Origin of the sequence: Bacillus cereus group sp. N14 (assembly GCF_016483555.1) — a bacterium.
In the GTDB taxonomy this organism is placed as follows: Bacteria; Bacillota; Bacilli; order Bacillales; family Bacillaceae_G; genus Bacillus_A; species Bacillus_A wiedmannii.
In genome coordinates this window covers 115,344-173,014 of sequence record NZ_JAEHBQ010000011.1, presented here as the reverse complement: position 1 = coordinate 173,014, position 57,671 = coordinate 115,344, and the positions used below count along the sequence as shown (strand labels likewise).

Sequence of the window (57,671 nt, the reverse complement as noted above, 5' to 3'; positions counted from 1 at the left end):
TGGTGTTTTCGCCTATCCTGGAAGTGATGCGTCGATATATGCAAAGGAAGCTTTAGCTGAAAAGGGAATTACAATCGATCATGCTTCGCAACAGATAAATGAAGCTTTGATTGATTGGGCAGATATTGTAGTAACAATGACGGAAAACCATAAGCAAATTGTACTTGGGCATTATCCGAGTGTTGAAAAGAAAGTGGATACATTATATGGAGTAACTGAGGGGATAAGTAAGGATATTTCAGATCCATTTGGCGGTTCACTTTCTATTTATAAAGAAACGTTAGAAGAGATGGAAAAACTTGTACAAACTTTACTGAAAAAACATTCAGAAGGTTGATGTTTCGTGTATAATACGATATTGGAGATTACTTCGTTCCGTTAAGGTAACGAGTGAGAAATGAAGATAATTGATTGAAACTTTGGAGGGGTAAAAATGAAAGTAGTAGTAGCATCTGATCACGGCGGTATGAATATCCGTAAAGAACTTGTAAGTTTATTAGAAGAGTTAAATATTGAATATATTGATTTAGGTTGTGAATGTGAAGCTGGTTCTGTTGATTACCCTGATTTTGCGTTTCCAGCAGCGGAAATGGTAGCGAATGGTGAAGTAGATCGTGGTATTTTAGTTTGTGGGACGGGCATCGGTATGTCAATTGCAGCAAACAAAGTAAATGGTATTCGTTGTGCATTAGTTCATGATACTTTCAGTGCGAAAGCAACGAGAGAGCATAATGATACAAACATGTTAGCAATGGGCGAGCGTGTAATTGGTGCAGGTCTAGCACGTGACATCGCAAAAATTTGGTTAACAACTGACTATGAAGGTGGTCGTCATGAAAACCGCGTAGGAAAAATTAAAACATACGAAACAAAGTAATAGATTCTAACTAGAAGTAGTATGAAATATAATTTGGTGAACCAACCTGTGAAAGGAAGAGGCGTAATGACAGAAATCGTAAAGGTAAGAGAACAGTTACAAATTTCGCTTGCTGATTTCCAAGAACAAGCTTCATTACAAAGTGGTCAAATTTTTGTAGTGGGGTGTAGCACGAGCGAAGTGCTAGGAGAAAGAATTGGGACATCAGGAACGATGGAAGTAGCAGAGGCGATTTTTTCTGAGTTAAAACAATTTCAAGAGCAAACAGGTATTGAGTTGGCGTTTCAATGTTGTGAGCATTTAAACCGTGCTTTAGTAGTTGAGAGAGAGTTGGCGATGAAATATCAATTTGAAATTGTAACAGTTACGCCTGTTAGATCAGCAGGTGGTGCATTAGCAACATATGCGTATCACAATTTGAAAGATCCGGTAGTAATTGAGTTTATTAAAGCAGATGCAGGAATGGATATTGGTGATACATTTATCGGTATGCATTTAAAGCATGTAGCTGTTCCGGTTCGTACAGGTGTGAAGGAAATTGGAAGTGCGCATGTAACGATGGCAACAACACGTGGAAAACTAATTGGTGGAGCACGTGCTGTTTATGCGGCGAAGGAAGAGACTATAACTTGCCGTTAGACATGAAAAATTATAAAGTCGCATAATAGCTTTATATCGAGAGATAAAAGGTATGTAGTCTGACTTTATAATAGAAGAAAGAAAAGACCGATTTTCGGTCTTTTTTTTCTTTTATGATATAGAAAGTCATGTTAGAATGTAGTTGAAAACATGAAGGTTCGAAAGAATTACAACCTGAATTTTCGTTTTTTCTGAATAAATGAGAAAAAACTATTGGGAATCGATGTAATTCGTTCAGAAAAGGGGGATTTTGGTGGATCATTTAAAACGTCAAGATGAAAAGGTATTTGCTGCAATTGAGGCAGAACTAGGAAGACAGCGTTCAAAGATTGAGTTAATTGCTTCGGAAAACTTCGTAAGTGAAGCAGTAATGGAGGCGCAAGGTTCTGTTTTAACGAATAAGTATGCTGAAGGATATCCTGGAAAACGCTACTATGGTGGCTGTGAGCACGTAGACGTAGTGGAAGATATCGCACGTGATCGCGCGAAAGAAATTTTTGGTGCAGAGCATGTAAATGTTCAACCACATTCTGGTGCACAAGCGAACATGGCAGTATACTTTACGATTTTAGAGCAAGGCGATACAGTACTTGGTATGAATTTATCTCATGGTGGTCACTTAACACACGGAAGCCCTGTTAACTTCAGTGGAGTACAATATAATTTCGTAGAATATGGCGTGGATGCTGAATCTCACCGTATTAATTACGATGATGTATTAGCAAAAGCGAAAGAACATAAACCAAAATTAATCGTTGCAGGTGCAAGTGCATATCCTCGTGTTATCGATTTCAAACGATTCCGTGAGATTGCAGATGAAGTGGGTGCATACTTTATGGTTGATATGGCACATATCGCTGGTTTAGTAGCTGCTGGTTTACATCCAAACCCAGTACCACACGCACATTTCGTTACAACGACAACACATAAAACATTACGTGGTCCACGTGGTGGTATGATTTTATGTGAAGAGCAATTTGCAAAACAAATTGATAAATCAATCTTCCCTGGTATTCAAGGTGGTCCACTTATGCACGTAATTGCCGCAAAAGCTGTTGCATTTGGTGAGACGCTACAAGATGATTTTAAAACATATGCACAAAATATCATTAATAATGCGAACCGCTTAGCTGAAGGTCTTCAAAAAGAAGGACTTACACTTGTTTCTGGTGGAACAGACAATCATTTAATCCTGATTGATGTTCGTAACTTAGAAATCACAGGTAAAGTAGCAGAGCACGTATTAGATGAAGTTGGTATTACAGTGAACAAAAATACAATTCCATTTGAAACAGCAAGCCCATTTGTAACAAGCGGTGTACGTATCGGTACGGCAGCTGTAACATCTCGTGGTTTCGGTTTAGAAGAAATGGATGAAATTGCGTCACTTATTGCTTACACATTAAAAAATCATGAAAATGAAGCTGCATTAGAAGAAGCAAGTAAGCGTGTAGAAGCGTTAACGAGCAAATTTCCAATGTACACAGACCTATAATAGATTAAAGAAGACTGCTGAGACGTAATTGTTTTGGCAGTTTTTTTTTGGACATATATTGTTCTTTAAGTATGTATACAAATGATGAATAAATTTTGGCGATATAATGAAGGATACAGCTCCCATAATTGGTAAAGATACTAGATAGATTCATCGTAAAATCATGATTTTGCCAAATTTGCCCTTGAATATTAGTAGCGTTTTCTTTACAATCGTAAATAGTGTAAAAAAGCGTGCAAACGCATGAATATCATCTAAAGGAGAGATTCACATGGGAAAACTGTATGTATTTGATCACCCGTTAATTCAACATAAGATTACATATATTCGCGATAAGAATACAGGTACGAAAGATTTTCGTGAATTAGTGGACGAAGTAGCAAGTTTAATGGCTTTCGAAATTACTCGCGATCTTCCACTTAAAGACATTGAAATTGAAACACCTGTAAGCAAAGCGACAACAAAAGTGATCGCTGGTAAAAAGCTTGGTTTAATTCCGATTTTACGTGCAGGTTTAGGAATGGTTGATGGAATTCTGAAATTAATTCCAGCAGCAAAAGTAGGACACGTTGGTTTATACCGTGACCCTAAAACGTTGCAACCGGTAGAATACTATGTGAAACTTCCAACGGATGTAGAAGAACGTGACTTTATCGTACTAGATCCGATGCTAGCAACAGGTGGTTCTGCAGCTGAAGCAATTAATTCTCTGAAAAAGCGCGGTGCAAAACAAATTAAATTAATGTGTATCGTTGCAGCTCCAGAAGGAGTAAAAGTAGTACAAGAAGAACATCCTGATGTTGATATTTATGTAGCAGCATTAGATGAGAAATTAAATGACCACGGATATGTAGTACCAGGTCTTGGTGATGCTGGTGACCGTTTATTCGGAACGAAGTAAGACAACTGACGAGAGGGGATTCCCCTCTCGTTTTTTTTTGTTCCGAGTAAGTAGGGGAGGGAGATAAATATACAGGCTATATACAACATAAGTTGTATACACACCACATATAATATAGAAGTCTTACGTCTAGCAAACACTATATATGGAAGGGGAGCGTTATATTTTAAAAATATAATAGTGACAAACTTGTGAACATTATCTTCTATTATAAATAGAAAACTGTTAGAAATTGCATATCTATAACCAGTATTTAGAAGGGTAACGTTTTCATTTTTGGGAGGAAATACCTGATACTCAAATTTTTTGATTTTTTACGATTTCTCGTTGACACTGTTAATACCCTATTGTATGCTAACAACGGGGATAGATGGTAGGGCTTTCAGTGACAAAAATACATCTATTCCGTGACGAAAATGTAAACTTTTTATTTTGTATAGGATTTATGCAAAAAAATGAGTTATTATTAACACATCGTGAATGAGGGTTACATATTGGAGGGATGAATCCTTGCAAAAAAACGATCGCAGCCATATAAAAGCTTATGCTTTAATGTCAGGTATTCTTGCTCAGTTAGTCGGTTCTATTCTTATTGGAATCTTTGGTGGGCAGTGGATTGATAGTAAGGTTGGAACGTTTCCATTGTTTCTTATTATAGGGTTATTACTCGGATTAGGAACAGGGATATACGCAATGATTCGACTCATTCGACATTACTATTCGGGAGAGCAATGATGATAGACGTACATGGACTTGTCCAAAGACAAAAGAAATATATGTACTACTTGCTTGCGCTTCTAGTGCTAGGATGGGGATTCACCTCTTACAAGGATGTATTTCTTGGACTGATTATCGGAACGATTTTCAGTTTTCTTAGTTTGCGCATCATTGCACGTAGAACAGACAAGCTGTTGGATCGCGTAACAAATGGAGAAAACGTGAAGTTTAAGGCGACAGCGGTAAGTACATATTCGAGATTCGCCACGATTGGGTTATTAATTTTATTTGCAGCCAAATATCAAGAGTTAATTGCGATGTGGGGCCTAGGTGTAGGATTGCTGACAGGATATCTTGTCATGATCATAGATTTTCTTTATTTAGAGTATAAGAGCAGGGAAGAGAGGTGAATTACTAGTGGAACACGGTAAATTAGTTGAATTTCTAGGTTTAACGTTCGATTTGTCATCAGTTATGATGGTTACTGTAGCAGCAGTTATTGTTTTCTTAATCGCTGTTATCGGAACTCGCAGTTTAGCCCTTCGCCCAACCGGGATGCAAAACTTCATGGAATGGGTGTTTGACTTCGTGAAAGGGATTATCAATAGTACGATGGATTGGAAAACAGGTGGACGTTTCTTAACGCTTGGCGTTACGCTTATCATGTTTATCATCGTATCGAACTTCCTTGGTTTACCATTCATGTATTCAACAGTTGAGGCTGGCGAACATATTGCATGGTGGAGATCACCAACGTCTGATCCAGCAGTTGCATTAACATTAGCCGTGATGGTAGTTACCCTCACCCATTATTATGGAATTAAGATGAAGGGTACGAAAGAATACGTAAAAGGTTATTTCCAACCTATGAAATTCTTATTCCCATTAAAGGTTATTGAGGAGTTTGCTAACACATTAACGTTAGGTCTTCGTTTATTCGGTAACATTTATGCAGGTGAGATCTTATTAGGATTACTTGCTAAGTTAGGCGGAGCATCATTCCTTGGAGCATTAGGTGCGCTTGTACCAATGTTAGCATGGATGGGATTCAGTGTGTTCGTTGGATCAATCCAGTCATTTATTTTCGTTATGTTAACGATGGTTTATATGGCTCATAAAGTAAGCCATGACCATTAATATAATTTAAGTAAGAAAAAATTTATTTTTTTATAATACAAAGGAGGACAAATTAAATGAGTTTAGGTGTAATCGCAGCTGCAATTGCAATTGGTTTATCAGCATTAGGTGCAGGTATTGGTAACGGTCTTATCGTATCACGTACAATCGAAGGTGTTGCTCGTCAACCAGAATTAAAAGGCGCACTTCAAACAATTATGTTCATCGGGGTTGCTTTAGTTGAGGCACTTCCAATCATCGGTGTAGTTATTGCATTCATCGTAATGAACAAATAAGGGAGACTCCCCTTACATAGATGGCGAAGAGTGTTTTTCCGAACTTTCTTCGCCATTGCTTTATGAACGAAACGTATGTCTTTTTTTTTCATATGATCAATTTAGATATTTTGAAGGGAGTGAATCCTTGTGCCAACTTTATTATTAGGGGCTTCCATTCCATTTGGAACGATTGCTTATACATTGTTCATTTTCTTACTTCTATTAGTAATGCTACGCAAATTCGCGTGGGGTCCTTTAATGGGAATTATGAAAGAACGTGAAGAGCATGTTACTAATGAAATCGACGCTGCAGAAAGAAGTAATGCTGAAGCGAAGAAATTAGTAGAAGAACAACGTGAAATGTTAAAACAATCGCGTGTTGAAGCACAAGAGTTAATCGAAAGAGCGAAAAAACAAGCTGTAGATCAAAAGGATGTTATTGTTGCTGCTGCGAAAGAAGAAGCAGAATCAATTAAAGCATCTGCTGTACAAGAAATTCAACGCGAAAAAGAGCAAGCGATTGCTGCTTTACAAGAACAAGTCGCTTCTTTATCTGTTCAAATTGCTTCTAAAGTAATTGAAAAAGAGTTAAAAGAAGAAGATCAAGTTAAGCTAATTCGCGATTATATTAAAGAAGTAGGAGAAGCGCGATGAGCAATGGGATTGTAGCAAAACGTTATGCTGTCGCTCTTTTTAAAATTGCAAAAGAAAAACACGTATTAGAAATGTTTGAAGAGGAATTACGCCTTGTACAAAACGTTTATGTAAAGAACGAAGACCTACATAGCTTTTTAACGCAACCGAACATTTCAAAGGAACAAAAGAAAACGTTTCTTGCAAACGTATTCGGATCTGTTTCTGAATCTATTTTAAATACGTTATATATTTTAATTGATAACAAACGCATTGATATTTTACCTGAAATTGCAGATGAATATGTTGTTCTTGCTAATGAAGAACGTAACGTAGCCGACGCAACTGTATATTCTACTCGTCTTCTATCAGAAGAAGAGAAGCTTAACATTGCAGAAGCATTTGCAAAGAGAACGGGAAAAGATGCAATTCGCGTAAAAAATGTTGTAGATGAAGATTTACTAGGCGGCATTAAAGTACGTATTGGAAATCGCATTTACGATGGAAGCTTACAAGGAAAATTAGCACGTATTCAGCGTGAATTAATGAAGAATAGATAGGGGTGAAGCACATGAGCATCAGAGCTGAAGAAATTAGCGCACTGATAAAGCAACAAATCGAGAACTATCAGTCTGAAATCGAAGTTAGTGATGTTGGTACAGTTATCCAAGTTGGTGACGGTATTGCGCGTGCTCATGGTCTTGATAACGTTATGGCTGGTGAACTTGTAGAGTTCTCTAACGGCGTTATGGGGCTAGCACAAAACTTAGAGGAAAACAACGTAGGTATCATTATTTTAGGACCTTACACAGAAATTCGTGAAGGTGACGAAGTTCGTCGTACTGGTCGCATCATGCAAGTACCAGTAGGAAAAGAACTAATCGGTCGTGTTGTAAACCCATTAGGTCAACCAGTTGATGGTTTAGGCCCAATCAATACAACAAACACTCGTCCAATCGAAAGTCCAGCACCAGGTGTAATGGATCGTAAATCTGTTCATGAGCCACTTCAAACAGGTATTAAAGCGATCGATGCTCTTGTACCAATTGGCCGTGGTCAACGTGAGTTAATCATTGGTGACCGTCAAACAGGTAAAACAGCAGTTGCACTTGATACAATCATTAACCAAAAAGATGAAGATATGATTTGTATCTATGTAGCTATCGGACAAAAAGAATCAACTGTACGTAACGTAGTAGAAACACTACGTAAGCACGGTGCATTAGATTACACAATCGTTGTAACTGCATCAGCTTCTCAACCAGCTCCATTATTATACTTAGCTGCTTATGCTGGTGTAACAATGGGTGAAGAGTTCATGTACAATGGTAAACACGTATTAGTAGTATATGATGACTTATCAAAACAAGCAGCGGCTTACCGTGAGCTTTCATTACTATTACGTCGTCCTCCAGGTCGTGAAGCATATCCAGGGGATGTGTTCTACTTACATTCTCGCTTATTAGAGCGTGCAGCAAAATTAAGTGATGCAAAAGGCGGCGGTTCTTTAACTGCACTACCTTTCATCGAAACACAAGCAGGGGACGTATCAGCTTACATCCCAACAAACGTAATTTCTATTACGGATGGACAAATCTTCTTACAATCTGACCTATTCTTCTCTGGCGTACGTCCAGCGATCGATGCGGGTACTTCTGTATCTCGTGTAGGTGGATCTGCTCAGATTAAAGCAATGAGTAAAGTATCAGGTACACTTCGTCTTGACCTTGCATCTTACCGTGAGTTAGAAGCGTTCGCTCAGTTCGGTTCTGACCTTGATAAAGCAACTCAAGCGAAACTAAACCGTGGTGCTCGTACTGTTGAGGTATTAAAACAAGGATTACACAAACCATTACGTGTAGAGAAACAAGTTATCATTCTTTACGCTTTAACACGTGGATTCCTAGATGATATCCCGGTAGTAGATATCACTCGTTTCGAAGAAGAATTCCATGCTTGGTTAGATTCTAATGCGACTGACTTATTAGAAGAAATCCGCACAACTAAGAAACTTGCGGATGACGACAAATTTGCAGCAGCTATTAATGGATTTAAAAAAGTATTCGTAGCTTCTGAATAATAAAAGCGGAAGCGGCTCGTCCTGAATGTGAGGGGGGGGGAGCTTCTGACGAAGAGGCGGTCTTTGCCTCGTAGGAAGAAGTGAAGCCACCGAACATTCAAGCCGCTGGAGCTAGATAATATATAAAAGGCATCTCAAGATTTGAGATTGCTGACGGTTATGTAAAGGAAAAGAGTAGGTGCACCTATTCTTTTCCTTCAATCATGAGCAAGAATATCTTGCAACGTAGATTAGGAAGAGGATTCTTACTAATCGTGCCAACTTCTGGAAAAAAGGTGGTGAAAACCTGTGGCATCTTTACGCGATATAAAAGCGAAGATTACCTCGACAAAGAAAACGAGCCAAATTACGAAAGCGATGGAGATGGTATCTGCATCTAAGTTAAACCGTGCAGAGCAAAATGCTAAATCTTTCGTTCCGTATATGGAAAAGATTCAAGAAGTAGTAGCGAGCATTGCGCAAGGAAGTAAAGGGATTAATCACCCAATGCTAAATTCGCGCCCTGTAAAGCGTACAGGGTACATCGTTATTACATCTGATCGCGGACTAGCAGGTGGTTATAACAGTAACGTATTACGTACAGTAAGTAACGTAATTCGTGAACGGCATAATATGGATTCAAACCAATATTCAATTATTGTGCTTGGCCGACTAGGACGTGATTATTTAAAACGTCGCGGCTTTAACATCATTGATGAAGTAGTTGGATTATCTGACCACCCATCATTTACTGATATTAAAGACCTTGCTTCTCGAGCAATTGCGATGTTCGCAGATGGTGCTTATGATGAGCTGTATATTTACTACAACCATTACGTAAGTAAAATTTCACAAGAAGTAACGGAAAATAAAATTTTACCGCTTACTGATGTGGCGTCTGACAAACCGACGACAGCTTATGAATTCGAACCTTCTGAAGAAGAAATTTTAAAAGTATTATTGCCACAATACGCAGAAAGCTTAGTGTACGGTGCATTACTAGACGGTAAAGCAAGTGAACACGCAGCGCGTATGACAGCAATGAAGAGTGCTACAGACAACGCAATGGAAGTTATCGATTCACTTACACTTTCATTCAACCGTGCGCGTCAAGCAGCGATTACGCAAGAGATTACGGAAATCGTTGGTGGAGCAGCAGCGTTAGAATAGTATTAAAAAGCGGAAGTGGTTCTTTCAGGAGAACTGCGAAAGCTACACTAATAAAAAATTAAAAGCCGACTTCTCTTAGAAAGCTGGCTAATTAAAAGAAAGCTAGGAGGGAACCCGATGAATAAAGGGCGCGTTACGCAAATCATGGGTCCGGTTGTAGACGTTAAGTTTGATGGCGGAAAGCTACCAGAAATCTACAACGCCCTTACGGTAAAACAAAGCAACGAAAACGGAACAAGCATTAACTTAACATTTGAAGTTGCACTTCATTTAGGTGATGATACAGTTCGTACAGTTGCAATGTCTTCCACAGATGGACTTGTTCGTGGCACAGAAGTAGAAGATACTGGTAAAGCAATCTCTGTACCAGTTGGTGATGTAACACTTGGTCGCGTATTTAACGTATTAGGTGATGCAATTGACTTAGATGGTGAAGTTCCTGCGGATGTACGTCGTGATCCAATTCACCGTCAAGCACCTGCATTCGAAGAATTATCTACTAAAGTAGAAATTCTTGAAACTGGTATTAAAGTAGTAGACTTACTTGCTCCTTATATTAAGGGTGGTAAGATCGGTCTATTCGGTGGTGCCGGTGTAGGTAAAACTGTATTAATTCAGGAATTAATTAACAACATCGCACAAGAACACGGTGGTATCTCTGTATTCGCTGGTGTAGGTGAGCGTACTCGTGAGGGTAACGATTTATACCACGAAATGAGCGATTCTGGCGTAATTAAGAAAACTGCGATGGTATTCGGACAAATGAATGAGCCACCTGGAGCACGTCAACGTGTTGCATTAACAGGTTTAACAATGGCTGAACATTTCCGTGATGAGCAAGGACAAGACGTACTATTGTTCATCGATAATATCTTCCGTTTCACGCAAGCAGGTTCTGAAGTATCTGCCCTTCTTGGTCGTATGCCATCTGCGGTAGGTTACCAACCGACACTTGCAACAGAAATGGGTCAATTACAAGAGCGTATTACATCTACAAATAAAGGGTCTATCACGTCTATCCAAGCGGTATATGTACCAGCCGATGACTATACGGATCCAGCACCAGCTACAACGTTCGCTCACTTAGATGCAACAACAAACTTAGAGCGTCGTTTAACACAAATGGGTATTTACCCAGCCGTAGATCCATTAGCATCTACATCTCGTGCACTTTCTCCAGAAATCGTAGGAGAAGAGCATTATGAAGTAGCTCGTCAAGTACAGCAAACTTTACAGCGTTATAAAGAGCTTCAAGATATCATCGCTATCTTAGGTATGGATGAGTTATCTGAAGAAGATAAGTTAGTTGTACATCGTGCTCGTCGTATTCAATTCTTCTTATCTCAAAACTTCCACGTAGCTGAGCAGTTTACAGGTCAAAAAGGTTCTTACGTACCTGTAAAAAATACAGTTAGCGGATTTAAAGAAATTCTAGAAGGAAAATATGATGACCTTCCAGAAGATGCATTCCGTCTTGTAGGTGGTATTGAAGAAGTTATTGAAAACGCGAAGAAAATGATGGCGTAAGGCCTTAGGAGGGACGAATTATGAAGACATTTCCAGTCAGTATTGTAACTCCTGATGGACCGGTTTACGAAAAAGAAGTAGAAATGGTAAGCGTAAAAGCAGAGAGTGGGGAAATGGGGATCTTACCGGGTCACATTCCAACTGTTGCACCATTAAAAATTAGTGCAGTTCGTCTGAAACATGGTGGACACACTGATTATGTAGCAGTAAGCGGTGGCTTTATCGAAGTTCGTCCAGATAAAGTAACTGTATTATCATCATCTGCTGAAGAAGCAAACCATATCGATATCCATCGTGCAAATGAAGCGAAGCGTCGCGCTGAACAACGTATGCAAGATAAACAAGCACATGTTGACTTTAGACGTGCAGAAATGGCATTACAACGTGCTGTGAACCGTTTAAACGTTTCCGATATGAAATAAAAAATCCGTAAAGGCTTTGCCTTTACGGATTTTTTTGTGTAGTTCATGGATAATTTTACAAAAATGGTATACTTATATTGATGCTTGTATAAGTAGAGAATGTACAACAATTTATAAAGGGGATGAATAAATGATCGGTGAAATGAAACGAGAAGCGTTGCACTCTTTAAAGGGAAAATGGGGGCTAGGTGTTGGATCAACGATTTTATATTTTATTTTAAGTTATGTTGTTTCAATGGCTGCAATGCTTATAATGTTAATTCCAGGAATTATTATATTTTTCTTAGTTGTTAGCTTAACTGGATCAGTTGAAGAGGAAACGATGTCAATCGGAGCAGGTATTACATTTGGTATTTTTTATTGCATCATAATAATTTTGAGTAACGCATCGTATGGAATTACATCATACGGTTATACAAATGTATTTTTACAGATTAGTAAACGAGAAGGTGCTAAAATAGATCACTTATTCGAAGGATTTCGTGGCTTTAAAAGAATGATGAAAACGATGTGGGCAATGCTTGCGATTTTATTATATACAGGTACATGGATTCCAATGTTGCTAGTAGCCTTATTCGCATTTTTCGGTGAAGAAGGAAATACGTCGTTTACTATCGCTTTCTTTGTACTATTAGCTATTTCAATCGTTGTTATGATTGTGATGTATTTTTCTTATGCGATGACGTACTATGTAATGATTGAAAATCCAGAGTATAGTGTGTCACGAGCAATGAAAGAAAGTAAGCATCTTATGAAGGGACATAAGTTAGATTTGTTTCTTTTATGGCTTAGTTTTATAGGATGGGGTATTTTAGCAATTCTTACACTTGGAATTGGTTTTCTTTGGCTTAGCCCGTATATGAGTACAACGACAGCGCATTTTTATCGTTATCTTTCAAAAGACGAATTGTAGTAGGAACATGCTATACTAATAGAGTTATTACGTATAGGAGGAACAATATGATTAGTGATTTAAAAGGAGAAGCGTTAGATTCATTAGAAGGGAAATGGGGATTAGCTGTCGGGGCAACATTACTGATTTCGATTCTTATTTTAGCTTTTAGCTTTAGTATTGATTTCATTTTCTCTCAATTTTGGGATTGGAAAGAAGTAAATAACTCACTTTCAGTAGACGTTATTACAATATTGATGGTAGGTCCATTAACGCTAGGTGGTTATCATTTAGCGCTACATATCATTCATGAAAAGGAAGCACGTATTGGGCATATATTCAGATGGTTTACAGAAGGAAGTAAGTTTATAAAGTCATTTTTATTATATATAGTAGTGAACATTTATATTTTCTTATGGTTTTTACTATTTATTATTCCAGGCATTATTAAATCATTTTCTTATGCGATGACGTACTTCATAATAAATGATCATCCTGAGTATTCCATAAATCAAGCTATTACAGAAAGCCGTCGTATGATGGATGGACATAAGATGGAGTATTTCATTTTATGTTTAAGCTTTATTGGTTGGTTTATATTAAGTTGTATTACGCTCGGGATTGGATTCCTATGGCTAATTCCATATTTTTATACGACGTCAGCAGCTTTTTATGAAGAAATTGCAGAGGAGTATTACGAGAAAACAATTCCGACACTATAAAAACACCCAGTATGAGCTATTGGTTCATACTGGGTGTTTTTTGTAGAAATTTTATAAATTGATGACTAGTAAGTGGTTTACTGAAATAGTAGCCTTACATATATTTACAGTTGTTCTTTTGTAGAAACTTAAGTTGTTTTTCTGTTTCAATTCCTTCAGCAACGACAGAAAGGTTTAAAGTATTTGCAAGGGAAAGGATAGTGGAAACAATAGCTCGTTCCTCAGGCCGATGATCGGCTAGTTGTGTAAATTCTCTCGGTACTTTTAACGTATCTATAGGGAAAATTGATAAATAAGCGAGAGAAGAATAGCCGGTACCGAAGTCATCAATGGACGTTTGAATACCATATTCCTTTAATTGTTTTAGTCTTGATAATGTTTCTTTTTCATCAATCATTGCAATGCGTTCTGTTAACTCAAGTGTTATATACTTTGGATCGACTTTAATGTCTGTTAGTATTTGTGAAATGTTCTCGATTAAATTCTCTTGCTGGAACTCTTTTGCAGATAAGTTCACACTTATTTTTAAATCTGTGTAGCCGAAAGTATGCCATATTTTTAACTGGCGACAAGATTCTTTTAATACCCAATGACCGAGTGGAACGACTTGTGGCGTCTCTTCTACAATTGGAATGAACTCACATGGCGGAATGTCACCTAGGAGTGGGTGTTTCCAGCGTATTAATGCTTCAGCACCAATAATCTTTTTCGTCGTAATATCAATTTGTGGTTGATAGACGAGATAAAACTCTTCGTTTACTAAAGCGAGTGGTAAATCTTTTTCAATTCGAGCTTTTCGTTCCATTTTTTTATACAATTCTTTCGTGTACAGAGAGCTACCATTTTTTCCTTTATTTTTTGCTTCGTACATGGCCATATCAGCATGCTGTAAAATGGACAATGGATCTTCACCTGCTTCAGGATATATTGCAATCCCGATGCTCGGTGAGATTTGTAAATGTTGACTTTCAATTTCGAATGGTTCGTTCATGGCTGCTACAATCGTATCAGCCATTTTTTTTACATCGGGTCTTTTTTTATAATTTTCGATAAGGATTGTGAACTCATCCCCAGCTAGCCGGGCGAGCTTCATATTTGGTGTCGATAGTCTTTCTAGTCTTTTTGCTACGGCAATTAATAGAAGGTCTCCTACCCTATGACCGAGGGTATCATTAATAACCTTAAAGCGGTCTAGGTCGAGAAACATAACAGCAAAAGGCCTTTTTGATATTTCGGATCGAGCAATTGCTTGTTCTACATATTGATGAAATGCACGGCGATTTGCAAGCTCTGTTAAAGTATCATGATATGCTAGAAAATTAATTTGTTCTTGTTGTTGTTTGCTTTCCGTAATATCTTTAATCATTAAATAAACACCAGAAATATGATCCTTTAAAAAGATAGGAACTGCTGTAACATGCAAGTAGTAAATATCCCTATTTTTATGATATGCCCGTACTTCTAAAGAAATAGATTTCCCCTTTTTTACCCGATGAAAGGCACTAATGATTTCTTCCAAATCTTCTTCATACATAAGTGAATAGTAAGGTTGATTTAATAATTCATTCGTTTGATAACCGAGCAAAGTAGTACCAGCGTTATTCACTTTGAGAAAATTACCGTACAAATCTAAGGTGAAGATTGGATCTGGATGATGCTCATATAAAGATTTAAACATCTGTTGGTTATGATATAGTTCATTTTTTTGTTCTACTAAATCTTCTGTACGTAGTTCAATTTGTTTTTCGAGTTCCGAGTTGAATTGCATTTGGGCTAGTAATAATATTTTATTTTGTTTTCGAACTAAACTATGGCGTATGAGAACGAAGGAGAAAGTTATTATAAGCCCGATTACTACAATAGGTGCAAAAACATATTCAACTAGTATAAAAACAATAAGCATTACTACAGAAATATAAGGTAATGACAATCTGATCGATTCCCCAAGTTTAGGTGTTAATAGTACTTGCTCTTGTCTTTCAGGTTCTTTTGTATGCAGAATACAGGCGATTGCCACTAGTACTAAAGTTACTTGATAGAGAGGAGTAACTGTAAACATAGAATACTCGGGTGTGAAGTATTTGATATAAGCATAAATCGCATCTGTAGTAGCATATAAAATTAAAGCACTGCCAAGAAGCGCACCAACTTTTTTGGATAATAAGGATAATGGCTTGAATAACAGATTGATTCCTATGAGAAGAAAGAGCAAATCGGCCATTGGATAGGTAAGTTGAACAAATATGTCGATATAGGATGTTGAAGAAACGTGAATGGTGCGTTCAATAAGTAAGTAGTAACTTAAAGTGAATTGTGCTGTAACAATAATACAAATATCACATATCATAAAAAGCTTTTCTAATAAATCGCGGTTATAGATGATTTCATATAGAAAGGCAAATGCAAAGCTAATTAAAAAAAGTAAGTAAAAAAAATCGGACGGATCAACGAATGTATAGTAGTCCTTTAAAATTAAACGTTGATAGGCAACGACCATATCACCAATGAAATAAGAGAGGGTTCCAACAGATAAAATGGTCCAAAATAAACGAGGTAACCCTTCTTTCCTATTTGAAAAATAAAGTATATAACTACAAGCGATAATATCAATGAATAAGGTACTCATTCCAATTAATATTTGAAAAGGAAATGAGTATTCATATAGAAAAGGCATTGCCACGTAATGAATCGCTATAGATAACAATATAATGCTTATAAGAATACTTACATGTGTTTGTTTTTTCATTTATCTCACCCACGGTATATACATATAAATTCCTCTTTTTATTTTTTATTGTTTCTTGAAACATATATATAATTTCTATACTTATTTTACACAGGTTTAGCGAGTTGTAAAAATAGATTTCAATAATTCTCGTTTCGGTCCCCAATATATCGACATAGGAATTTGAAGTTTGCTATAATGATTAAAATAGTTGCATTATTTAGAAAAATTTAAAAATAATAATTACTGCAACTAGGACATATTGTTTACTAAGTGAACTTGTTCTTAATTCAGGGGGGAGGGTTTCACAATGGCAAGTGTATATGAAAATAGTTATATGATCGTTTTGATTTTCTTGCTATTAGGTATATTGCTGCCGGTAGTGGCTCTTACATTAGGAAAGATGCTGCGTCCAAACAAACCAAGTGCAGCGAAAGCGACGACGTATGAGAGTGGGATTGAGCCTTTTCATGATGCAAATATTCGGTTTCATGCTCGTTATTATATTTTTGCTTTATTGTTTGTCATCTTTGATGTAGAAACTTTATTTTTATATCCATGGGCTGTTGCATATGACAAGCTCGGTTTATTTGCACTGATTGAAATGCTCATCTTTGTTGTAATGTTGCTAGTTGGATTAGCGTATGCTTGGAAAAAGAAGGTGTTACAATGGTTATAAATTTTGAGGAATTACATCCAAATGAGCGGGCGGAATTAGAACGAAATATCTTTTTTTCTACATTGGAGCAGTTAAAAGGATGGGCACGAAGCAATTCTTTATGGCCGATGACATTCGGACTGGCATGCTGTGCAATTGAAATGATGGGAGTAGGTTCATCACATTACGATTTAGATCGATTTGGGTCATTTTTTCGGACATCGCCAAGGCAATCGGACGTTATGATTGTGTCGGGAACAGTAACGAAGAAGATGGCTCCTATTGTTCGGCGTTTATACGATCAAATGCCTGAACCAAAATGGGTGATTGCAATGGGATCTTGTGCGACAGCAGGTGGCCCATATGTAAATTCATACGCTGTTGTGAAAGGTGTGGATCAAATTGTACCAGTTGATGTGTATATTCCTGGTTGCCCACCCAATCCTGCTGCTTTAATTTATGGAATTAATAAATTGAAAGAAAAAATTCGTTACGAGGCAAAGACGGGAAAGCAGGTGACGAATAAATGAGTGATCCAAATAAAGACCTAGAGGATTTGAAAAGAGAAGCGGCTAGGCATGCGAAAGAAGAGGCGAGAAAGCGTCTCGTTGCGAAACATGATGCGGAAATAAGTAAACTTGAGGAAGAAAATCGAGAAAAAGAGAAAGCGCTACCAAAAAGTGATGGTATGACTGTGGAAGAAGTAAAACGACGTGCAGCAGCAGCCGCCGCAAAAGCAAAAGCGGCAGCATTAGCAAAGCAAAAAAGAGAAGGAACAGAAGAGGTAACGGAAGAAGAAAAGGCCAAAGTGAAAGCGAAGGCAGCAGCAGCCGCGAAAGCAAAAGCGGCAGCGTTAGCAAAGCAAAAAAGAGAAGGAACCGAAGAAGTAACGGAAGAAGAAAGGGCCAAAGCGAAGGCGAAGGCAGCAGCAGCCGCAAAAGCAAAAGCGGCAGCGTTAGCGAAGCAAAAAAGAGAAGGAACCGGAGAAGTAACGGAAGAAGAAAAGGCAAAAGCGAAGGCGAAGGCAGCAGCAGCCGCAAAAGCAAAAGTGGCAGCATTAGCGAAGCAAAAAAGAGAAGGAACCGAAGAAGTAACGGAAGAAGAAAGGGCCAAAGCGAAGGCGAAGGCCGTGGCGGTAGCAAAGGCAAAGGCAGCGGCTTTAGCGAAGCAGAAGGCCTCGCTAGGTGATGGGAAATCGGGAGATGAAAAGGCGAAGGCAATTGCAGCAGCGAAGGCAAAAGCGGCAGCAAGGGCGAAGACAAAGGGCGCTGAAGGTAAAGCGGAAGAGGAGCCGAAGCAGGAAGAGCCATCCGTGAATCAGCCGTATTTAAATCAGTATGTTGAAGTTATTAAGGGGAAAATTGGAGAGGATACGTTAGTAGATTCCTACATTAATAAACTTTCAAAAGATGTGCCAACTCTTGTGGTGGAGCCCTCAAAATATTATGAAGTAATGGAGTTACTGCGATTCCATGAGGGACTTGCTTTTGATTATATGTCAGAGCTACATGCGACGGATTTTGTGACACATATGGAAGTATATGTTCATTTATTTTCATATGGAAAGAAACAGTCAGTAGCGGTGAAGGTGAAGTTGGATAGGGAAGCACCAGAAGTAGAGTCGGTTGCAGCGCTTTGGAAAGGAGCGGACTGGCCAGAGCGAGAAGCGTATGATTTGCTCGGCATTGTATTTAAGGGACATCCGAATTTATCACGTATTTTAATGCCTGATGATTGGATAGGGTATCCGCTTCGGAAAGATTATGAACCGTATGATGTGGAGGTGTAGCTTATGATCCGTACGGAAGAAATGCTTTTGAATGTAGGGCCTCAGCATCCGAGTACGCATGGTGTGTTCAGGCTTGTTATTAAGATTGACGGGGAAATTATTAAAGAAGCTACACCAGTTATTGGATATTTGCATCGCGGGACCGAAAAGATTGCCGAGAGCTTACAGTATACGCAAATTATCCCTTATACAGATCGAATGGACTATTTATCGGCCATGACGAATAATTACGTCATTTGCCATGCTGTAGAGACGATGATGGGGCTTGAAATCCCGGAGCGGGCCGAATACTTACGAGTACTTGCAATGGAGCTTGGAAGGATTGCGAGCCACCTCGTTTGGTGGGGGACAAATCTTCTTGATATAGGAGCGGTCAGCCCGTTTTTATACGCTTTTCGTGAACGAGAGATGATTATAAATTTATTAAACGAATTATGCGGTGCCCGTCTTACTTTTAACTATATGAGAGTCGGGGGTGTAAAGTGGGATGCGCCGGACGGTTGGATTGAAAAAGTGGAAGAGTTTGTTCCGTATATGCGAGAACAATTGGCAGGTTATCATGATCTCGTTAGCGGTAATGAGATTTTCTTAAATCGCGTAAAAGGCGTTGGTATATATAGCGCGGAAGAAGCGATTTCGTATTCTTTAAGCGGAGCGAATTTGCGGTGTACCGGAGTAAACTGGGATCTTCGCAAGGATGAACCGTACTCCATTTATGATCGTTTTGATTTCGATATTCCTGTTGGGAGTGTGGGAGATGCTTGGGATCGTTACGTTTGCCGCATGCAAGAGATTGAGGAGTCATTAAAAATTGTTGAGCAAGCTGTCCAGCAGTTCCCGAAAGACGGAGCTGTGCTAGCGAAAGTGCCGAAAATCATTAAGGCGCCTAAAGGGGAAGCGTTCGTCCGTATAGAATCGCCGCGAGGAGAGATTGGTTGCTATATTGCTAGTGATGGAAAGAAAGAGCCGTACCGCTTGAAGTTTCGCAGGCCGTCTTTTTACAATTTGCAAATTTTACCGAAGTTATTGAAAGGTGAAAACATCGCCAATTTAATTACGATTTTAGGTGGAGTTGATATTGTACTTGGGGAGGTTGATGGCTAATGATTGAAACGCTCTTACAATCACCTTCAAGCTGGACGAATTTCTTCATTTTTTTCGGATTAGCGGTGCTTCTATTATTTGCAGTCCTTGGCTTCGTTACATATGGTATTTTGGCAGAACGGAAAGTAATGGGTTTTATGCAAGGGCGGATTGGACCAAACCAAGTTGGGGGCCGGTTCGGTTTACTGCAAACGGTAGCTGATGTTTTAAAACTATTATTGAAAGAAGATAGTATTCCGAAAGCGGCAGATAAACCGTTGTTTATATTAGCGCCTGTCATTGCATTCGCACCGGCATTTATGGTGCTTGCAGTCATCCCGTTTACTGATAAATTTCAGTTCGCGGATATTGGCGTAGGCTTACTGTATTACATTGCTGTTTCTGGCATTACGACGATTGGTGTCGTAACCGGAGGATGGGCATCCAATAATAAATATTCCCTTTTAGGAGGGATGCGTGCGGCGGCGCAAATGATTTCTTATGAAATTCCGCTCGTAATGAGTGTAATTGGCGTCGTTTTGTTAGCTGGTAGCCTGAATTTAAATGAAATTGTAGCGGCACAGGAGAATGTTTGGTACATTTTCGTGCAGCCAATCGGTTTCGTCGTTTTCTTAATCGCGGCGGTAGCAGAGTTAAATAGGACGCCGTTTGATTTACCAGAAGCAGAATCGGAACTTGTTTCTGGATATCATACGGAATACTCAGGGTTTCGATGGGCGTTTTTCATGCTTTCAGAGTACGTATATTTCTTCGGAATGTCATCTTTAATTACAGTGCTCTTTTTAGGCGGATGGAATCCAGTTATGTTCCTTGGATTTATCCCGGGATCGGTATGGTTTGCTTTGAAATTTAGCAGTGTAGTCTTTCTATTAATTTGGTTCCGCGTTACGTTTCCGCGTATAAGAGGTGACCAGTTAATGGAGTTTGGCTGGAAAGTATTATTGCCAATTGCACTTGCGAATATTTTCTTAACGGCATTGATTAAGGAGTTATTCTTCTAATCTATGAGGGGGGTGCCAGTAAGAGATGAAAGGACTATTTAAAGGATTAAAATATACATTAAGCAATTTGAGTAAGAAGAAGGTGACTTACGATTATCCGAATCAACCGTTGCCGTTGCCAGACCGCTTTCGAGGTATTCAAAAGTTTTATCCGGAAAAGTGTATTGTTTGTAACCAATGCTCCAACATTTGTCCGACAGACTGTATTCAGTTAACAGGAAAAAAACATCCGGATCCTACGAAAAAAGGAAAAATTATCGACACGTACGATATTAATTTTGAAATTTGTATTCTGTGTGATTTATGTACAGAAGTTTGTCCGACAGAGGCGATTGTTATGACAAATAACTTTGAGCTCGCGGAATATTCACGTGATGATTTATTTAAAAATTTGCAATGGCTTGACGAAAACGACGAAAACGTCAGGAAGGAGAATAAAGCATGAATGGCGAGTTTGTAGCATTCTTCATACTATCCTTGTCTGCAATTATCGGCGGTGTTCTTATGTTGAACTTAACGAAAGTCATGCATATGATGCTAGCTCTCGTTCTGACATTTCTTAGTATCGCAGGTTTGTACTTTCTTTTATCGGCCGAATTTATCGGAGTTGCACAAATTTTACTTTACTCCGGTGCGATTACAATTATTATGATTTTTGGCATTATGTTAACGCAACATAACGCAGAAAATGAATCGCGTCTTACTCTTCGAAAATGGATTATCTTCTTTGCGGTTGTAGCATTTGGGGCAGTTATGTATTTCGCTGTTAACAATATTGATTTTGCAAATGAAAGCACACAAGGAAGTTTACCTCTCCATGAAAAAAACACACTTCAAATCGGTACACTTCTCTATTCGAAATATATTATTCCATTTGAGTTAACCTCAGTTATTTTACTTGTAGCACTTGTTGGCGCGATTATACTTGCGAAGAAGGATGAGAAAGAGGAGGATTCCAATGAGTAGTGTTCCAGCTTCTGCATATTTAACGCTTGCGATTATTTTGTTTTGCATCGGTTTGTTTGGAGCTTTAACGAAGCGAAATACAGTGATTGTATTAGTTTGTATTGAATTAATGCTAAACGCGGCCAATTTAAATTTAGTCGCGTTTAGTAAATTAGGTTTGTTCCCAAATTTAACAGGGCAAATTTTCTCTCTGTTTACGATGGCTGTAGCAGCAGCAGAGGCGGCGGTAGGACTCGCCATTTTAATTGCTTTGTATCGTAATCGTACGACGGTTCATGTAGATGAAATGGATGCGCTCAAAGGATAACATTGTGACCGAAAAGGGGGAAGGAAACAATGATCGATTATGCATGGCTCATACCGCTTTTCCCGCTTGTTTCGTTTTTTTTATTACTTATATTCGGGAAGAAAATTAGAGAAGGAAGCAGTGTACTTAGTATTTTCCTCGTCTTTCTCTCCTTTATATTTGCGGTACTTGTATTAATAGAACGGTTTTCGAAAGTAGGATTGAAGCATAAGTGGGTATGGCTTAGAACGGGAGATATTGATATATCATTTGGCTTTGAAGTGACTGCATTAGGGGCTTTAATGCTGTTTATCGTTACACTTGTGAGTTTACTTGTACATGTGTATTCGAAAGGTTATATGAAAGGGGATGAAAGATTACCAACCTTTTATGCCTATTTAGGGCTCTTTACATTTGCGATGCTCGGGCTTGTTATATCGCCGAATTTATTACAGCTTTATATATTTTGGGAGTTAGTAGGACTCGGTTCATTTCTACTCATCGGTTTTTACTTCTTTAAAGAAGAAGCGAAGGCTGCTGCGAAAAAGGCTTTTATTATGACTCGTATTGGAGATGTCGGTTTATTTATAGGGATGATCTTACTTTTTTGGCACGCGGGTAGTTTTGAATATGACGCAATATTTAGGGCGATTCGTACGGGTGATCTTACCCCTACCATGATTACAATAACAGCGATATTAATTTTTATCGGGGCGATGGGGAAGTCAGGTCAGTTCCCGCTTCATACGTGGTTACCAGATGCAATGGAGGGGCCGACGCCTGTTTCGGCACTTATTCATGCGGCGACGATGGTCGCAGCTGGCGTGTATTTAGTGGCGACGATGTTCCCGCTATTTTCAGCAAGTGCGGTGGCGATGCAGACAGTGGCAATCGTTGGAGCTTTCACCGCAATCTTTGCGGCTTCTATCGGTCTTGTACAAACGGATATAAAGAGAGTGCTCGCTTATTCTACGGTTAGCCAGCTAGGTTATATGATGCTCGCATTAGGATCTGCTGGTTATGTAGCTGGTGTTTTCCATTTAACGACACACGCCTTTTTTAAAGCGCTACTATTTTTGGCGGCAGGAAGTGTCATTCATGCAGTGCATACGCAAGACATTAATAAAATGGGCGGTTTACAGAAGAAGATGAAAGTAACGGGTGCACTATTTTTAATCGGTACACTTGCAATTAGTGGGGTTCCGCTCCTTTCTGGTTTCTTTAGTAAAGATGAAATTTTAGCGGTGACTTGGATGAATGGCAATTACGTTTTATTCATATTAGCAGTAATTGCAGCGTTCTTAACAGCATTCTACATGTTCCGGCTCTACTTCCTTGTCTTTACTGGGGAAGCAAAGACAAAGGAAGATGTGCATGAATCGCCCCGCATTATGACGTATCCGATGATCGTTCTCGGGGTCCTTGCAGTAGTGGCAGGTTATATAAATACACCGTGGTTTGGGACGTTTCTCGGGGATTGGCTTACGAAAGATGTAGCATTTAAAGTGCGAGAGGCACACGGACCAGTTTGGATTATGATCGTAGCGACTATCGTTTCATTTGCAGGAATCGCTCTCGCATATTTCATATATGGTAAGAAATCTATTTCTAGAGATTGGGCTGGGGGCGATGGAACACCTCTTTATAACCTTTTGAAAGAAAAATATTATGTGGATGAACTATACAATATGACAGTACTCCCTATTACGAAGGGAATCGCTCATGTGCTTCACTTATTTGAGGTGTATGTAGTCGGAGGAATTGCCGTTTTAATAGGGAGTCTAGTTAAAGGGATAAGCGGACTCGGTTCTAGACTCCAAAACGGAAATGTACAAGTGTACGGCACTGTAACAGCTGTTTCGCTTGCAGTACTCGTCATTATTTTGCTCTATACGGGAGGGGATTTACGATGAATGATTTGTTATTAACGTTCTTCATTTTTTCCCCGCTTTTAGGAATTCTCTTACTTGTATTAACGCCAAAAAAAGAATCGCGTACTGTGCGAGCGCTTGGTTTATTTGGGACGGCGCTTCCATTTGGAATCGCTATCGTCCTCGCTTGTACATATGCTTCTGGAAAGAGTTTGTCGCTATTCGATGAAAAAGTGAAATGGATTAAATTTGGGGATTTTGCAGCGGTGGATAAAAGATGGTTTTCCATTTATTACGAGCTCGGCATTGATGGTTTATCGCTCGTTATGATGGTGCTGACAGCCCTTCTAGCGATGCTTGCAGCAATTGCGGCATTTACTATTAAAAGAAACTTGAAAGCCTTTTATATGCTGCTACTCATGTTAGAAATAGGGATGTTCGGCGTCTTCGCTGCTCAAAATTTAATGTTGTTCTTTATCTTCTTTGAAATTACGTTGCCGCCAATGTTTTTATTAATTGGAAAGTGGGGGAAATTGTCGAGTGAAAAGGCTGCTTATAGTTATTTAATATATAACGGTATTGGCTCCGCTATTTTACTCATCGTTTTCTCAGTTTTATTTGCAAAAACAGGTACAACAAATATTACAGAGCTTAAAGAAATATTAACGAGTGTAGGTGCTGGGGGAGGAATGGCTGTCTCAAGTAGCTTACAGTTCGGATTGTTTCTTGCCATAATGATTGCTTTTGCGATTAAACTACCCGTTTTCCCGTTACATCGCTGGATGGTCAATGTGCATATTGAAGCGCATCCGGCTGTAGTTATGCTTCACGCGGGCGTTTTACTGAAGATTGGGGCATACGGTATGATTCGTTTCGGAAAGGGGCTATTCCCGGAATACTTTCGCGAGTTTGCAACGCTTATTGCGATTTTAGGAGTCATCAATTTATTGTACGGAGCCTTCTTAGCGCTCATCCAAACGGATTTTCGGAAGGTGCTTGCTTACTCTAGTATTTCGCATATGGGCATCGTATTAATGGGCCTTGCGGCGTTAAATGCACCAGGTATACAAGGGGCACTATTCCAAGTTGTCTCTCACGGTTTAATTGCAGCCTTACTCTTTTTCTTACTGGGCGTTATAGAACAGCGCTTTGGAACGTCGGATATTACAGCGCTTGGCGGACTCGCAAAAAGTGTCCCGGTACTTAGCGGATTCTTCTTAGCAGGAGGAATGGCATCGCTTGGATTGCCAGGAATGTCTGGATTTGTTAGTGAGTTTCTTGCCTTTCTCGGTTTATTCCAAGGGGAGCCAGTCATTGCTGCAGTCGGTGTACTTGGCATCATTTTAACCGCTGTATACGTATTGAGAGCGACACTTCAAGTAACATTTGGTAAGAAAGAGTGGGAGGCGAAAGCTGATATACACGGATGGGAGTATGTGCCTATATTGCTACTTATCTTCTGCATTATTGCAATTGGAGTAATGCCAGAAATACTAGGGGATCCGCTTCAAAATACATTGAAAACATTGGGGGTGAAGTAGGATGGATATGAATACGTTACTTAGCTTATCATGGCATCTCATGGTGCCAGAATTCATTATTCTCGGAGCTGCCATCCTTCTTTCCATATGTGATTTGTTTTTTAAGTTGAATCATAGATATGTAGCGCTTAGTGCAATCGCAGCCGTCATATTAGCAATCGTGTCGTTAATCACGCTATACGGTGAACCGACAGGAGATATTTTAAATGGATCGTTTGTGTTAGATGGTTTTTCAAAAGGGTTTAAAACGTTGTTATTAGGCGGAGCGGCCCTCATCTTATGCACCGCCATGAGCGATGATAAGAAGAATCCAATTGAAGATAAGGGAGAATATTATTACTTATTTTTAATGGCACTTCTTGGGGCTATGTTTATGGCTTCTAGTATCGACTTCATTACACTTTTCGTCGGTTTAGAATTGCTTTCACTTTCTTCATATATTTTAGTAGGAATACGAAAAAGGAACCGTGCGTCAAACGAGGCGGCCATGAAATATGTCATTAACGGAGGAATTGGAACGGCAATTACGCTCTTTGGAATGAGTTATTTATACGGTATTACAGGATCAACTAATATCGTGGATATGCAAAAAGTATTCGCAGGGGAGCTTGCTGGTGGTATTCAGTTATTGTTAGCTCTCGCATTTCTACTATTACTCGTTGGACTCTCGTTTAAAATTGCGACAGTGCCGTTTCATATGTGGGCACCAGATGTGTATGAGGGAGCGGCTACGCCTGTTACTGCTTTTCTCGGGACGATTTCTAAAATTGCTGGATTCTTACTCATTATTCGTCTGTTTCTCATGGTTTTTGCAAGTGTATCGGTACAAGGAGACATGCAATCTTTATACGGACGTATGAGCATATACATTGCAGTACTAGCGAGTATTACGATGATTATTGGAAACGTAGTAGCGTTAAAGCAATATAACGTAAAACGCCTATTTGCCTATTCGGGAATCGCGCATGCGGGGTATTTACTCGTTCCGCTTGTAGCATTATCACCATTTACGATGGATAGCATGTGGTTTTACATGCTTGCGTATATGCTTATGAATATAGGCGCATTTGCAATTATTCACGGCTTAATCTTACAAAGTAACAAAGAAAACATTACCATTTTTACCGGATTATATAAGCGATCGCCATTTACAGCGATAGTGATGACGATTTTTATATTATCGTTGGCCGGGATACCAGGAACAGCTGGTTTCATCGGGAAAATTAACATCTTTTTAGGTGCACTGCATGTAGAGCCAGCTCATTACGTACTAGCTTCTATTATGATGGGGACGACAGTCATCTCATTCGTATATTATTTCCGTATTCTACAGCAAATGTTTTTCCGGACGGGAGGAGTGGAAGAGAAAATTCGTTTGCCATTGAATATAAAGGTTGTTATGAGCCTTTGTGCAATCTCGATTGTAATACTAGGGATTATGCCGATGATTGGATACAATTTCTTTTATGAATATTTTCCATTAATGAAGGATTTCTTCTTCTTAGGGAACGTGGTACAATAGTGAAAATAAAAGGTGTGGAGTTGTTACTCTGCGCTTTTTATTTTGTGTGAATTATAATTGAAAATGCATGTAGGTATATGTTTTTTGAGAGCAAATTATGATGTAAAATGTAAGATGCTTATTTGTATTTGAAAAAGTGTGGCTCCTACTTATTATGGTATCGTTTTTATAGTATTTCGTAAGTAGTAGCTGGGTAAAAAGGGGTCGATTTTTTGGCACATCTTTTAGGGCAACAAGCACTGATTGCCATTGTTTCGCATTTATTGTTTATTACCATTACGTGGTGGGCCTTACAAGGTGTTCACATTGAGCGTTTAATGAAGTCTGGAAAGGTGATGCAGACGCGAGTGTTACTCATCCTAATTACAATTGCAATTGGGACATCTGTAAGTAACTTTTTCCTTGATTATTTAGGCTATTCAAAGAGTTTAACGTATTTAGTAAAGTAAGTGTATAGAACCTCATATCTCCGTTAACAATGGGGATAGGAGGGGATGAAATTGAAGCTTAAAGCCATTCTTATTGTTGTGATAAGTGTTGTTTTATTTTTGGTTGGATATAGAGAGATGAAACCGATCAGCGATGAACAGAAAATGGAGAGCATGATTGCAACTTTAGAGAAAAATGATGCTAAAGTAGAGAAGTGGTCATGGTTAGCGCGAGAAACAAAAACAATTTCTAATATACATATGTTTCAAAAGTTGTTAAACGATGTGAAAGACAAGGCGAATATTCAAAAGTGGGAATTAGAGCAATCTCCAGATGGATATAAAGCTACATCCTATAAAAAGTTTTCTTCTTATGAAGAACGAGTAGTAGTAACATGGAGTAAGGAAAATACTAAAGAAAACACTTTCATTATTTTTGAAGTAAGCGGGGCGAAATGGGACCCGAAGTACATTCAGAAAACAAATAAAATTTTTAGTGAAAAACCTATAATTTACACTTGTGTTCAAGGTGTACTGAATGATAAGATTGAAGGTGTTTTGCAAAATAAAACCAATCAGTTTTTGAAAGATCTTTCAGCAAGAGCGATCGAACAGATAGAAGAAAGAGCATTTGTATCAGTCTCCGCATACAATAAAAAGTGGGATGACGCTCTTTCAACAAATAGAGAGAAAATAAATGTGCAAATAGCAATACGTTCTACAGACAACAAAGATACAATTGTGGTTGGCACACCGATCATAACTTCTGAGTATTGAGTGAATAGATACTGAAAAAAGGACACGGAGGGGAATAATTTGGAAAAGATCATCGTCCGTGGCGGAAAGCGGTTAAACGGCACAGTGCGTGTTGAGGGCGCAAAAAATGCTGTATTACCTATAATCGCTGCAGCCCTATTAGCGAGTGATGGAAAGAATGTACTATCTGAAGTACCAGTTTTGTCTGATGTATACACAATTAATGAGGTATTACGTCATTTAAATGCTGAAGTCGTATTTGAAAATAACCAAGTAACAATCGATGCTTCTAAAGAACTAAACATTGAAGCACCATTTGAATATGTACGTAAAATGCGTGCATCTGTTCAAGTAATGGGACCATTACTTGCACGTAACGGCCGTGCTCGTATTGCACTTCCTGGTGGATGTGCAATTGGTTCACGTCCAATTGACCAACATTTAAAAGGCTTCGAAGCAATGGGAGCAAAAGTACAGGTTGGTAATGGTTTTGTTGAGGCATACGTTGAGGGAGAACTAAAAGGAGCTAAAATTTATTTAGACTTCCCAAGCGTGGGCGCGACAGAAAACATTATGTCTGCAGCTACATTAGCAAAAGGGACAACAATCCTTGAAAACGCAGCGAAAGAACCAGAAATCGTTGACTTAGCTAACTTCTTAAATGCGATGGGAGCGAAAGTACGCGGAGCTGGAACTGGAACGATTCGTATCGAAGGCGTTGATAAATTATATGGTGGAAACCACTCTATTATTCCTGACCGTATTGAAGCGGGAACATTCATGGTTGCAGCGGCAATTACTGGTGGAGACATCTTAATTGAAAATGCTGTACCTGAACATTTACGCTCAATTACAGCGAAAATGGAAGAAATGGGTGTTAAAGTTATTGAGGAAAATGAAGGTGTACGTGTTATCGGCCCAGATAAGTTAAAAGCGGTTGATATTAAAACTATGCCTCACCCAGGTTTCCCAACAGACATGCAATCACAAATGATGGCATTATTACTACAAGCTGATGGAACAAGTATGATTACAGAAACGGTATTCGAAAACCGCTTTATGCACGTTGAAGAATTCCGTCGTATGAATGCTGATATTAAAATCGAAGGTCGTTCTGTTATTATGAACGGTCCAAATAGCTTACAAGGTGCTGAAGTAGGCGCAACTGACTTACGTGCTGCTGCTGCATTAATCTTAGCTGGTTTAGTATCTGAAGGTTACACTCGTGTAACTGAGTTAAAGCATCTTGACCGTGGTTATGTAGATTTCCATAAGAAATTAGCTGCATTAGGTGCAACTATTGAACGTGTAAACGAAAAAGTAGAAGAAGTGAAAGAACAAGAAGTTTCTGATCTTCACGCTTAATTGAAATAGTCTCTACGTCTTTTGACGTAGGGACTATTTTTTTGGGTTATTACTGTTATAGTCAATAAATTCTATACTTATGCACGTACCAGTAAAAATATTTAGAAAATTTTCGTTTTAGCTGGTTCCCCTTAAGTATGTTCTAAAAGAAAGAGTTGTTCCATAAGAATGAATGGAGTAAAGCTTTTGGATATTGGGGGAAATAAGATGAAATTTTCAAAGCCACTTTTTATCACAGTAGCGCTTCTAATAGCGCTCGTTATCATTGTACCTGCTGCTCTTGTTATTCCGTTTGCGAAAGCAAAAGTAGGGGAAGAAGCAGCTTCTAAAACTCCTCCAGCGATAGAAAGTATACCAGCTCCAGGGAAAGTGGATACAGCGGTTCAAGTTGCTGTATATCGTGATCGGCAAAAGAAGGTAGAAACATTACCTATGGAGGAGTATGTGACCGGTGTAGTAGCTTCTGAGATGAATGCCAGTTTTGAAATAGAGGCGCTAAAGGCGCAGGCATTAGCAGCGAGAACATTTGTGGTACAGCGTATGCTAAGCGGAGGTAAGAAAAACAATGCGGACGTGACCGATACGGTGAAAGATCAAGTGTACAAAAGTAAAGAAGAATTGAAGAAACAATGGGGCAATAACTACGAAAATAATTTGAAGAAAATCGAAGAAGCCGTTTCTAAAACCGCAGGACAAGTTTTAACGTATGATGGAAAACCAATCTCAGCATCCTTCTTCTCAACGAGTAATGGCCGGACAGAAAATGCAGCTGATTATTGGGGAAATGATTATCCGTATTTAAAGAGCGTAGATAGTCCGTGGGATCAAGCCTCTCCAAAATTTACGAGCGAGCAAACCTTTACAGTAGCTGACTTTCAAAAGCGTCTCGGTGTGAAGGTGTTGGCAGACGGGAAGGTTGGAAATATTCAAGATCTTACGGAAGGAAAGCGAGTAAAAGATGTAGCATTTCAAGGGAAAACATTAACAGGAAAGCAAGTTCGTGAAAAGTTAGATTTACGCTCTTCTGACTTCACGTGGAAACAAGAAGGGGATAAAATCGTCGTTACAACGAAGGGATTCGGTCACGGCGTTGGCATGAGCCAATACGGAGCAAATGGCATGGCAGCGGAAGGTAAGAAATATACAGATATCGTTGCTCATTATTATAAAGGTGTCGAAATAAAGTCGATGAATGATTATGAAGGAAAGTTAATGGTGAAGAAGTAGGGGAAAAAGAAACCGTTCCAAGAGGTATATTGGGACGGTTTTCTTTTGTTAGTGGATAGGTTCCTTGTCGAATCGTTGATATATTAAAAAAATCGTCAATGTTCAGCGATGACAGAACTCTGTTTAAAGGGCCCATGGATCGCTGGAAGCTATTATAAGGATGAACGTACAGAAGAGAATCAATGAAAGACGGTTGGCTCTATACAGGAGACATTGTCACGGTTGATTCGGAAGGATGTATTAAGATTGCTGATCGTACGAAAGACTGAATTAAAAGCGGAGGCGAATGGATCTCTTCCGTAGATTTAGAAAATGCTTTAATGTTTCACGATACAGTGTTAGAAGCATCTGTTGTGGCGGTGCCGCATGAAAAATTAGAGAAGAAGGCTATCCTTTCATTTGGATAGCCTTCTTTTTATGATACTTCATAAAATATCTAAATCTTCCATTAACTGTTTGGTATAATAGGATAAAAAGTATTTGGGGGAGACAGAATGGCGTTACTCGAGTTGAGACAATTAGGGAAGACGAACCAGTTACCGGCAGTTGAACTGAAGGTTGAGAAGGGACAATGCGTTGTTTTGCAATGTAATAACCATACAGCGAAAGTGTTGCACCGCATTATTATTGGTGAGGAAGAAGCTTCAACTGGCAACGTGCTGTTTGAGGGAGAATCGATTGGAAAGAAAAAGTATTCTCACATCGGTTTTTGTTTTTTGAAAGATGAAGCATACGACCGTTTGAAGGTAAAGGAATACTTTAAGTTCTTAATAGGGCTTTATGAATCAAAAATGAGCACGGAAGAAGTAGTGCAATATGTCGGCCTCTTAGATAAGTTAAACGTTAAAATAGAAAAACTATCATTTTCAGAGAAACGTCGCCTTCATATCGGGCGTGTTATGATTCATAATCCAGACTTAGTTATTTTGGAAGAGCCAGAGCAAAATGTAGATACAGAGAGTACGATTATTATTCGAAAAGCAATCATGAAAATGAAAGAGCAAGGAAAGGCAATCTTTATTACGTCATCTTTCTTATCGGACGCCCTTTCGTTAACAGAAGATGTATACATATTAAACAATGATGGTGTGAAGAAAATAGAAATCGAACAAGAAGAAATTGAAGAGGTGGATGAAGAAAAGGTTGTTCAAATGATTCCGCAAATGAAACTTGAAAGAATTCCAGCGAAAGTGAACGATAAAATCATTTTACTTGATCCGATGGAAATTCATTTCATCGAAACGCAAAACGGAGTGACACATATTCATGTGCGTGAAGGTGATTTCGTATGTGCATTAACATTAAGTGAACTAGAAGCGAGATTAACAGGATTCGGGTTCTTTAGATGTCATCGCTCGTACCTTGTGAATTTACAAAGAGTGCGAGAAGTGATTACGTGGACTCGTAACAGTTTTAGTTTAATTTTGGATGACGAAAGAAAAAGTTCAATTCCGTTATCGAAAGGACGAATGGATGAATTAAAAGGTGTGATTGGGCTATAAAAATTGCTCCAATAAGCTTAAAATACGATTCATTCACCGGTAAAAATACTCCTTTTACCGGTATTTTACTGCGTAACTCCTTTGTTTTTCATATGATTGAGTCAAGAAAAGCGAAACAAACAAACGAAAAGCGCTAAAGCGACTTTCATCTATAAAAAGAAAAACAAAGGGGATGACGAGATGACATTGGCAATTGAAATGAAAGATGTAATGAAAAGTTTCAACGAAAAAACGGCACTTCGAAATGTAAATATTGAGGTGAAGCAAGGAGAAATTTTTGGATTCCTTGGACCGAGTGGATCTGGAAAAACAACAACAGTAAAGATTTTAACTTCTCAATTGCTGCATAGCGTTGGAACAGTGAGGGTACTAGGTAAAGATATTACAGGACCAAGCAGCATCGATTATAAACGAATTGGTATTTTAACAGACAACAGCGGTTTATATGAAAGACTTAGCATTTATGATAACTTACTATTATTTTGTGACTTATACGATTGTAAAAAAGAACGAATCGATGAAGTACTAGCGCAAGTGAATCTATTAGATGATAAAAAAACACCAGTAAAGAAACTATCAAAAGGAATGAAGCAGCGCGTTACATTAGCTAGAGCAATCCTTCATAAACCAGATATCCTCTTCTTAGATGAACCAACATCTGCACTTGATCCAGTAAACGTACAAAACATTCATAAAATCTTAAAAGACTTAAATAAAGAAGGAACAACGATTTTCTTAACGACTCACAATATGAACGAAGCAGAGACGCTTTGTAATCGCATCGCCTTTCTATGCGGCGGAGAAATTGTAGCGCTTGATACACCAGAAAACCTTCGCTTACAATACGCGAAAGATCAAATACAAGTCGTATTAAAAGATAAGCAAAAAGAAGTCGTGCAAAAAGACGAATTAGGTGCAAAACGTATTTCAGAATGGATGAAAAAGGGCGAATTACTATCGATTCATTCACACGAACCAACGCTAGGCGATATCTTTATTGAAGTTACTGGGAGGGGATTATAATGACATTTTCAATGAGACGTGTATCAGCTATTTTTAGAAAAGAAGTACAGGATTTTAAGACAAATTCACAAGTTTTGTTAATGGCATCTTTACCAATTATATTTGCATTTATATTTAGCCGATTTGGAGAAGGGCAGGCAGGAGTTGGCATTATTACTTTAATGTCCTTTCTATTTGTAGCAGGGTTTGTTCAATCAATGGTAATTGCAGAAGAGAAAGAAAAACATACGTTACGTGTGTTAATGCTATCACCGGCTTCTTCTGTGGAAGTTCTTCTTGGGAAAAGTATATTAACAGCATGTTTAACGTTAGGTATTTCCATTGTAAACTTATTCATTTTAGATCAATTAAGTGGAAATTTTTTATTACTCGCATTTGTTTTCTTATGTGGAACAATTCTATTTACTTTAATTGGAACAATGATTGGATTACTAGCTGAGTCTGTCCCCCAAACATCACTAATCGGAATGCCGATATTAATGACGATGTATTTAGCTGTACAATTTGAGCCAATGGTTGAAAATAAAGTAATTAAGACGATGATTAGTTATCTTCCAACATTTCATCTTGAAAAAGCAATTAAAAGCTTAGTAGAGGGTGCTGGGTTCAGTAGTATTAGTGGGCATATGTTAAATGTTGGAGTGTGGCTTGTTCTTTCACTTATTGCATGTTTAATCGTATATAAAAAGAAACAATTAGACTAAAAACTGAGCCGAAAGTGCTCAGTTTTTTCTATTTTCTATCATTTCCTCGGAAATTTTACAATTACTATACATATTTTTACAGATTTTGTCGAAAAGTAATTAGTTATACGTTGTATAGGATACGTGGATATTGTTCAAAATGATTGCTGAGGTGATGATGGAATGCGAGGAAGAAATAATAAAAAGTCGCAAAAGGTAGTACATTTATTTCAAAAAAGATGGGTGTTTCCGGCACTATACATTGCTTGTGCAGCGGTAATTTTAATGGTTGCGCTATGGTTCCAAGGAGCTAATCCGAAGAAGACTCCGAACCAAGATCAAGCAACACCGTATACACAATCGGAAGATCCAGCAGTACCAGTAACGAAATCTTCAGAAGTAGTGAAAATGCCAGCAGCCGCTAATGCGGAAGTAGTCGTACAGAAGAAATTCTATGAAGATGCAGCAACTGAGGCGGAACAAGAAAAAGCACTTGTCTTTTATAACAACACATATTCCCCAAATAAAGGAATTGACATTGCTGCGAAGAATGGAAAAGAATTCAATGTTACAGCTGCTTTAAGTGGTACAGTAACGAAAGCTGAAAAAGATTCACTTCTTGGTTATGTTGTAACAGTTGATAGTGGAAATGGTGTAGCAGCTTCTTATCAAAGCTTAGGCAGTGTGAAAGTAGAAAAAGGTGCACGAGTTGTACAAGGTGAAGTATTAGGAAAATCCGGTCTAAGTGCAATGAATAAAGAAGCAGGTTCTCACGTTCACTTTGAAGTACGTAAAGACAACGTGGCTGTGAACCCTGAGCGCTACTTAAATAAGTCAGTAGCAGAAATTAAAGCTGATGCAGGTGCTGCAAAAGCAACGAATGCTTCTGGTAAAAAAGCTGATGACAAATCTCAAAAAGAAGAGAAGTCAACGAGCACGAAACCAGAAAATAAAACAGAAGACAAGTCTCAAAAAGAAGAGAAATCAACAAGCGGTTCGACTAGTGACAAAAAAGAAGAGCCGAAGAAAGAAGAAAAATCAACAAATGGTTCTACAGAATCATCTAACAGTTCTTCTTCACAAGAATAAGAAAGTGAAAAAATCAGTTCTCACTAGGAGAGCTGATTTTTTCATTTTCATATAAAAATACTCAATTTCGAGAAAAAAGTTGCAATAACAAGGAAATATGACGAGATTCTCGAATATATATTACAAAAGGGAGGGGATACTGTGTCATTTTTGTTTGTTCTGTCGACTGCTATTATTTTATTGTTTGTTTTATTCACTTTATATTATTATATTGCCGGTAAGAAAGAGGTTCCCCACCATCAATTGTTAGAAGAAGAATTGGAACGAGAAGAATGACGCCTTATATACAAGGTGTCATTTTTTTTCGTCAAAATAGTCAATGTTAACGTATTTCTCATAAAAAAACGTAATTTTTCTTAACTTAGTCCGCAAAAATAGTGAACATGTAGCATATATCAGTAGTGCGGGCAATACAATGGTATAAACCAAAGCAAAGAGAGTGTTTGAGGTGAGAAATCGTGAATCATTTCATTATAAATCCAAGAATGTTTAACGCTTACAAACAGCACTCACACTTACTTCTTAGTCGTATGCAGCGAGGCTCATTTCACACTTCTCACATCCAATTTAGGGAGGCGAGTGGTGTGCACGATTACATCAAAGAGAGAACTATCAAGATTGGTAAGTATATCGTGGAGACAAGAAAGACAGTGCGTGTCATTGCAAAGGAATTTGGGGTATCAAAGAGTACAGTCCATAAAGATTTAACGGAACGTCTACCAGAAATTAATCCAGAGCTCGCAAATGAAGTGAAAGAAATTCTTGATTATCATAAGTCTATTCGTCATTTAAGAGGCGGAGAAGCAACAAAGCAAAAGTATAGAAAAGAAGATGTAGAAAAGCCGGTCCGTCAATAAATATGCGATCGCAAACATTCCGTTTCAATTCGGTAATATTTTTCAGAAGAATTCTTTTTGCGAATATTACGTTTCTGTTAAATTTATGATAAAATCAGAAATTAGGTGTAAAAGAATTCGGGTGTAACCTGATTTTGAATATCGAGGAGGAAATGACGGGAATGTTTGCGCGAGATATCGGAATTGACCTAGGTACGGCTAATGTATTAATTCATGTTAAAGGCAAAGGTATTGTATTAAATGAGCCATCTGTTGTGGCAATTGATCGTAACACAGGTAAAGTATTAGCAGTAGGTGAAGAAGCAAGAAGTATGGTGGGACGTACACCTGGTAATATTGTAGCAATTCGTCCGCTTAAAGATGGTGTAATCGCAGATTTCGAAATTACAGAAGCAATGTTAAAGTATTTCATTAACAAATTGGACGTGAAGAGCTTCTTTTCAAAACCTCGCATTTTAATTTGTTGTCCAACAAATATCACATCTGTAGAACAAAAAGCAATTCGTGAGGCTGCTGAACGTTCAGGTGGTAAAACAGTATTTTTAGAAGAAGAACCAAAAGTAGCCGCAGTTGGTGCTGGTATGGAAATCTTCCAACCAAGCGGTAACATGGTTGTTGATATTGGTGGAGGTACAACGGATATCGCTGTACTATCTATGGGTGATATTGTTACCTCTTCCTCTATCAAAATGGCTGGCGATAAGTTTGATATGGAGATCTTAAACTACGTTAAACGTAAGTATAAGCTATTAATTGGAGAACGTACTTCAGAAAATATTAAAATTAAAGTTGGTACAGTATTCCCAGGTGCACGTAGCGAAGAGCTTGAAATTCGCGGACGTGACATGGTAACGGGCTTACCACGTACAATTACAGTATGCTCTGAAGAAATTACAGAAGCACTAAAAGAAGACGCGGCTATCATTGTACAAGCTGCAAAAGGCGTACTAGAGCGCACGCCACCAGAATTATCTGCGGACATTATCGACCGCGGTGTTATTCTAACAGGCGGTGGAGCTTTACTACACGGTATCGACATGCTTCTAGCAGAAGAACTAAAAGTACCAGTATTAATTGCTGAAAACCCAATGCAATGTGTTGCGGTTGGTACAGGTATTATGTTAGAGAATATCGATAAATTACCAAAGCGTGCTTTACGATAAAGTGAAACTTTAATAAGTGGGGGCATCCCCCGCTTATTATTAGCTCGCAAAAGGCGGGGAAGATGAGAAGAACTAAGGTGTTAACCGTAGTTCTTTTTTGTTTTTTTATTCTTTCATTTTTTTATTTTATTTTGATTTATTGAGAAAATAGAAGAAAAATAAAGAAAAACGAAGGGAATAGGTAAAATATTCATATATATGGTTAAATTTAATATTTCCTTATTTGAAAACGTTTATAATATAATGAGTCGAATACGACATTAAGGCAAATCATGTTCAAATACATATTGCCTTTCCCTAATTTGGGCATACACTCTTTTCTACCTCCGTGTCAGTTGCAAGTATTTGCAGCTATTTTAATGGAATAGGGTGTGTGCATTTTTTTATATATAAAGCTGAAAAGATATTAAAGTTTCACTTTACCCCGCATTAACGGGCAGTAAGACTCCCACCTCAAAATTTAGTGAATGCAAGGGAGTTAGGTGGGAGATCAACTACCCGTAAAAGCCCGATTGGTGAAGGCTAATAATCAGTGGGGATGGAAAAAGCTCCCCACCGATTAAAGTTTCACTTTATAATGACAAACAATAAACAAAATGGGATAATAAACAATATGTCCAAGTGGTAAGACCAATATTATAAAAGGGGCGATTATTGTATGCTAAATATAGAACAAATTAAAGAAATCATTCCTCACCGCTATCCATTTTTACTTGTTGATAAAATATTAGAAGTAGATGAAGGAAAAAGAGCGGTTGGAATTAAAAATGTATCCGCAAACGAAGAATTCTTTAACGGGCACTTTCCTGATTATGCAGTTATGCCCGGTGTACTTATTGTAGAAGCGTTAGCGCAAGTCGGCGCTGTTGCGGTATTAAAGAAAGAAGAGAACCGAGGAAGACTTGCTTTCTTCGCAGGTATCGACAACTGTCGTTTCAAAAAACAAGTACGTCCAGGTGATCAACTTCGCCTAGAAGTAGAAATGACACGTGTACGTGGTCCAATCGGAAAAGGAAAAGCAATCGCAACAGTAGATGGTGAAGTTGCATGTGAAGCTGAAATTACATTTGCGATTGGTGATAAAAAAGAATAGATGTTAATTAAAAAAATTCTTCTGTAACATGCAGAAGAATTTTTTTAATTAATGTATTTTTTATTCGGAATATTAAAATGCAGAGTAATCAGAATTTTTATTGTAAATGAATGGAAGTTCGTATATAATGACGCTATAAATATCTTGGAATTAAGATAAATGATAGCACGATAAAAATAGAGATGCGGTTGTCACATTATGAAGGTTATGAGATAGGACAAAGCTTATTATGATTGGTTATGATGAAATGTAGAGGAAAGTGATGGGAAAATCTAGCGGTATCAGTAAATGAAAAATGGGAGTAGCATATCGAACATAGAGAGATAAAGGGACAAGTATCGCATTTTGAAAAGAGGAGATCATAACATGTTCGGGAGAAAAAAAAGAAAACCATTACGACAATTAATTACACATAAAGAGCCTAAATCACGTGTTGCAGAGCAATACCGTAACATTCGTACAAATATTGAATTTACATCTGTAGATAATCATGTTCGTTCTATTATTGTTACCTCGGCAGATCCAGGTGACGGAAAAACAACAACAATCGCAAACTTGGCAGTTGTTTTCGGCCAACAAGGAAAGAAAGTTTTATTAATCGGAGCTGACTTGCGTAAGCCGACGATTCAAAACTTATTTGCCATCCACAGTTCAAATGGATTAACGAATCTATTATCAGGACAAGCGAAACTAATGCAATGTATTCAAAAAACAGATATAGAGAACGTACACTTAATGGCAGCAGGTCCAATCCCACCAAACCCAGCTGAACTATTAAGTAGCCGAGGAATGGATGAGCTATTACTAGAAGCATATAACATGTTTGATATTATTTTAATCGACACACCACCCGTTCTTGCGGTTACCGATGCACAAATACTAGCGAATAAATGCGATGGAATCGTACTTGTCGTACGCAGTGAAAAAACAGAAAAAGATAAAATTGTAAAAGCGAAGCAAATATTAGACAAAGCGTCTGGTAAATTACTTGGTGTCGTCCTAAACGATAAAAGAGAAGAAAAAGAACAATATGGATATTATTAGAAAATAGTGTATAGAATAATAAATTTACAAGCCGATAAATAATTTTATTGGCTTTTTTGAATTTTTATAAAATTTAACATTGCGTTATATAAAAAACATAATATAATGGAAATTTTGGAAAATCGTTGGAATGTGTTGTCATATTTAAGATTATTTTGTAAGATTATATGTGCTTGATGTGAATAAATGTAGAACTAAATTATTCAAAATAAAAAATGTAAGATTTATATGTTATAATTTTTCTTATGTGCAAATTTTAGAAAGTTGGAGGAACTTATGGAAGAAACAATTAGTTTGAAAGAGTTATTTCATATTTTAAAAAAACGTTTAGCAATGATCCTCGTAATTGCCTTTGGTGCAGCTATTGTAAGTGCTATCATTAGCTTCTTCTTTATGACACCAATCTATCAATCTTCGACGCAAATTCTTGTTAACCAAAAGAAACAAGAAGGGGCAATGATCCAAGCTGGTGAAGTTCAAACGAATATTCAATTAACGAATACATATAAGGTTATTATTAAAAGTCCAGTAATCTTAGATCAAGTGAATGAAAAATTAAACTTAAATATGACAGCGCAAGCGTTAACAGGAAAGATTAATGTTGCGAATGAAAAAGATTCACAAGTCATTTCTGTAACAGCTGAGGATAAAGATCCAAAACTAGCTCGTGATATTGCAAATGCAACTGCAGATGTATTTAAAGGTGAAGTTGCAAAAATTATGAACGTGGATAACGTAACAGTACTATCTAAAGCAGAAGTTGCAGAAAATCAATCTCCAATTAAACCACGCCCTATGTTAAATGTAGTAATTGCTTTTGTTGTTGGTTTAATGGCTTCGGTTGGTCTTGCATTCCTACTAGAATACTTAGATAACACGGTGAAAAAAGAAGAAGATGTAGAAAACTTACTTGGTTTACCAGTGTTAGGTATTGTAGCTCGTATGGATGAAGAAACAATGAACGTGAAATCACACGCTCCATCATCAAGAAAAGTGAGGGGACAAACAATTGGCTCTTAATTTATTTAAAAAGAAAAAAAATCATCGTCAACGTCGTCAATTAATTGCTCATCAACAGCCGAAATCACCAATTTCAGAACAATATCGTAATATTCGAACGAATGTTGAGTTTGCAGCTGTTGATACGAATTTACATTCATTAATGGTAACATCTGCGAACCCAAGTGAAGGGAAAACAACAACGACAGCAAATATGGCAGTCGTGTTTGCCCAACAAGGAAAGAAAGTATTATTAATTGATGCAGATATGCGTAAACCAGCAATGCATCAAATGTTTCAATTAGATAATATTTTCGGGCTAACGAACGTATTAACACATAGTGAGCGTTTCGATAAGTGTGTACAAAAAACATCAGTTGATAATCTACACTTTTTAGCATGTGGGCCAATCCCACCGAATCCTGCAGAATTGTTAGGGTCAAAATCAATGCAAGAGCTGCTTGCACAAGCATACAGTACGTACGATTTAGTCATTTTTGATTTACCACCAATTTTAGCTGTAACTGACGCGCAAATTATGGCGAATGTATGTGATGCTTCTATTCTTGTCGTTCGTAGTGAATCGACAGAGAAAGAAACAGCAGTAAAAGCAAAAGGGTTGTTAGAATCAGCTAAAGGTAAACTGTTAGGCGTCGTTTTAAACGATCGTGAACGTGAACAAGGTCTATATTATTATTATGGTGCAAACTAGTAAAGAGAGTGAGATATGAATAGAACATATCTCCTTTTTTCCCTTGAATATGAGGGATATCTCATATTCAAGGGAAAAAAGATTACTAGAAAAGAGGGAGGATGAAACGAATGATCGATTTACATTGCCACATTTTATCTGGTATCGATGATGGTGCAAAAACAGTAACGGATAGTTTAGCGATGGCACAACAAGCAGTGGCAGAAGGAATACATACAATTGTCGCAACACCACATCATCAAAATGGAAAGTATGTAAACGAGCGTACTTCTATTATTCATCAAGTGAAGCAATTAAATGATGAATTAAAACAACATGAAATCCCGCTGAAAGTTTTACCAGGGCAAGAGGTCAGGTTATACGGTGATTTATTAGAAGACTATGAAGCTGGTAAAATCGTTACTTTAAATGAAACAAACAAATACATATTCATTGAATTTCCATCTAATCATGTACCTCGTTATGCAGAACAACTATTGTATGAACTACGTGTAAAAGGAATGATCCCAATTATCGTTCATCCCGAACGTAATGCCGAGTTAATCGAGCGGCCAGATAAGTTATATAACCTTGTAAATAAAGGTGCATTAACACAAGTGACGGCAGGCAGTTTATTAGGGAAGTTTGGTAAAAAAATCAAAAAGTTTTCTTTGCAGCTTGTGGAGCATAATTTAACCCATATGATTGCATCAGATGCGCATAACACAACATCAAGAGGATTTCATTTAGCAGAAAGCTATGAACTAATAGAGAAAGAATTTGGTGTAAGTGTTATGAATGATTTAAGAGAGAATCCGTATTTAATAATTAGCGGAAAAGCAATTTATAAAGAAGATCCAGAACAAATTCGTCGTAAAAAATTGTTCGGTATTTTTTAAATAAAGAACTGGTGATGTCTCCTAACCGTTATCAACGGAGGCACTCGGTCGTGCTGTGGGTAGAAATTTTTATTTCGAACCTACCTTAGACGCTTGTCGTCGGGAGTATGGCGTGAGGATGGGTTAGATGCCTACTAAAAATATTAAAATTTGATGAAAATAATGTTACAAAGGTGGTATTGTTATGGATAACAAAGTTTGTGTAATAGGTTTGGGGTATATTGGGTTACCAACAGCTAGTCTCTTAGCTGCAAAAGGTTTTGATGTGGTTGGTGTGGATGTTAATAAACAAGCTGTGGAAAAAATTAATAATGGGGAAGTACATATTTATGAACCCGACCTGGATGTACTGGTAAATCAGACGGTTAAAGAAGGAAAGTTAAGAGCAGCGATCGAACCTGTCGAAGCAGATGTATATATTATTGCAGTTCCGACACCATTTCAAGAAAATAATAAACCAGATTTGAAATTTGTTGAATCTGCGACAAGGTCTATAGCTCCTTATGTAAAAAAAGGTTCCTTAATTATTTTAGAATCAACAAGTCCAGTAGGAACAACAGAAAAAATAGAAAAGTGGATTTTGGAAGAACGCTTAGACTTGAAAAATGAAACAAACTTATTCTTTGCTTATTGCCCAGAAAGGGTATTACCAGGGAAAATTTTAAAAGAGCTAATTGCAAATGATAGAATTGTTGGTGGCTTGAATGTAAGTTCGGCCAAAAAAGCAGCAGAATTTTATCGGAAATTTGTGAATGGAGAAGTTCTAGAAAGTAATTCAAGAACAGCTGAAATGGCTAAACTTACAGAGAATGCATTTAGGGATGTTAATATAGCATTTGCTAATGAACTCTCTTTAATATGTGATCAGTTAAATGTAGATGTTTGGGAACTAATTGATTTAGCAAATCATCATCCAAGAGTGAATATATTAAGTCCAGGTCCTGGTGTGGGTGGACATTGTATAGCTGTTGATCCATGGTTTATTGTAGACGCTGCGCCTGAATCTTCAAAGCTTATACGTACGGCAAGAAATGTTAACAATTATAAACCACAATATGTTATAGAACAAATTGTTAAACAGGCAGGAAAAATAAACAATCCTAAAATTGCTTGTTTAGGATTGGCTTTTAAAGCGAATATTGATGATTTACGTGAAAGTCCATCAGTGGAAATTGTGAAAAATCTAGCAGATTTAAACATTGGGGATGTCTATGCAGTGGAACCTAATATTGGAACATTACCTAAGGAATTAGAAGCAAAAAACATAATTTTAGCTGATACAAATCAGGCTATTAATCAAGCAGATATTGTGGTCTTTTTAGTAGAACATGAAGTTTTTAAATCAATTGATAAGATGATATTAAAAAATAAAGTTATTATAGATACGAAAGGGATCTTTAAAGAATTATCATGTAATGAAAATTTGTTGCAAGTGTAGTATTGAGGGAGTTTTATGGATACTAATCAGAAACAAGGGTTTTTAAATAGCATATTAACAATGATGACGGGTACCGTGTTAGCACAGATTATCACCTTACTATCTACTTTTCTTTTAAGTAGATTGTACGGACCTGCTGATTTTGGGGAATTAGCATTATTTATCAGTTTATCAGGTATTGTGGGTATAATTTCAAGTTTTAGTTATGAATTAGCAATTGTTATACCTAAAAAAGATGAGGAAGCATCTTCAATAGTTTTCATAGGATTTATTATAGTGATAATTGTAACGGTAGTGACAAGCTTAGTAATAGGCTTGTCTTATTTTTATTATGGACAGGATCGAAGTTGGAATAGTATTTGGTTACTTATGTTCCCTATAAATGTATTTTTTATGGGCATATACCAAATTCTAAATTACTGGTCTACAAGGCAAAAGAGATTTCATTTATTGTCAAAAAGTAAAATTGTACAATCGTTTGGTATAGTAGGTGTTCAATTAATACTAGGTATGTATGTCATCAATGATTCAATAGGATTAATAGTAGGACAAACAGTAGGACAAATTTTAGGAGTATTTGTAATAATAGTATTTACTTTAAAAAGGGATATGTTCTTCTTTAAAAAAGAATTTAATTGGGGAACGATAAAAGGGATATTAAAACAATATAAAGATTTTCCTATCTATAGCACACCATCAAATCTGTTGAATTATTTTTCTCAACAATTACCGATATTAATATTAAGTTTCTTTTTTGGAAGTGTAATTAGTGGATATTATTCCATGGCGTATAGGTTACTAGCGGCACCGATGAGCTTAATAGGGAGTTCAGTAGCTCAGGTTTTCTTCCCGACAGCTAATAAAATTAAAGACAAAAAAAATATGGGGATTTTCACTTTCGAGATATTTAAAACTTTATTTGTGATAGGGCAACTGCCATTTTGTATACTTATTATTATTGCTCCAGAGCTACTCTCTTTATTCTTAGGAGATAACTGGAGAATTTCTGGGGAATATTTACAATGGTTATCTTTATGGTTATTATTTGTCTTTATTACTTCGCCTATATCACAACTGTATGCTATTTTGGCGAAACAGAGAGTAGCATTGATCTTTAATGTATGTACATTTACATTAAGATTTTTAGTATTAGCTTTTGGAGGTTTGCTAAATAACCCAAATATTAGTGTGGGATTATTTGGATGTATAGGGGCAATTTCTATGTTTGTACAATGTGTCTATTTACTGAAGTTGGTCCAAATTGAAATAGGTATGATTATTAGATTTTTTACTAGTAAAATGTTAATGACAATACCCATTTTAATTGTAATAAGTACATTAAAGCTTGTTTTTTCTATTAATATAGTTGTATTAACTATTATTTCAATGATACTTATTTTATTGTCATATGGAATACACTTTAAAGAAAAAATTAAAAATAGTATTTTAAAGAATGAGGTGTTAAATAAGTGATTTACACTTATATTTCTAGAGATTCAAACTCTTTTAAAAAAACGAAAGAGGATGCCATCTATACTCGTGGGTATTGTTATTATAAAGATATTTTAATTGAAAATGCTATGGATTTTTGGTCCATCTCAGATTGGGAATCTTCTAATGATTGGATTTCCAACCTAAACGAACTTAACGGATGTTATAGTCTTGTTAAGAGAATTGGAAAAAGATTATATGCAGCAGTGGATCGAATAAGAAGTTATCCGCTGTTTTACGCTGTAAAAGAAAACGATTTTTTTATAAGTGATGATATTAATTGGATTATTAGTCATTTTCAAGGGATAGAGTACGATGAATTAGCACAAAAAGAATTTTTACTAACAGGTTATGTGACTGGTAGGGAAACATTATATAAGGATATAAAGCAGTTACAGGCAGGGGAATTATTAGTTATTGAAGATTCTAACGATGATGTAGAATTTGAAGTTTATAAGTATTTTATCCCATTTAATGAAGAAGAAAAGCTGAAAACAAAGGAAGTACACTACGAATTAGAACTTATGCTAGAGAAAGTTTTCAGAAGATTAGTAGATTCTATTAAAGGAAAAAAGATTGTGTTACCTTTAAGTGGAGGTTATGATTCTCGCTTGTTAGCGCTAATGTTAAAGAAATTTGGCGTTGATAATGTATTATGCTATACATATGGAAAAAGAGATAATTGGGAGGCTAAGATATCTTATGAAGTTGCAAAACAATTAGGATATGAATGGGTATTTGTTGAATACAATTCTCAAAAATGGAAAGAAAAATTTGGATCCAAGGCAAGGGCGGAATATTATCAATATGCGGACGGAGAATGTGCTATACCTTGCATACAGGATTTCCCAGCTGTTTGGGAGTTGAAAGAGCGAGGATTATTAGCAGATGATTGCATTTTTATTCCGGGTCATACAGGTGATTTTCTAGCTGGTAGTCATATACCTAAGGAATTATTAAAGAATAATGAATATAATTTGGAGCAATTAACCAATTCGATAATAAAGCATCATTACATTCTTGAAGATTACCATTTATGTAATAAGAAGTCAAAGGAAGAAATTCAGAATAAAATAAAAAATGAATTAGAAAATGTGGAACTTTTTAGAGGAGAAAAGGCAATTAATGCTTTTGAAAGATGGGATTGGAAAGAAAGACAAGCTAAATTTATTGTGAATTCTGTACGCGTCTATGAGTTTTTTGGATTTGATTGGAGATTACCGTTTTGGGATTATGAGTTTATACATTATTGGTCTAAAGTTCCGTTAGAATTTAGAATAGACAGATGGTTTTATAATGAATATATTCAGAAACTCGGTTCCGATTTAAAAATCCCAGCACCTAATCCTACTCCAGCAATCCCGATGCTGAAAGAGTTTGGGAAGAAAGTCTTGAATATTCCAATTATAAGTGTGTATGAAGAAAAGATAAAAAGAAAATATAGAGTAGCAAAATATCATGAAATTTATACTAATCATTTTCTGGATTGGTACTCTATTATCCCACTGGAAGTATTTAAGGAAAACTATTCTGGGATTGAAAATATAAATTCATTTTTAGTAAAACAAAGGTTAGGAAAAATTGAATTTTGAGCAAATAAGGGAGAAATAATACATGGGAGTTAAAGGGATTATTAAATCAAAGGTTCGAGATTTAAATTTTTTTAAGGCATATTTTGATATAGTTGAGACGAAAATCCCGTTAAGCTTTAAACAATATATAAAATATAAACTAAAAAAGAAACAAAGTAATATTTACTGGCCAGTACACAAAAATTCAATTGTAAGTGGCAATGTGAAAATAGGCATTAATAGTTCAGTAGGAGCTACACCGGGATGCTATATTCAAGGTATTGGTGAAGTTATTATTGGTAATTATACTATTCTTGCTCCAAATGTAGGAATTATAAGTTCTAATCATGATTTGTATGATTATCGAGTTCATCATAAAGAAAAGGTTGTTATAGGCAATTATTGTTGGATTGGTATGAATGCAGTCATATTACCAGGCGTTGTCTTGGGTGACCATACTATAGTTGCTGCTGGTGCCGTTGTCACCAAAAGTTTTGAAGAGGGATACTGTGTAATTGGAGGTAATCCAGCTAAACTAATTAAGGTTTTAGATAGGGAATTAACGATAGACTATAAGGATGAACATGAATATTATGGTTATATTCCTAAGAGTAAATTTGAAGAAATTCATTAATAATAAATGTATTTCTAGTTTAATGAAGCAGGAGAGACGACATGAAAGTAGCATATTTAATAGTTGGCATGGATGTTGGTAAAATTAATGGAGTTAATAAAAAAATATTATCTACTATAAGAGAGTGGAAAAAACAGGGGAAAGATGTCCGGTTAGTAAACATATGCAAATCACCCAAACAAATACATCCAGATTTTAAAGATTTAGAAGGAAATATTTTAAATGTATTTATAAAGTCTAATGTCGAAAGGTTATTTTCAAAAACATTGTTTAAAGAAGTATATCAGTGGAATCCGGATGTAATTTATGTCAGAGGGATTCAATATGGTGCCCCCTTTTTTAAATTATATAGAGATTTTACTGTAATCCAAGAAATGAATACGAATGATTTAATGGAAATGAGAAAATTTTTTATAGAGTCTATGAAAAGTTTTAATTTCAAAAAAATAATATCTGCAGGTATGTATCTATCGTTAAGAAACACATCTTTAAAGAAGATAACTGGATTTGTACTTTTAAATCATGAATTAAAAAAAATAATTCCTTATAATAAGCCATATACAGTAGTAGGAGATGGGATAGACTTAAATAAATATCGATTAATTGAAAGGGAAAATAAAATAAAAGAACATAAGGATATTGTTTTTATGTGTACAGCTACTCATGAATGGTATGGATTGGATAAATTATTTGATATAGCTAAGAAAAATAATATGCATAAATTCCATATTATTGGTTTAAAAAAAGAGAATGTTACGTATAAAGAAATTCCATCTAATATAGAATTTCATGGTTTTTTACCCGAAAAGGAATACAAAGAAATTTTATTGACATGTGATGTAGCGATTGCTAGTTTATCTTTACATGTCATTGGTATGACAGAAGGATCGCCACTTAAAGTGAGAGAATATTTGGCTTATAGATTACCTGTAATCACTGGTTTTTTTGATACTGATTTCATGCATCGAAAGGATATGTTCATGTTACAGTTACCTAGTAAAGAAAATAATGTACATGAGAATGAAGAAAAAATTAAAGATTTTATAGCTAATAGCGATCAATTAAAAGTGAATTTAAAGGATATAGAGCATTTAGATTATGAATACAAAGAATCAAAAAGGTTACAATTTTTTGAAGAAGTAAATTGTAAAAAGATGGTGTAATAGATGTTAATACAGCTACTAATTTTTTTAGTATATTATTTTTTGGGGATGGCTTTTGTATACAAAATAACAAATGGTCTGAAAAAGCAAAGGGCCATGATTATAGGTTACTATTCTCTATATTCTATGATGATTATATGTAACTATTATTTTCATGTATTCGATGGTTTTTTGTTAGATCCAGATTTTTTCTCTAAAAGATCAAATGAATTATTCGAGATTATAATTAATCCAAATGTTAGTATCTTTGAAGAGCTTTCGAGATTAAATGCGGCTAACATAGGAGCAAATTTATATATGATTATCATAATAATTCCATTAATGTGTCTTACTTTCAATTATCCTCCCTCGATAATCTTAATTCTATTTGTTTTGTTTCTGTTTGCAGTAATTAAATTAGTAGGACTACACAGGGATCGACTAAGCAATAAAGGCATAAATATTTTATTATTACTTTTATTTATGTACCCAGCACTGTTTTTACATAATATGGTGTTGATGAGAGAGTCTATAGGAGTAAGTGTAACAATTCTATTAATATATTCTCTATTAAATTTAACAAATTCAATAAAATATAAAATAGCTTTTTTGATTAGTTTAGTTCTATTGACAATGATAAGATCTCAAAATTTCCCTGTTGTGATTGTGTTATTAATAACGTATATATTGTTATTTCAAGGTATTAGAAAAAATAAAATTTTATTCTCTTTATTGGTAATAGGGATTATACTGGCATTGGAAACTGAGTATGGCTATTATTTGGGGAATATTGACGTGCGCTATATATCTAACTACAGAATTGGGAATGCTAATTTACCACAGGCTTACCTTACAGATATTAATTTAAGTAGTTGGTGGGACGTTATTAAGTATTTCCCAATGTTATTGTTTTATTATGTCTTTTCTCCGTTCCCTTGGCAAATTGAGAATTTTAGATTTTTATTTAATACAACAGATTCTTTATATATTATTATAATTTTTGTATTATGTATCAAATATTTATTGAATTCTGACTTAGATAAAAGAGATTATTTTATATTTATTTTTGTATTTATATTCTTGGGAAGCTACAGTTTATTGGAAGTTTATCATGGTGGAGCAGTGAGACATAGAATGCCTCAAATTATATTACTAATACCATATGCAGCTATGAGTTTCAAAAGGGCTAGTATGAATAGAGGGAAGTGATTACATGAAATATTCCGTTATAATTCCAACGCTAGGAGATAGGAAAGAAGAGTTGGAGAGATTATTAGATAGTTTATTAGAGCAAGGCAGTGTAGGGCTTGAAATTATTATTGCGTTACAAGATGGTGATTCTGAATATATAAAATCAGTAATGAAGAAATACAACCAATTAGATATTATGTTGTTAGAATTAGAAAAAAGAGGATTGTCTTATGCGCGAAATAAGGCTATTCAACATGTAACTGGCGATGTTTTAGTATTTGCTGATGATGATTGTTGGTATCCACCAAATAAGTTTATTGAAATTCAAACCCTTATAGAGGAAAATGACGTTACTACGTTCAAAATATACGATCCTAATGCAAATAGATACTTTAAAGAAAATTACCTAAGGGAATCAAAGATTTTAAGTAAGTATGAATTATTTAAAGTTTCTTCAATTGAAATTTTCATTAACTTAAAGAGGGTTAGAATAGGAGATATTATATTTGATGAGAGGTTTGGAGTAGGGGCTCAGTATGAATTAGGGGAAGAGAATACATTATTATTAGATTTGTATAAGAAAGGGTATAAAGCAAAATTTATTAATGACATTGTAACTTTCCACAAGATAATGAAACCAAGAATAGATAAAAAAGGAATTTATGAAAAAAGTATATTTTTTAAGAGAAATTTTAATACTTTAGAAGCATGCTGTTTAATTTGTTTATTTTTAGTTAAAAAAAAGCAATTAAACCTCATTAATATTCTTCAAGTGTATAGAGGTTTTCAGAACTTTGGCAAAGGGTAGGGTAGAAAATGAAAATATTATTTTATATTGCTATTTTTAGTTTGTTTTATGTTTTTATTGGTTATCCATTACTATTGTTAATTTTAAATAAAATAAACAATAGTAAAACAGTAAATTCAAACGAAAAGCAAATGTTACCAACCATTAGTGTAATTGTATCAGCCTATAATGAAGAAAAACATATATCTAAAAAGATATATAGTTTACTAGAACAAAGTTATCCGAAAGATAAGTTAGAAATAATTATAGGATCTGATGGTTCTACAGATCAAACAGTTAGTATTATAAGAAAATTTCAAACGGAAAACAAAAACATTAAACTTATCGAAAGTTTAGAGAATATAGGGAAATGTAACATGATTAATAAATTAATTAATCATGTTGAGGGAGAAATTATTGTATTCTCTGATGCAGCTAGTATTTTAGAAAAGGATTGTATTAAAGAGATTGCAAACTCGTATAGGGATGGAAATGTTGGCGGGGTAGCAGGTAATTTAGTTTATAAAAAAATCGATACCTCTTCTACATCGGATCAACAAGGGTTGTTTAGTAAATATGAAAAATTTATAAAAAAACAAGAGAGTAAATATGGTTCATTAGTAACTGCTAGTGGCGCTTTATTCTCTATTAGGAAGGAATTATATCTAGAAAGTAATAATGCATCTATACCTGAGGATTTTTTACTTCCTTTAAATGTAAATAACGAAAATAAGAGATTCGTATATTGCGAGAAAGCTATAGCGTTTGATGAACCGACTAAAGATTACAAGCAGGAAATAAAGATGAGAAAAAGGGTGTCAAATGGTAGCTTTCAAGCTATTTTCTATGCATTTCAAAATTTAAAAAGGCTTCATTCGTTAAATAAATTTAGCTTTTCTTTAATTTCACATAAAGTATTAAGGAATTTTTCGTTTTTTCCGTTAATTATATTATTTTTTACCAATTTACTCCTTATTGGAGAAACCTTGTATAATGTTTCTTTTGGTGTACAAGTCTTTTGTTATACTTTGGCTTTAATTGAGATTAAATTTCAAAGTAATTCAAGATTGACGAAAATTTGCGGATATTTTTTCTTAATTAATTATGGGTGTTTAGTAGGATTTATGGACTGTATTAGAGGGAAAAATGTTGATAAGTGGGCTACAGAGAGATAATTATGCTAAATAAACTGGAAGTTAAAAAGCCAACTATTTTTAAAATAGTTGGCTTTTTAATGCGGTATTGAGGATAATTTAAAGGAGAGTGAAAAAATGGGTAATATGACAAATTTAAGCCAGACGAATGCTGTAAAAGAACAAGATAATTTTCACACTAACTTAGTAGAAGAGTATAAATTAGAATTAGTAGAGTGTAGTTTACCTGTCTCAAAAAACTATCATTTATTTAAGCGTATACTAGATATAATTTTTGCCATAGTAGGATTGATTGTTTTTTTTCCTGTTATACTCATCTTTGGTATATTAATAAAATTGGAAACAAGTGGGCCAATGTTCTATATTCAAAAAAGGGTTGGGAAGAATGGTATTTACTTCAATATAATGAAATTGAGATCGATGTCCGATAATGCAGAAAAAAATGGGCAACAATGGGCTGTGATAAATGATCCGCGTGTTACTAAGGTAGGAGCATTTATAAGAAAAACAAGGATAGATGAATTGCCACAACTTATTAATGTGCTAAGAGGAGAAATGAGTTTAGTGGGGCCTAGACCTGAAAGACCGTATTTCACTTCAATATTTACTGAAGATAATCCGGATTTTATAAGAAGAGTGAATGTAAAACCTGGTATTACAGGGTATGCTCAAGTAAATGGAGGATATGATCTAAAACCAGCAGATAAGCTTAAGTTAGATCTAATCTATATTGAAGAGGAAAGCATTTACATGGATGTCAAAATAATTATTCAAACAATAAAAATTGTATTTACAGGAGAGGGCGCAAGATAATTGGATTGATAGGGTTTTATAAGTTTTCAATTTGATATTCAAGAAAATACAAGATAAGCCTTTTGGATTTGTAAATATTAGGATATTCAGTATTTGGATGTTAAGTAATATAGCAAGACTTTTGATAAGGTAATTAAATAAATTGAAATGGGAGTTATAGTTAATTAGAGATAAATAAAAGATAAATCTAAGGCCCTTTTAAAATTATTATTATATGATGTGAAATAATTATAAATGCTGTTTTATTCTAGCAGTAATATAGGAATTAATTTAGGGGGGGATACTTGTGGCAGTACTTGTAACAGGTGGAGCAGGATATATTGGTAGTCATACATGCGTAGAATTACTGAATAATGATTATGAAATTATTGTAGTAGATAATCTTTCAAATAGCTCAATAGAGTCTATCAATCGAGTGAAAGAGTTAACAGGAAAACAATTTAAGTTTTATAAAGAGGATCTTGTGAATTACGAGGCACTGAATAAAATTTTTGAGGAAAATACAATTGAAGCTGTCATTCACTTTGCAGGTTTAAAAGCTGTAGGGGAATCGGTAGCAAAGCCATTAACGTATTATCATAATAATATTATTAGTACGTTAGTATTATGTGAAGTGATGCAAAAGCGTAATGTGAAGAAGATGATTTTTAGTTCATCTGCAACGGTATACGGTATTCCAGAAACATCACCAATTACGGAAGAATTTCCATTAAGTGCAACAAATCCATATGGTCAAACGAAATTAATGATTGAACAAATTATGCGTGATGTGGCATTTGCGGATACAGAATGGAGTATCGCGTTACTTCGCTATTTCAACCCATTTGGTGCACATGAAAGTGGACGCATTGGAGAGGATCCAAATGGAATTCCAAATAACTTAATGCCATATGTAACACAAGTGGCAGTAGGTAAGCTAAAAGAATTAAGTGTATTTGGAAATGACTACCCAACGAAAGATGGAACAGGCGTCCGTGATTACATTCATGTTGTAGACTTAGCAAAAGGTCACGTAAAAGCGCTAGAGAAAGTACTGAATTCAACAGGAGTAGATGCTTATAATCTGGGCACAGGTACGGGGTATAGTGTACTAGAGATGATTGAAGCATTTGAAAAGGTTTCAGGCAAAAAAGTTCCTTATAAAATTACGGAGCGTCGTCCTGGTGATGTGGCAGTATGTTTTGCGGATGCAACAAAGGCAAAGCGTGAATTAGGCTGGGAGGCAACACGTGGATTAGAAGAGATGTGTGCAGATTCTTGGAGATGGCAGTCTGAAAATAAGACTGGATATCAAAAAGTTAATAACTAGAGAATTGGTTATAGGGTGCTAAAACTTTCATTGAGTTATCAATATAGTTTGGCTTAAAAATCGAATTACATGTATAATGTATTTTATATTTTGTAGTTATAACAATTTGATAGCGGTACATGAAGAAAGAAGGTTAAAAGCATGAAAAAGAAAATCCTATTATGGATATTAGGAATTATAGGGGTAATGATTATAGGTGGTGGAGTATATGCCTATAATGTATATTCCAAAGTCTCGAAAACATTAGATGAAGTTCATAAGCCATTGAAACGTGATAAAGACTCTAATAGCTCAGAAATGGCAAAAATCAGCAAGTCTGAACCCGTATCTATCCTATTACTAGGAGCCGATGAACGTGGTGATGACAAAGGACGTTCAGATTCTTTAATGGTTATTACCTTAAATCCTAAAAATAATTCAATGAAAACTGTAAGTATTCCACGTGATACGTATACAGAAATTGTTGGAAAAGGGAAAAGTGATAAAATCAATCATGCATATGCATTTGGTGGCGTAGACATGTCTGTCGCGACTGTAGAAAAGTTCTTAAATGTACCTATTAACTACTATATTGAAGTGAATATGGAAGGATTTAAGGATATTGTTGATGCAGTAGGCGGTGTAGATGTTAATAATGATTTAGAGTTTTCTCTAGAGGGAAAGCACTTCCAAAAGGGGAATATCCACTTAACTGGTGACCAAGCTCTAGCGTACACACGTATGCGTAAGGAAGACCCTCGCGGTGACTTCGGTCGTCAAATGCGTCAACGCCAAGTAATGCAGGCTGTTATTAAGAAGGGTGCAAGCTTCTCTTCTTTATCAAGCTATGGTGATGTGTTAACAGCAATTCAAAAGAACGTGAAGACAAACTTAACGCAAGATCAAATGTTTGATATGCAGAAGAACTATAAAGATTGCTTGAAAAATAGTGAAGATATCCAAATCTCAGGTGACGGCCACAAAGCCGCTGATGGTATTTGGTACTACTATGTTCCAGATGCAGCGAAACAAGATATTACGAATAAGTTAAGAGCGCATCTTGAAGTGACTAAGTAATATGTAATAACCCAACTCCTTTGGTAGGAGTTGGGTTTATTTTTGCGTGAATTTATATTAGTATTATATATTGTGAGATTAATAGATGAGGTGAATCGATGAATAAGAAAGCAGTACTTGTCCTAGTTATTTTTGTATTGTTTGTCGCTTCGGTTGTGAGCGGTAAACTGTACTGGAATAAGAAAGTGGCGAATGCGACAGGGCAGACGAGTGAAGTAACGAAAACGAAGTCTGAAGTGAAAGATAGCGGAGTGAAGAAAACAGAGAAAAAACAAGATGCGAAGTCATCTTTTAATGAAGCATATGCGAAGAATTTACCAGATGCAGTGAAAGAGAAGTTGAAGAAAGCTGCTGAGGATAAAAAGGCAATAAATCTAGTTATTGTTGGTGATGAAGCTTCTTCATCTGAGAAAGATGCTTGGGCAGCTAAGCTGACGGCTAATTTAGAAACTGCATACGGTAAAGGTTTATGGAATGTGACAGTAAAAGAATATAAGGGTGAAAGTACAGACGAGTTAATTGCGAATAAACGTGATAAAGAGATTGCGAAAGAAAATCCAGATGTGATTTTATTCGAGCCGCCGTTTATTACTGACAATGGTAAAACTGGTAATGGGAACTCTGTTGCGAGTACACAGAAATTCGTTCAAGCACTTTCTACTAGTGCAAAGGGTGCTACGATTATGATTCAACCACCAAACCCAGTGTATGGTGCGAAGAATTATCCGAAGGCAATTGAGGCGTTAAAGCAATTTGCGACGCAAAGTGGTTATACATATGTGGATCATTGGGGAGTATGGCCTGATGCATCAACGAAGTCTATCCTGCCATATTTAACAGAAGAATTCGGTTTCCCAAGTGCTAAAGGCCACGAAGTTTGGGCACAATATGTAACGGATTATTTCGTTGCTAAGTAATAAAGGTACACAAAAGGTATACGAGCAATCGTATACCTTTTATAATAAGAGAGTGAATAAGAAATCCTAATATATGTAGGAGGACGACAATGAACTCAATTCTAATCTGCGGCGGAGCTGGTTATATCGGTTCTCACGCTGTGAAAAAATTAGTAGACGAAGGTTTATCTGTAGTAGTAGTAGATAACTTACAAACTGGTCATGAGGATGCAATTACGGAAGGTGCGAAGTTTTATAATGGAGATCTTCGTGATAAAGCATTTTTAAGAGATGTTTTTAAACAAGAGAGTATTGAGGCGGTTATGCATTTCGCAGCTGATTCTTTAGTTGGAGTTAGTATGGAGAAGCCTCTTCAATATTATAATAACAATGTGTATGGTGCACTTTGCTTATTAGAGGTAATGGATGAGTTTAAGGTAGATAAGTTTATTTTCTCTTCTACTGCGGCAACGTATGGTGAGGTAGATGTAGACCTTATTACTGAGGAAACGATGACAAATCCAACGAATACGTATGGAGAGACGAAGTTAGCAATCGAGAAGATGCTTCATTGGTATAGCCAAGCTTCTAATTTACGTTATAAGATTTTCAGATACTTTAACGTGGCTGGTGCAACTCCAAATGGTATTATTGGGGAAGATCACCGTCCAGAGACGCATTTAATTCCTCTTGTGCTGCAAGTGGCGTTAGGGCAACGTGAGAAGATTATGATGTTTGGTGAGGATTATAATACACCAGATGGTACTTGTATCCGTGATTATATTCATGTTGAAGATTTAGTGGCAGCTCACTTCTTAGGGCTTAAAGACCTACAGAACGGCGGAGAGAGTGATTTCTATAACTTAGGAAATGGTAATGGTTTCAGCGTGAAAGAAATCGTTGATGCAGTTCGTGAAGTTACAAATCATGAAATTCCAGCTGAGGTAGCACCACGTCGTGCAGGAGATCCAGCACGTTTAGTTGCTTCTTCTCAGAAAGCGAAAGAGAAGTTAGGTTGGGATCCTAAATATGTAAATGTGAAGACAATCATTGAGCATGCTTGGAATTGGCATCAGAAGCAACCTAATGGGTATGCTAAATAAAATATAATAAGTGAAAGAGAGGGTATTGTCGTTCAACATATGTTCGACAATACCCTCTCTTTTTTTATAGGATTTTTGCTATACTAAACTGTACTATAATACGGGATGGAAGGAGGAGAATAATGAAAATACTTGTAGTTGATGATGAATCGAGTATTCGTAATTTGATTCGGATGCAGTTGGAGATGGAAGGATATGAAGTGCTCACGGCGGCTGATGGAAGAGAAGCTTTAGAGAAATGGAATGAAGGACCGGATGTACTGATTTTGGATGTTATGCTTCCAGATACAGATGGGTATGAGTTGCTTCGCTTGTTCCGTGAGAAGAATAGGGATATTCCAGTGCTCATGTTAACTGCAAAGAGTCAGATGAATGATAAATTGCTTGGTCTGCAGCTTGGTGCGGATGATTATGTGACGAAGCCATTTAATTATGCTGAGCTTATTCTTCGGATTAAGAATATGACGCGGCGTGTGAAGAAGGCAGAGGTAACGGTAAGTCATGAAGTAATTGGAGCAGGAGAGATAACGATTTGTCCTAAGGAAAGAAAGGTACATGTTAGTGGACAAGAAATTCAGTTAACGTACAGAGAGTTTAATTTATGTCAGTTGTTTGTTTCCAATCCGCAGCGTGTATTTATGAGAGATGAGTTACTTGAGAAAGTATGGGGGTTTGAGTATATCGGAAATACGAGAGCGGTTGATATTATGGTGCAAAGACTGCGGAAGAAGCTAGGGAATAGCGGGGAATATATTAAGACGATTTATGGCGTTGGCTATAAACTAGATTGTTAAGTGGTGATGGTATGTCTTTAAAAAGGAATATGGTGTTTGGAATAGTGGGACTGTTAATCCCGATTTTTGTTCTTTTGTACGCAGTTGTTTATATTACGTTAGAAAAGAATATGTATCATAACGCGGCAAATTCTTTAGAGAAGTTAAGTGTAGAAGCACAAATTTATACGATGAATTATTTAGAGAAGGAAGCAGAGGTGGAGACACTCGGTCCGAATTCACTTTTAATTGCTTCGTATTTAGCAAAGCGCATGGATGTACGTGTACAGATGATTGGGAAGAATGGAGATGTTGTTGCGGATACGCAAAAGGGAGCACTTCTTCATCGGAACATTGATATTGAGAGCTCTTTGAAGGGGAAGAAGTCTTATGTTTTTGAAGAGGGAGATCCAGCTCCAATTCTTTTGTTTTCAAGCCCAGTTTATTATGGAAACGATGTCATCGGAAGTGTTCGTTTTATAAATGAGTTAACGGGTGAGAAGGAAGTTTTAACAAATGTTGGTTGGACGTTTTTAATGACGTCTCTTTGTCTAGTAGCTGCGGGTATTTTCTTTGCAATTCG

At 36.4% G+C, this 57,671-nt stretch carries 60 protein-coding genes and 2 pseudogenes (2 of these 62 cut by a window edge); 61 read left to right on the top strand and 1 reads right to left on the bottom strand.

The window, feature by feature from the left end; translation table 11 throughout:
• The 18 genes from JDS82_RS17275 to JDS82_RS17190 all read left to right on the top strand — a co-directional run.
• A protein-coding gene (locus JDS82_RS17275) for a low molecular weight protein arginine phosphatase (protein ID WP_048542685.1) crosses the window boundary here: on the top strand, positions 1-337 show its 3' portion. It extends 104 nt beyond the left edge of the window; 337 of the gene's 441 nt are visible here — the last part of the coding sequence; the start codon falls outside the window, past its left edge; the stop codon is at positions 335-337.
• 96 nt (positions 338-433) lie between these two features.
• A complete protein-coding gene (gene rpiB, locus JDS82_RS17270; protein ID WP_000869917.1) occupies positions 434-877 on the top strand; it encodes a ribose 5-phosphate isomerase B in 444 nt (147 codons plus the stop codon).
• Positions 878-898: 21 nt separating this feature from the next.
• Positions 899-1,516 (top strand): TIGR01440 family protein, encoded by a 618-nt coding sequence (locus tag JDS82_RS17265; protein WP_095205689.1) that lies wholly within the window; start codon positions 899-901, stop codon positions 1,514-1,516.
• A 253-nt stretch (positions 1,517-1,769) separates the two neighbouring features.
• Entirely contained in the window at positions 1,770-3,011 is a 1,242-nt protein-coding gene (gene glyA / locus JDS82_RS17260; RefSeq protein ID WP_000349796.1) for a serine hydroxymethyltransferase, read from the top strand.
• Between the two features lie 271 nt (positions 3,012-3,282).
• On the top strand, positions 3,283-3,912 hold the full coding sequence (gene upp / locus JDS82_RS17255; protein WP_000517539.1) for a uracil phosphoribosyltransferase: 630 nt from the start codon (positions 3,283-3,285) through the stop codon (positions 3,910-3,912).
• Between the two features lie 370 nt (positions 3,913-4,282).
• On the top strand, positions 4,283-4,396 hold the full coding sequence (locus JDS82_RS17250; RefSeq protein WP_000232961.1) for a DUF4024 domain-containing protein: 114 nt from the start codon (positions 4,283-4,285) through the stop codon (positions 4,394-4,396).
• Positions 4,397-4,422: 26 nt separating this feature from the next.
• Entirely contained in the window at positions 4,423-4,647 is a 225-nt protein-coding gene (locus tag JDS82_RS17245; RefSeq protein WP_001171220.1) for an AtpZ/AtpI family protein, read from the top strand.
• Complete coding sequence (locus JDS82_RS17240) at positions 4,647-5,039, top strand: ATP synthase subunit I (protein ID WP_000567600.1); 393 nt, start codon at positions 4,647-4,649, stop codon at positions 5,037-5,039. The genes JDS82_RS17245 and JDS82_RS17240 overlap by 1 nt, the downstream gene beginning before the upstream one ends.
• A gap of 7 nt (positions 5,040-5,046) precedes the next feature.
• Positions 5,047-5,766 (top strand): F0F1 ATP synthase subunit A, encoded by a 720-nt coding sequence (gene atpB / locus JDS82_RS17235; protein WP_000399874.1) that lies wholly within the window; start codon positions 5,047-5,049, stop codon positions 5,764-5,766.
• Positions 5,767-5,822: 56 nt separating this feature from the next.
• Positions 5,823-6,041 carry a F0F1 ATP synthase subunit C gene (atpE, locus tag JDS82_RS17230; RefSeq protein ID WP_000052064.1) on the top strand — a complete coding sequence of 73 codons (219 nt, stop codon included), beginning with the start codon at positions 5,823-5,825 and terminating at the stop codon, positions 6,039-6,041.
• 129 nt (positions 6,042-6,170) lie between these two features.
• Positions 6,171-6,677, top strand: coding sequence for a F0F1 ATP synthase subunit B (gene atpF / locus JDS82_RS17225; protein WP_001142625.1), 507 nt, complete (start codon positions 6,171-6,173; stop codon positions 6,675-6,677).
• The gene (gene atpH, locus JDS82_RS17220; protein WP_000064681.1) at positions 6,674-7,216 is read left to right on the top strand and encodes a F0F1 ATP synthase subunit delta; all 543 of its coding nucleotides are present in this window, start codon (positions 6,674-6,676) and stop codon (positions 7,214-7,216) included. Before atpF ends, atpH begins: the two co-directional genes overlap by 4 nt.
• Positions 7,217-7,227: 11 nt before the next feature.
• Positions 7,228-8,736, top strand: coding sequence for a F0F1 ATP synthase subunit alpha (atpA, locus tag JDS82_RS17215; RefSeq protein WP_000027510.1), 1,509 nt, complete (start codon positions 7,228-7,230; stop codon positions 8,734-8,736).
• Between the two features lie 288 nt (positions 8,737-9,024).
• Positions 9,025-9,885, top strand: a complete 861-nt coding sequence (gene atpG, locus JDS82_RS17210) for a F0F1 ATP synthase subunit gamma (protein WP_000157704.1) — start codon at positions 9,025-9,027, stop codon at positions 9,883-9,885.
• A 117-nt stretch (positions 9,886-10,002) separates the two neighbouring features.
• Positions 10,003-11,412 (top strand): F0F1 ATP synthase subunit beta, encoded by a 1,410-nt coding sequence (atpD, locus tag JDS82_RS17205; RefSeq protein ID WP_046960137.1) that lies wholly within the window; start codon positions 10,003-10,005, stop codon positions 11,410-11,412.
• Between the two features lie 20 nt (positions 11,413-11,432).
• Positions 11,433-11,834 (top strand): F0F1 ATP synthase subunit epsilon, encoded by a 402-nt coding sequence (gene atpC, locus JDS82_RS17200; protein ID WP_000847206.1) that lies wholly within the window; start codon positions 11,433-11,435, stop codon positions 11,832-11,834.
• Between the two features lie 130 nt (positions 11,835-11,964).
• A complete protein-coding gene (locus tag JDS82_RS17195; RefSeq protein WP_199713637.1) occupies positions 11,965-12,747 on the top strand; it encodes a DUF975 family protein in 783 nt (260 codons plus the stop codon).
• Between the two features lie 47 nt (positions 12,748-12,794).
• Entirely contained in the window at positions 12,795-13,448 is a 654-nt protein-coding gene (locus tag JDS82_RS17190; RefSeq protein WP_199713636.1) for a DUF975 family protein, read from the top strand.
• A 16-nt stretch (positions 13,449-13,464) separates the two neighbouring features.
• Here the strand turns inward: JDS82_RS17190 and JDS82_RS17185 are convergent.
• Positions 13,465-16,194: pseudogene (locus JDS82_RS17185) on the bottom strand (putative bifunctional diguanylate cyclase/phosphodiesterase).
• A gap of 289 nt (positions 16,195-16,483) precedes the next feature.
• Between JDS82_RS17185 and nuoA the strand changes: the two are divergent.
• The 43 genes and pseudogenes from nuoA to JDS82_RS16970 all read left to right on the top strand — a co-directional run.
• Positions 16,484-16,852 (top strand): NADH-quinone oxidoreductase subunit NuoA, encoded by a 369-nt coding sequence (gene nuoA, locus JDS82_RS17180; protein ID WP_000179270.1) that lies wholly within the window; start codon positions 16,484-16,486, stop codon positions 16,850-16,852.
• Positions 16,843-17,361 (top strand): NADH-quinone oxidoreductase subunit NuoB, encoded by a 519-nt coding sequence (gene nuoB / locus JDS82_RS17175; protein ID WP_000236331.1) that lies wholly within the window; start codon positions 16,843-16,845, stop codon positions 17,359-17,361. The genes nuoA and nuoB overlap by 10 nt, the downstream gene beginning before the upstream one ends.
• A complete protein-coding gene (locus JDS82_RS17170) occupies positions 17,358-18,620 on the top strand; it encodes an NADH-quinone oxidoreductase subunit C (protein ID WP_199713635.1) in 1,263 nt (420 codons plus the stop codon). The genes nuoB and JDS82_RS17170 overlap by 4 nt, the downstream gene beginning before the upstream one ends.
• A gap of 3 nt (positions 18,621-18,623) precedes the next feature.
• On the top strand, positions 18,624-19,724 hold the full coding sequence (gene nuoD / locus JDS82_RS17165; RefSeq protein WP_000621434.1) for an NADH-quinone oxidoreductase subunit NuoD: 1,101 nt from the start codon (positions 18,624-18,626) through the stop codon (positions 19,722-19,724).
• Entirely contained in the window at positions 19,724-20,725 is a 1,002-nt protein-coding gene (gene nuoH, locus JDS82_RS17160; RefSeq protein ID WP_048566712.1) for an NADH-quinone oxidoreductase subunit NuoH, read from the top strand. The genes nuoD and nuoH overlap by 1 nt, the downstream gene beginning before the upstream one ends.
• Positions 20,726-20,750: 25 nt before the next feature.
• Positions 20,751-21,170: an NADH-quinone oxidoreductase subunit NuoI gene (nuoI, locus tag JDS82_RS17155; protein ID WP_000677191.1), complete on the top strand. Its 420-nt coding sequence runs from the start codon at positions 20,751-20,753 to the stop codon at positions 21,168-21,170.
• Positions 21,167-21,691 (top strand): NADH-quinone oxidoreductase subunit J, encoded by a 525-nt coding sequence (locus tag JDS82_RS17150; RefSeq protein WP_001012824.1) that lies wholly within the window; start codon positions 21,167-21,169, stop codon positions 21,689-21,691. The genes nuoI and JDS82_RS17150 overlap by 4 nt, the downstream gene beginning before the upstream one ends.
• A complete protein-coding gene (nuoK, locus tag JDS82_RS17145) occupies positions 21,684-21,998 on the top strand; it encodes an NADH-quinone oxidoreductase subunit NuoK (protein ID WP_199713634.1) in 315 nt (104 codons plus the stop codon). Before JDS82_RS17150 ends, nuoK begins: the two co-directional genes overlap by 8 nt.
• A gap of 29 nt (positions 21,999-22,027) precedes the next feature.
• A complete protein-coding gene (nuoL, locus tag JDS82_RS17140; protein ID WP_199713633.1) occupies positions 22,028-23,890 on the top strand; it encodes an NADH-quinone oxidoreductase subunit L in 1,863 nt (620 codons plus the stop codon).
• The gene (locus JDS82_RS17135) at positions 23,887-25,389 is read left to right on the top strand and encodes an NADH-quinone oxidoreductase subunit M (RefSeq protein ID WP_064057286.1); all 1,503 of its coding nucleotides are present in this window, start codon (positions 23,887-23,889) and stop codon (positions 25,387-25,389) included. The genes nuoL and JDS82_RS17135 overlap by 4 nt, the downstream gene beginning before the upstream one ends.
• Before the next feature lie 7 nt (positions 25,390-25,396).
• On the top strand, positions 25,397-26,911 hold the full coding sequence (nuoN, locus tag JDS82_RS17130) for an NADH-quinone oxidoreductase subunit NuoN (protein ID WP_048566758.1): 1,515 nt from the start codon (positions 25,397-25,399) through the stop codon (positions 26,909-26,911).
• Between the two features lie 212 nt (positions 26,912-27,123).
• Positions 27,124-27,360, top strand: a complete 237-nt coding sequence (locus JDS82_RS17125; protein WP_000940744.1) for a DUF1146 family protein — start codon at positions 27,124-27,126, stop codon at positions 27,358-27,360.
• 51 nt (positions 27,361-27,411) lie between these two features.
• Positions 27,412-28,116 (top strand): YwmB family TATA-box binding protein, encoded by a 705-nt coding sequence (locus tag JDS82_RS17120; protein ID WP_000767922.1) that lies wholly within the window; start codon positions 27,412-27,414, stop codon positions 28,114-28,116.
• A 39-nt stretch (positions 28,117-28,155) separates the two neighbouring features.
• On the top strand, positions 28,156-29,460 hold the full coding sequence (gene murA, locus JDS82_RS17115; RefSeq protein ID WP_000411269.1) for a UDP-N-acetylglucosamine 1-carboxyvinyltransferase: 1,305 nt from the start codon (positions 28,156-28,158) through the stop codon (positions 29,458-29,460).
• A 207-nt stretch (positions 29,461-29,667) separates the two neighbouring features.
• On the top strand, positions 29,668-30,687 hold the full coding sequence (spoIID, locus tag JDS82_RS17110) for a stage II sporulation protein D (RefSeq protein ID WP_000672644.1): 1,020 nt from the start codon (positions 29,668-29,670) through the stop codon (positions 30,685-30,687).
• Positions 30,688-30,795: 108 nt separating this feature from the next.
• Positions 30,796-31,079: pseudogene (locus tag JDS82_RS17105) on the top strand (fatty-acid--CoA ligase); the annotation flags it as partial.
• A gap of 102 nt (positions 31,080-31,181) precedes the next feature.
• A complete protein-coding gene (locus JDS82_RS17100) occupies positions 31,182-32,189 on the top strand; it encodes a LytTR family transcriptional regulator DNA-binding domain-containing protein (protein ID WP_001185972.1) in 1,008 nt (335 codons plus the stop codon).
• A gap of 180 nt (positions 32,190-32,369) precedes the next feature.
• On the top strand, positions 32,370-33,212 hold the full coding sequence (locus JDS82_RS17095) for an ABC transporter ATP-binding protein (protein ID WP_000170857.1): 843 nt from the start codon (positions 32,370-32,372) through the stop codon (positions 33,210-33,212).
• Positions 33,212-33,916 carry an ABC transporter permease gene (locus JDS82_RS17090; RefSeq protein WP_064057290.1) on the top strand — a complete coding sequence of 235 codons (705 nt, stop codon included), beginning with the start codon at positions 33,212-33,214 and terminating at the stop codon, positions 33,914-33,916. Before JDS82_RS17095 ends, JDS82_RS17090 begins: the two co-directional genes overlap by 1 nt.
• A gap of 162 nt (positions 33,917-34,078) precedes the next feature.
• On the top strand, positions 34,079-34,984 hold the full coding sequence (locus tag JDS82_RS17085; RefSeq protein WP_064057291.1) for a stage II sporulation protein SpoIIQ: 906 nt from the start codon (positions 34,079-34,081) through the stop codon (positions 34,982-34,984).
• A gap of 141 nt (positions 34,985-35,125) precedes the next feature.
• A complete protein-coding gene (locus JDS82_RS17080) occupies positions 35,126-35,260 on the top strand; it encodes a hypothetical protein (RefSeq protein ID WP_000008903.1) in 135 nt (44 codons plus the stop codon).
• Positions 35,261-35,568: 308 nt separating this feature from the next.
• A complete protein-coding gene (gene spoIIID / locus JDS82_RS17075; RefSeq protein ID WP_000544012.1) occupies positions 35,569-35,841 on the top strand; it encodes a sporulation transcriptional regulator SpoIIID in 273 nt (90 codons plus the stop codon).
• Between the two features lie 161 nt (positions 35,842-36,002).
• Positions 36,003-37,004 carry a rod shape-determining protein gene (mreB, locus tag JDS82_RS17070; protein ID WP_000457990.1) on the top strand — a complete coding sequence of 334 codons (1,002 nt, stop codon included), beginning with the start codon at positions 36,003-36,005 and terminating at the stop codon, positions 37,002-37,004.
• A gap of 658 nt (positions 37,005-37,662) precedes the next feature.
• Entirely contained in the window at positions 37,663-38,097 is a 435-nt protein-coding gene (fabZ, locus tag JDS82_RS17065; protein WP_000931959.1) for a 3-hydroxyacyl-ACP dehydratase FabZ, read from the top strand.
• Between the two features lie 366 nt (positions 38,098-38,463).
• Positions 38,464-39,141: a CpsD/CapB family tyrosine-protein kinase gene (locus tag JDS82_RS17060; protein WP_151035652.1), complete on the top strand. Its 678-nt coding sequence runs from the start codon at positions 38,464-38,466 to the stop codon at positions 39,139-39,141.
• 276 nt (positions 39,142-39,417) lie between these two features.
• Complete coding sequence (locus tag JDS82_RS17055) at positions 39,418-40,161, top strand: YveK family protein (RefSeq protein WP_151035651.1); 744 nt, start codon at positions 39,418-39,420, stop codon at positions 40,159-40,161.
• The gene (locus JDS82_RS17050) at positions 40,151-40,852 is read left to right on the top strand and encodes a CpsD/CapB family tyrosine-protein kinase (RefSeq protein WP_199713632.1); all 702 of its coding nucleotides are present in this window, start codon (positions 40,151-40,153) and stop codon (positions 40,850-40,852) included. The genes JDS82_RS17055 and JDS82_RS17050 overlap by 11 nt, the downstream gene beginning before the upstream one ends.
• Positions 40,853-40,962: 110 nt before the next feature.
• Positions 40,963-41,730 (top strand): tyrosine-protein phosphatase, encoded by a 768-nt coding sequence (locus tag JDS82_RS17045; protein ID WP_199713631.1) that lies wholly within the window; start codon positions 40,963-40,965, stop codon positions 41,728-41,730.
• 184 nt (positions 41,731-41,914) lie between these two features.
• On the top strand, positions 41,915-43,168 hold the full coding sequence (gene wecC, locus JDS82_RS17040) for a UDP-N-acetyl-D-mannosamine dehydrogenase (protein WP_199713630.1): 1,254 nt from the start codon (positions 41,915-41,917) through the stop codon (positions 43,166-43,168).
• 15 nt (positions 43,169-43,183) lie between these two features.
• Entirely contained in the window at positions 43,184-44,641 is a 1,458-nt protein-coding gene (locus JDS82_RS17035) for an oligosaccharide flippase family protein (RefSeq protein ID WP_199713629.1), read from the top strand.
• On the top strand, positions 44,638-46,251 hold the full coding sequence (locus tag JDS82_RS29760; protein WP_199713628.1) for an asparagine synthase-related protein: 1,614 nt from the start codon (positions 44,638-44,640) through the stop codon (positions 46,249-46,251). Before JDS82_RS17035 ends, JDS82_RS29760 begins: the two co-directional genes overlap by 4 nt.
• A gap of 22 nt (positions 46,252-46,273) precedes the next feature.
• Complete coding sequence (locus JDS82_RS30080; RefSeq protein WP_199713627.1) at positions 46,274-46,864, top strand: acyltransferase; 591 nt, start codon at positions 46,274-46,276, stop codon at positions 46,862-46,864.
• Between the two features lie 41 nt (positions 46,865-46,905).
• A complete protein-coding gene (locus JDS82_RS17020; RefSeq protein WP_199713626.1) occupies positions 46,906-48,027 on the top strand; it encodes a glycosyltransferase in 1,122 nt (373 codons plus the stop codon).
• A gap of 3 nt (positions 48,028-48,030) precedes the next feature.
• Positions 48,031-49,215 (top strand): hypothetical protein, encoded by a 1,185-nt coding sequence (locus JDS82_RS17015; protein ID WP_199713625.1) that lies wholly within the window; start codon positions 48,031-48,033, stop codon positions 49,213-49,215.
• A gap of 4 nt (positions 49,216-49,219) precedes the next feature.
• Entirely contained in the window at positions 49,220-50,005 is a 786-nt protein-coding gene (locus tag JDS82_RS17010) for a glycosyltransferase family 2 protein (RefSeq protein ID WP_199713624.1), read from the top strand.
• A gap of 8 nt (positions 50,006-50,013) precedes the next feature.
• Complete coding sequence (locus tag JDS82_RS17005; protein WP_199713623.1) at positions 50,014-51,159, top strand: glycosyltransferase; 1,146 nt, start codon at positions 50,014-50,016, stop codon at positions 51,157-51,159.
• Between the two features lie 105 nt (positions 51,160-51,264).
• Positions 51,265-51,951: a sugar transferase gene (locus JDS82_RS17000; RefSeq protein WP_199713638.1), complete on the top strand. Its 687-nt coding sequence runs from the start codon at positions 51,265-51,267 to the stop codon at positions 51,949-51,951.
• A 286-nt stretch (positions 51,952-52,237) separates the two neighbouring features.
• Positions 52,238-53,260, top strand: a complete 1,023-nt coding sequence (gene galE, locus JDS82_RS16995; RefSeq protein WP_199713622.1) for a UDP-glucose 4-epimerase GalE — start codon at positions 52,238-52,240, stop codon at positions 53,258-53,260.
• Between the two features lie 141 nt (positions 53,261-53,401).
• Positions 53,402-54,316, top strand: coding sequence for a polyisoprenyl-teichoic acid--peptidoglycan teichoic acid transferase TagU (tagU, locus tag JDS82_RS16990; RefSeq protein ID WP_199713621.1), 915 nt, complete (start codon positions 53,402-53,404; stop codon positions 54,314-54,316).
• A gap of 98 nt (positions 54,317-54,414) precedes the next feature.
• A complete protein-coding gene (locus tag JDS82_RS16985) occupies positions 54,415-55,233 on the top strand; it encodes an SGNH/GDSL hydrolase family protein (protein ID WP_199713620.1) in 819 nt (272 codons plus the stop codon).
• An 89-nt stretch (positions 55,234-55,322) separates the two neighbouring features.
• Positions 55,323-56,315 carry a UDP-glucose 4-epimerase GalE gene (gene galE, locus JDS82_RS16980; protein ID WP_088092405.1) on the top strand — a complete coding sequence of 331 codons (993 nt, stop codon included), beginning with the start codon at positions 55,323-55,325 and terminating at the stop codon, positions 56,313-56,315.
• A 122-nt stretch (positions 56,316-56,437) separates the two neighbouring features.
• Positions 56,438-57,109, top strand: coding sequence for a response regulator transcription factor (locus JDS82_RS16975; RefSeq protein ID WP_000699565.1), 672 nt, complete (start codon positions 56,438-56,440; stop codon positions 57,107-57,109).
• Positions 57,110-57,120: 11 nt separating this feature from the next.
• A protein-coding gene (locus JDS82_RS16970; protein ID WP_199713619.1) for a HAMP domain-containing sensor histidine kinase crosses the window boundary here: on the top strand, positions 57,121-57,671 show its start. Its footprint extends 880 nt past the window's final position; 551 of the gene's 1,431 nt are visible here — the first part of the coding sequence; the start codon lies at positions 57,121-57,123; the stop codon falls past the right edge of the window.

Coding starts and splice junctions, on each gene's coding strand:
- rpiB (WP_000869917.1), top strand. CDS start 434: ATGAAAGTAGTAGTAGCATCTGATCACGGCGGTATGAATATCCGTAAA.
- JDS82_RS17265 (WP_095205689.1), top strand. CDS start 899: ATGAAATATAATTTGGTGAACCAACCTGTGAAAGGAAGAGGCGTAATG.
- upp (WP_000517539.1), top strand. CDS start 3,283: ATGGGAAAACTGTATGTATTTGATCACCCGTTAATTCAACATAAGATT.
- JDS82_RS17250 (WP_000232961.1), top strand. CDS start 4,283: ATGGTAGGGCTTTCAGTGACAAAAATACATCTATTCCGTGACGAAAAT.
- JDS82_RS17240 (WP_000567600.1), top strand. CDS start 4,647: ATGATAGACGTACATGGACTTGTCCAAAGACAAAAGAAATATATGTAC.
- atpE (WP_000052064.1), top strand. CDS start 5,823: ATGAGTTTAGGTGTAATCGCAGCTGCAATTGCAATTGGTTTATCAGCA.
- atpH (WP_000064681.1), top strand. CDS start 6,674: ATGAGCAATGGGATTGTAGCAAAACGTTATGCTGTCGCTCTTTTTAAA.
- atpA (WP_000027510.1), top strand. CDS start 7,228: ATGAGCATCAGAGCTGAAGAAATTAGCGCACTGATAAAGCAACAAATC.
- atpD (WP_046960137.1), top strand. CDS start 10,003: ATGAATAAAGGGCGCGTTACGCAAATCATGGGTCCGGTTGTAGACGTT.
- atpC (WP_000847206.1), top strand. CDS start 11,433: ATGAAGACATTTCCAGTCAGTATTGTAACTCCTGATGGACCGGTTTAC.
- JDS82_RS17195 (WP_199713637.1), top strand. CDS start 11,965: ATGATCGGTGAAATGAAACGAGAAGCGTTGCACTCTTTAAAGGGAAAA.
- JDS82_RS17190 (WP_199713636.1), top strand. CDS start 12,795: ATGATTAGTGATTTAAAAGGAGAAGCGTTAGATTCATTAGAAGGGAAA.
- nuoA (WP_000179270.1), top strand. CDS start 16,484: ATGGCAAGTGTATATGAAAATAGTTATATGATCGTTTTGATTTTCTTG.
- nuoB (WP_000236331.1), top strand. CDS start 16,843: ATGGTTATAAATTTTGAGGAATTACATCCAAATGAGCGGGCGGAATTA.
- JDS82_RS17170 (WP_199713635.1), top strand. CDS start 17,358: ATGAGTGATCCAAATAAAGACCTAGAGGATTTGAAAAGAGAAGCGGCT.
- nuoD (WP_000621434.1), top strand. CDS start 18,624: ATGATCCGTACGGAAGAAATGCTTTTGAATGTAGGGCCTCAGCATCCG.
- nuoH (WP_048566712.1), top strand. CDS start 19,724: ATGATTGAAACGCTCTTACAATCACCTTCAAGCTGGACGAATTTCTTC.
- nuoI (WP_000677191.1), top strand. CDS start 20,751: ATGAAAGGACTATTTAAAGGATTAAAATATACATTAAGCAATTTGAGT.
- JDS82_RS17150 (WP_001012824.1), top strand. CDS start 21,167: ATGAATGGCGAGTTTGTAGCATTCTTCATACTATCCTTGTCTGCAATT.
- nuoK (WP_199713634.1), top strand. CDS start 21,684: ATGAGTAGTGTTCCAGCTTCTGCATATTTAACGCTTGCGATTATTTTG.
- nuoL (WP_199713633.1), top strand. CDS start 22,028: ATGATCGATTATGCATGGCTCATACCGCTTTTCCCGCTTGTTTCGTTT.
- JDS82_RS17135 (WP_064057286.1), top strand. CDS start 23,887: ATGAATGATTTGTTATTAACGTTCTTCATTTTTTCCCCGCTTTTAGGA.
- nuoN (WP_048566758.1), top strand. CDS start 25,397: ATGAATACGTTACTTAGCTTATCATGGCATCTCATGGTGCCAGAATTC.
- spoIID (WP_000672644.1), top strand. CDS start 29,668: ATGAAATTTTCAAAGCCACTTTTTATCACAGTAGCGCTTCTAATAGCG.
- JDS82_RS17100 (WP_001185972.1), top strand. CDS start 31,182: ATGGCGTTACTCGAGTTGAGACAATTAGGGAAGACGAACCAGTTACCG.
- JDS82_RS17095 (WP_000170857.1), top strand. CDS start 32,370: ATGACATTGGCAATTGAAATGAAAGATGTAATGAAAAGTTTCAACGAA.
- JDS82_RS17090 (WP_064057290.1), top strand. CDS start 33,212: ATGACATTTTCAATGAGACGTGTATCAGCTATTTTTAGAAAAGAAGTA.
- JDS82_RS17085 (WP_064057291.1), top strand. CDS start 34,079: ATGCGAGGAAGAAATAATAAAAAGTCGCAAAAGGTAGTACATTTATTT.
- mreB (WP_000457990.1), top strand. CDS start 36,003: ATGTTTGCGCGAGATATCGGAATTGACCTAGGTACGGCTAATGTATTA.
- fabZ (WP_000931959.1), top strand. CDS start 37,663: ATGCTAAATATAGAACAAATTAAAGAAATCATTCCTCACCGCTATCCA.
- JDS82_RS17060 (WP_151035652.1), top strand. CDS start 38,464: ATGTTCGGGAGAAAAAAAAGAAAACCATTACGACAATTAATTACACAT.
- JDS82_RS17055 (WP_151035651.1), top strand. CDS start 39,418: ATGGAAGAAACAATTAGTTTGAAAGAGTTATTTCATATTTTAAAAAAA.
- JDS82_RS17045 (WP_199713631.1), top strand. CDS start 40,963: ATGATCGATTTACATTGCCACATTTTATCTGGTATCGATGATGGTGCA.
- wecC (WP_199713630.1), top strand. CDS start 41,915: ATGGATAACAAAGTTTGTGTAATAGGTTTGGGGTATATTGGGTTACCA.
- JDS82_RS17035 (WP_199713629.1), top strand. CDS start 43,184: ATGGATACTAATCAGAAACAAGGGTTTTTAAATAGCATATTAACAATG.
- JDS82_RS30080 (WP_199713627.1), top strand. CDS start 46,274: ATGGGAGTTAAAGGGATTATTAAATCAAAGGTTCGAGATTTAAATTTT.
- JDS82_RS17020 (WP_199713626.1), top strand. CDS start 46,906: ATGAAAGTAGCATATTTAATAGTTGGCATGGATGTTGGTAAAATTAAT.
- JDS82_RS17015 (WP_199713625.1), top strand. CDS start 48,031: ATGTTAATACAGCTACTAATTTTTTTAGTATATTATTTTTTGGGGATG.
- JDS82_RS17010 (WP_199713624.1), top strand. CDS start 49,220: ATGAAATATTCCGTTATAATTCCAACGCTAGGAGATAGGAAAGAAGAG.
- JDS82_RS17005 (WP_199713623.1), top strand. CDS start 50,014: ATGAAAATATTATTTTATATTGCTATTTTTAGTTTGTTTTATGTTTTT.
- JDS82_RS17000 (WP_199713638.1), top strand. CDS start 51,265: ATGACAAATTTAAGCCAGACGAATGCTGTAAAAGAACAAGATAATTTT.
- tagU (WP_199713621.1), top strand. CDS start 53,402: ATGAAAAAGAAAATCCTATTATGGATATTAGGAATTATAGGGGTAATG.
- JDS82_RS16985 (WP_199713620.1), top strand. CDS start 54,415: ATGAATAAGAAAGCAGTACTTGTCCTAGTTATTTTTGTATTGTTTGTC.
- galE (WP_088092405.1), top strand. CDS start 55,323: ATGAACTCAATTCTAATCTGCGGCGGAGCTGGTTATATCGGTTCTCAC.
- JDS82_RS16975 (WP_000699565.1), top strand. CDS start 56,438: ATGAAAATACTTGTAGTTGATGATGAATCGAGTATTCGTAATTTGATT.